Origin of the sequence: Robertmurraya korlensis (genome assembly GCF_023715225.1) — a bacterium.
GTDB lineage: Bacteria > Bacillota > Bacilli > Bacillales > Cytobacillaceae > Robertmurraya_A.
This window is the reverse complement of record NZ_JAMBNS010000005.1, coordinates 57,672-115,342: the sequence shown is the minus strand read 5'-3', so window position 1 is coordinate 115,342 and position 57,671 is coordinate 57,672. Positions and strand designations below refer to the sequence as shown.

The 57,671-nt window shown below is 40.1% G+C and carries 54 protein-coding genes, 1 pseudogene and 1 other annotated feature (2 of these 56 cut by a window edge); of the genes and pseudogenes, 8 read left to right on the top strand and 47 right to left on the bottom strand.

Going from position 1 to position 57,671, the window contains the following annotated elements; all coding sequences use genetic code 11:
- Positions 1-1,026, top strand: the 3' portion of a protein-coding gene (locus M3175_RS10975; RefSeq protein WP_251518850.1) for a prolyl oligopeptidase family serine peptidase. The gene continues 294 nt to the left of window position 1, outside the view; 1,026 of the gene's 1,320 nt are visible here — the last part of the coding sequence; its start codon lies beyond the left edge, outside the window; its stop codon occupies positions 1,024-1,026.
- 177 nt (positions 1,027-1,203) lie between these two features.
- Entirely contained in the window at positions 1,204-1,584 is a 381-nt protein-coding gene (locus tag M3175_RS10970; protein ID WP_251518848.1) for a hypothetical protein, read from the top strand.
- A gap of 74 nt (positions 1,585-1,658) precedes the next feature.
- On the opposite strand, the gene M3175_RS10965 is transcribed toward M3175_RS10970, so the two are convergent.
- The 9 genes from M3175_RS10965 to M3175_RS10925 all read right to left on the bottom strand — a co-directional run bounded on the left by M3175_RS10965 (position 1,659) and on the right by M3175_RS10925 (position 10,489).
- Positions 1,659-2,690, bottom strand: a complete 1,032-nt coding sequence (locus M3175_RS10965; RefSeq protein ID WP_251518846.1) for an NADH:flavin oxidoreductase/NADH oxidase — start codon at positions 2,688-2,690, stop codon at positions 1,659-1,661.
- Between the two features lie 36 nt (positions 2,691-2,726).
- A complete protein-coding gene (gene trxA, locus M3175_RS10960) occupies positions 2,727-3,041 on the bottom strand; it encodes a thioredoxin (protein WP_251518844.1) in 315 nt (104 codons plus the stop codon).
- 16 nt (positions 3,042-3,057) lie between these two features.
- The gene (locus tag M3175_RS10955; protein WP_251518842.1) at positions 3,058-3,420 is read right to left on the bottom strand and encodes an IDEAL domain-containing protein; all 363 of its coding nucleotides are present in this window, start codon (positions 3,418-3,420) and stop codon (positions 3,058-3,060) included.
- A 51-nt stretch (positions 3,421-3,471) separates the two neighbouring features.
- The gene (locus M3175_RS10950; RefSeq protein WP_251518840.1) at positions 3,472-3,771 is read right to left on the bottom strand and encodes an iron-sulfur cluster assembly accessory protein; all 300 of its coding nucleotides are present in this window, start codon (positions 3,769-3,771) and stop codon (positions 3,472-3,474) included.
- A 65-nt stretch (positions 3,772-3,836) separates the two neighbouring features.
- The gene (locus tag M3175_RS10945) at positions 3,837-4,256 is read right to left on the bottom strand and encodes an RrF2 family transcriptional regulator (RefSeq protein WP_251518838.1); all 420 of its coding nucleotides are present in this window, start codon (positions 4,254-4,256) and stop codon (positions 3,837-3,839) included.
- A 1,220-nt stretch (positions 4,257-5,476) separates the two neighbouring features.
- Entirely contained in the window at positions 5,477-7,168 is a 1,692-nt protein-coding gene (locus M3175_RS10940; protein ID WP_251518836.1) for a 2-isopropylmalate synthase, read from the bottom strand.
- 46 nt (positions 7,169-7,214) lie between these two features.
- Positions 7,215-7,437 (bottom strand) — a binding site (T-box leader).
- Between the two features lie 189 nt (positions 7,438-7,626).
- The gene (locus tag M3175_RS10935; protein ID WP_251518834.1) at positions 7,627-8,724 is read right to left on the bottom strand and encodes a D-TA family PLP-dependent enzyme; all 1,098 of its coding nucleotides are present in this window, start codon (positions 8,722-8,724) and stop codon (positions 7,627-7,629) included.
- Positions 8,725-8,806: 82 nt separating this feature from the next.
- A complete protein-coding gene (locus tag M3175_RS10930) occupies positions 8,807-10,231 on the bottom strand; it encodes an amino acid permease (RefSeq protein WP_251518832.1) in 1,425 nt (474 codons plus the stop codon).
- Between the two features lie 108 nt (positions 10,232-10,339).
- Positions 10,340-10,489 carry a hypothetical protein gene (locus M3175_RS10925; protein ID WP_251518830.1) on the bottom strand — a complete coding sequence of 50 codons (150 nt, stop codon included), beginning with the start codon at positions 10,487-10,489 and terminating at the stop codon, positions 10,340-10,342.
- Between the two features lie 317 nt (positions 10,490-10,806).
- Here M3175_RS10925 and M3175_RS10920 point away from each other — a divergent pair, with 317 nt between their 5' ends.
- Positions 10,807-11,301, top strand: a complete 495-nt coding sequence (locus tag M3175_RS10920) for a metallophosphoesterase family protein (protein ID WP_251518828.1) — start codon at positions 10,807-10,809, stop codon at positions 11,299-11,301.
- A 35-nt stretch (positions 11,302-11,336) separates the two neighbouring features.
- Here M3175_RS10920 and M3175_RS10915 read toward each other — a convergent pair whose 3' ends face one another.
- The gene (locus M3175_RS10915; protein WP_251518826.1) at positions 11,337-12,401 is read right to left on the bottom strand and encodes an NAD(P)-binding domain-containing protein; all 1,065 of its coding nucleotides are present in this window, start codon (positions 12,399-12,401) and stop codon (positions 11,337-11,339) included.
- 328 nt (positions 12,402-12,729) lie between these two features.
- On the bottom strand, positions 12,730-12,891 hold the full coding sequence (locus M3175_RS10910; protein WP_251518824.1) for a hypothetical protein: 162 nt from the start codon (positions 12,889-12,891) through the stop codon (positions 12,730-12,732).
- A gap of 76 nt (positions 12,892-12,967) precedes the next feature.
- Between M3175_RS10910 and M3175_RS10905 the strand changes: the two genes are divergently transcribed.
- Complete coding sequence (locus M3175_RS10905; protein ID WP_251518822.1) at positions 12,968-13,360, top strand: DUF2243 domain-containing protein; 393 nt, start codon at positions 12,968-12,970, stop codon at positions 13,358-13,360.
- A gap of 53 nt (positions 13,361-13,413) precedes the next feature.
- Here M3175_RS10905 and M3175_RS10900 read toward each other — a convergent pair whose 3' ends face one another.
- Both M3175_RS10900 and M3175_RS10895 read right to left on the bottom strand, forming a co-directional pair.
- Positions 13,414-13,794 carry a VOC family protein gene (locus M3175_RS10900; RefSeq protein WP_251518820.1) on the bottom strand — a complete coding sequence of 127 codons (381 nt, stop codon included), beginning with the start codon at positions 13,792-13,794 and terminating at the stop codon, positions 13,414-13,416.
- A gap of 41 nt (positions 13,795-13,835) precedes the next feature.
- The gene (locus tag M3175_RS10895; protein ID WP_251518818.1) at positions 13,836-14,231 is read right to left on the bottom strand and encodes a VOC family protein; all 396 of its coding nucleotides are present in this window, start codon (positions 14,229-14,231) and stop codon (positions 13,836-13,838) included.
- 221 nt (positions 14,232-14,452) lie between these two features.
- Between M3175_RS10895 and M3175_RS10890 the strand changes: the two genes are divergently transcribed.
- Positions 14,453-14,824, top strand: a complete 372-nt coding sequence (locus M3175_RS10890) for a VOC family protein (RefSeq protein ID WP_251518816.1) — start codon at positions 14,453-14,455, stop codon at positions 14,822-14,824.
- Positions 14,825-14,896: 72 nt separating this feature from the next.
- Here the strand turns inward: M3175_RS10890 and M3175_RS10885 are convergent, their stop codons facing one another.
- From M3175_RS10885 to M3175_RS10825, 13 genes are all read right to left on the bottom strand, one after another.
- Complete coding sequence (locus M3175_RS10885) at positions 14,897-15,754, bottom strand: MFS transporter (RefSeq protein ID WP_251518814.1); 858 nt, start codon at positions 15,752-15,754, stop codon at positions 14,897-14,899.
- A 112-nt stretch (positions 15,755-15,866) separates the two neighbouring features.
- Entirely contained in the window at positions 15,867-16,829 is a 963-nt protein-coding gene (locus tag M3175_RS10880; RefSeq protein WP_251518811.1) for a bile acid:sodium symporter family protein, read from the bottom strand.
- A gap of 45 nt (positions 16,830-16,874) precedes the next feature.
- Entirely contained in the window at positions 16,875-17,189 is a 315-nt protein-coding gene (locus tag M3175_RS10875; RefSeq protein WP_251518809.1) for a Zn-ribbon domain-containing OB-fold protein, read from the bottom strand.
- A complete protein-coding gene (locus tag M3175_RS10870; RefSeq protein WP_251518807.1) occupies positions 17,189-18,325 on the bottom strand; it encodes a thiolase C-terminal domain-containing protein in 1,137 nt (378 codons plus the stop codon). The genes M3175_RS10875 and M3175_RS10870 overlap by 1 nt, the downstream gene beginning before the upstream one ends.
- Positions 18,322-19,809: a class I adenylate-forming enzyme family protein gene (locus M3175_RS10865; RefSeq protein WP_251518805.1), complete on the bottom strand. Its 1,488-nt coding sequence runs from the start codon at positions 19,807-19,809 to the stop codon at positions 18,322-18,324. The genes M3175_RS10870 and M3175_RS10865 overlap by 4 nt, the downstream gene beginning before the upstream one ends.
- A 1-nt stretch (position 19,810) precedes the next feature.
- Positions 19,811-20,317 carry a PPC domain-containing DNA-binding protein gene (locus M3175_RS10860; RefSeq protein ID WP_251518804.1) on the bottom strand — a complete coding sequence of 169 codons (507 nt, stop codon included), beginning with the start codon at positions 20,315-20,317 and terminating at the stop codon, positions 19,811-19,813.
- Positions 20,301-21,068 carry an SDR family NAD(P)-dependent oxidoreductase gene (locus M3175_RS10855; protein WP_251518802.1) on the bottom strand — a complete coding sequence of 256 codons (768 nt, stop codon included), beginning with the start codon at positions 21,066-21,068 and terminating at the stop codon, positions 20,301-20,303. The genes M3175_RS10860 and M3175_RS10855 overlap by 17 nt, the downstream gene beginning before the upstream one ends.
- A gap of 16 nt (positions 21,069-21,084) precedes the next feature.
- Positions 21,085-22,425, bottom strand: coding sequence for a TRAP transporter large permease (locus M3175_RS10850; RefSeq protein ID WP_251518800.1), 1,341 nt, complete (start codon positions 22,423-22,425; stop codon positions 21,085-21,087).
- Positions 22,422-22,907, bottom strand: coding sequence for a TRAP transporter small permease (locus M3175_RS10845; RefSeq protein ID WP_251518798.1), 486 nt, complete (start codon positions 22,905-22,907; stop codon positions 22,422-22,424). Before M3175_RS10845 ends, M3175_RS10850 begins: the two co-directional genes overlap by 4 nt.
- 17 nt (positions 22,908-22,924) lie before the next feature.
- Entirely contained in the window at positions 22,925-23,941 is a 1,017-nt protein-coding gene (locus M3175_RS10840; protein WP_306663951.1) for a DctP family TRAP transporter solute-binding subunit, read from the bottom strand.
- A 31-nt stretch (positions 23,942-23,972) separates the two neighbouring features.
- A complete protein-coding gene (locus tag M3175_RS10835; RefSeq protein ID WP_251518796.1) occupies positions 23,973-25,310 on the bottom strand; it encodes a (Fe-S)-binding protein in 1,338 nt (445 codons plus the stop codon).
- A complete protein-coding gene (gene glcD / locus M3175_RS10830; protein ID WP_251518794.1) occupies positions 25,267-26,730 on the bottom strand; it encodes a glycolate oxidase subunit GlcD in 1,464 nt (487 codons plus the stop codon). The genes M3175_RS10835 and glcD overlap by 44 nt, the downstream gene beginning before the upstream one ends.
- An 87-nt stretch (positions 26,731-26,817) precedes the next feature.
- Positions 26,818-27,936, bottom strand: a complete 1,119-nt coding sequence (locus M3175_RS10825; RefSeq protein WP_251518792.1) for a CdaR family transcriptional regulator — start codon at positions 27,934-27,936, stop codon at positions 26,818-26,820.
- Between the two features lie 252 nt (positions 27,937-28,188).
- On the opposite strand from M3175_RS10825, the gene M3175_RS10820 reads away from it, so the two are divergent.
- Positions 28,189-28,902 (top strand): 5-formyltetrahydrofolate cyclo-ligase, encoded by a 714-nt coding sequence (locus M3175_RS10820; protein WP_251518790.1) that lies wholly within the window; start codon positions 28,189-28,191, stop codon positions 28,900-28,902.
- Between the two features lie 4 nt (positions 28,903-28,906).
- Here the strand turns inward: M3175_RS10820 and M3175_RS10815 are convergent, their stop codons facing one another.
- From M3175_RS10815 to gltB, 5 genes are all read right to left on the bottom strand, one after another.
- Complete coding sequence (locus M3175_RS10815) at positions 28,907-29,059, bottom strand: hypothetical protein (RefSeq protein ID WP_251518788.1); 153 nt, start codon at positions 29,057-29,059, stop codon at positions 28,907-28,909.
- A gap of 148 nt (positions 29,060-29,207) precedes the next feature.
- Positions 29,208-31,586: a beta-glucosidase gene (locus tag M3175_RS10810; RefSeq protein ID WP_251518786.1), complete on the bottom strand. Its 2,379-nt coding sequence runs from the start codon at positions 31,584-31,586 to the stop codon at positions 29,208-29,210.
- A gap of 298 nt (positions 31,587-31,884) precedes the next feature.
- On the bottom strand, positions 31,885-32,190 hold the full coding sequence (locus tag M3175_RS10805; protein WP_251518784.1) for an HU family DNA-binding protein: 306 nt from the start codon (positions 32,188-32,190) through the stop codon (positions 31,885-31,887).
- Positions 32,191-32,357: 167 nt separating this feature from the next.
- Positions 32,358-33,824, bottom strand: coding sequence for a glutamate synthase small subunit (gene gltD / locus M3175_RS10800; RefSeq protein ID WP_251518779.1), 1,467 nt, complete (start codon positions 33,822-33,824; stop codon positions 32,358-32,360).
- A gap of 18 nt (positions 33,825-33,842) precedes the next feature.
- Positions 33,843-38,384, bottom strand: a complete 4,542-nt coding sequence (gene gltB / locus M3175_RS10795) for a glutamate synthase large subunit (protein ID WP_251518775.1) — start codon at positions 38,382-38,384, stop codon at positions 33,843-33,845.
- A 130-nt stretch (positions 38,385-38,514) separates the two neighbouring features.
- Here gltB and gltC point away from each other — a divergent pair, with 130 nt between their 5' ends.
- Positions 38,515-39,417 (top strand): glutamate biosynthesis transcriptional regulator GltC, encoded by a 903-nt coding sequence (gltC, locus tag M3175_RS10790; RefSeq protein ID WP_251518773.1) that lies wholly within the window; start codon positions 38,515-38,517, stop codon positions 39,415-39,417.
- A gap of 80 nt (positions 39,418-39,497) precedes the next feature.
- On the opposite strand, the gene M3175_RS10785 is transcribed toward gltC, so the two are convergent.
- The 5 genes and pseudogenes from M3175_RS10785 to M3175_RS10765 all read right to left on the bottom strand — a co-directional run.
- Positions 39,498-40,565: a PrsW family glutamic-type intramembrane protease gene (locus M3175_RS10785; protein ID WP_251518771.1), complete on the bottom strand. Its 1,068-nt coding sequence runs from the start codon at positions 40,563-40,565 to the stop codon at positions 39,498-39,500.
- A gap of 465 nt (positions 40,566-41,030) precedes the next feature.
- Positions 41,031-41,315 carry a hypothetical protein gene (locus tag M3175_RS10780; RefSeq protein ID WP_251518769.1) on the bottom strand — a complete coding sequence of 95 codons (285 nt, stop codon included), beginning with the start codon at positions 41,313-41,315 and terminating at the stop codon, positions 41,031-41,033.
- A 227-nt stretch (positions 41,316-41,542) separates the two neighbouring features.
- The gene (locus tag M3175_RS10775) at positions 41,543-42,199 is read right to left on the bottom strand and encodes a CoA transferase subunit B (protein ID WP_251518767.1); all 657 of its coding nucleotides are present in this window, start codon (positions 42,197-42,199) and stop codon (positions 41,543-41,545) included.
- An 18-nt stretch (positions 42,200-42,217) separates the two neighbouring features.
- Positions 42,218-42,907: a CoA transferase subunit A gene (locus M3175_RS10770; protein WP_251518766.1), complete on the bottom strand. Its 690-nt coding sequence runs from the start codon at positions 42,905-42,907 to the stop codon at positions 42,218-42,220.
- Positions 42,908-42,993: 86 nt separating this feature from the next.
- A pseudogene (locus M3175_RS10765) lies at positions 42,994-43,848 on the bottom strand (acetyl-CoA C-acyltransferase); the annotation flags it as partial.
- Positions 43,849-43,986: 138 nt separating this feature from the next.
- On the opposite strand from M3175_RS10765, the gene M3175_RS10760 reads away from it, so the two are divergent.
- A complete protein-coding gene (locus M3175_RS10760) occupies positions 43,987-44,877 on the top strand; it encodes a LysR family transcriptional regulator (protein WP_251519204.1) in 891 nt (296 codons plus the stop codon).
- Positions 44,878-44,953: 76 nt separating this feature from the next.
- Here the strand turns inward: M3175_RS10760 and M3175_RS10755 are convergent, their stop codons facing one another.
- The 11 genes from M3175_RS10755 to M3175_RS10705 form a co-directional block, all read right to left on the bottom strand.
- Positions 44,954-45,607 carry a vWA domain-containing protein gene (locus tag M3175_RS10755; RefSeq protein ID WP_251518765.1) on the bottom strand — a complete coding sequence of 218 codons (654 nt, stop codon included), beginning with the start codon at positions 45,605-45,607 and terminating at the stop codon, positions 44,954-44,956.
- Between the two features lie 80 nt (positions 45,608-45,687).
- Positions 45,688-46,689, bottom strand: a complete 1,002-nt coding sequence (locus M3175_RS10750) for a macro domain-containing protein (RefSeq protein WP_251518764.1) — start codon at positions 46,687-46,689, stop codon at positions 45,688-45,690.
- A gap of 585 nt (positions 46,690-47,274) precedes the next feature.
- Complete coding sequence (locus tag M3175_RS10745; RefSeq protein ID WP_251518763.1) at positions 47,275-48,777, bottom strand: amino acid permease; 1,503 nt, start codon at positions 48,775-48,777, stop codon at positions 47,275-47,277.
- Between the two features lie 141 nt (positions 48,778-48,918).
- On the bottom strand, positions 48,919-49,197 hold the full coding sequence (locus tag M3175_RS10740) for a YokU family protein (RefSeq protein WP_251518762.1): 279 nt from the start codon (positions 49,195-49,197) through the stop codon (positions 48,919-48,921).
- A 2-nt stretch (positions 49,198-49,199) separates the two neighbouring features.
- A complete protein-coding gene (gene kamA, locus M3175_RS10735) occupies positions 49,200-50,609 on the bottom strand; it encodes a lysine 2,3-aminomutase (RefSeq protein ID WP_251518761.1) in 1,410 nt (469 codons plus the stop codon).
- A gap of 55 nt (positions 50,610-50,664) precedes the next feature.
- Complete coding sequence (locus M3175_RS10730; RefSeq protein WP_251518760.1) at positions 50,665-51,144, bottom strand: GNAT family N-acetyltransferase; 480 nt, start codon at positions 51,142-51,144, stop codon at positions 50,665-50,667.
- Positions 51,062-52,642 (bottom strand): M81 family metallopeptidase, encoded by a 1,581-nt coding sequence (locus tag M3175_RS10725; protein WP_251518759.1) that lies wholly within the window; start codon positions 52,640-52,642, stop codon positions 51,062-51,064. Before M3175_RS10725 ends, M3175_RS10730 begins: the two co-directional genes overlap by 83 nt.
- Positions 52,643-52,748: 106 nt before the next feature.
- Positions 52,749-54,209 carry an aldehyde dehydrogenase family protein gene (locus M3175_RS10720; protein WP_251518758.1) on the bottom strand — a complete coding sequence of 487 codons (1,461 nt, stop codon included), beginning with the start codon at positions 54,207-54,209 and terminating at the stop codon, positions 52,749-52,751.
- A 42-nt stretch (positions 54,210-54,251) separates the two neighbouring features.
- Positions 54,252-55,547 (bottom strand): aminotransferase class III-fold pyridoxal phosphate-dependent enzyme, encoded by a 1,296-nt coding sequence (locus tag M3175_RS10715; protein WP_251518757.1) that lies wholly within the window; start codon positions 55,545-55,547, stop codon positions 54,252-54,254.
- Complete coding sequence (locus M3175_RS10710) at positions 55,531-56,916, bottom strand: aminotransferase family protein (protein ID WP_251518756.1); 1,386 nt, start codon at positions 56,914-56,916, stop codon at positions 55,531-55,533. Before M3175_RS10710 ends, M3175_RS10715 begins: the two co-directional genes overlap by 17 nt.
- Positions 56,904-57,671 carry the 3' portion of a thiolase family protein gene (locus M3175_RS10705; RefSeq protein WP_251518754.1) on the bottom strand. The gene runs 423 nt beyond the window's last position, so only the last 768 of its 1,191 coding nucleotides appear in the window; the start codon falls outside the window, past its right edge; it ends in the stop codon at positions 56,904-56,906. Before M3175_RS10705 ends, M3175_RS10710 begins: the two co-directional genes overlap by 13 nt.

The following is a 57,671-nucleotide window of genomic DNA, read 5'->3' as shown; positions in this document are numbered from 1 at the left end:
GTCACTAATGCTTATGTTTCTGATGCAAATGGAAACCCAGCTGTAAGAGGGAAATATGTTGTATTAGAAATGGAGATTGGGCCTACTGTTTCATTAGGGTCGGCACTCAATTATTCTCGATTTAATGACTGGGTTGATAGTGAATATACGATTACTCAAGTGAACGATATTGTATACAATTCAGGAAAGATTTCAGGATTAGTCGTCACTTCAAGTGATGGGGGAACTCGAGAGTTAGTTGACGATTTCTCATCTGGAAGTTTCACACATGAAGGCACGACTTTAACTTTTGCAAACTATGAACCTCAAAAAACAAAAGGAATAGAAAAGAATCCACTAGTCATTTGGCTCCACGGTGGTGGTGAAGGTGGAACAGATGCAACCATTCCTCTATCGGCAAATAAAGCGACTGCTTTTGCATCTGAAGAAATTCAAGCCTATTTTGATGGCGCTCATGTATTAGCCCCTCAAACACCAACAAGATGGATGCAAGGTGTTTCAGGCTCTGCTGATGGAACATCCATTTATCAAGATGTTCTTATGGCATTAATTGAAGATTATGTAGCCAATCATAAAGACGTGGATCCTAATCGCATCTACATTGGTGGAGCCTCTAACGGCGGTTATATGACCATGTTAATGGTTCGTGATTATCCAGGATACTTTGCTGCTGGCTTCCCTGTTTGTGAAGGTTTAAATGATACGTTAATTTCTAATGAAGATATTCAGGCTCTGAAACAAACGCCACTTTGGTTTGTTCACGCGAAAAATGACACCACTCTTCGACCTGAACAAAACACTCTCCCAACTTATAACCGGTTAATTGCTGCGGGTGCTACCAATGTTCATTTATCATTGTTTGACGATGTACGTGACACGTCAGGATTATATAAAAACACAGATGGTACTCCATACCAATACCCTGGACATTGGTCTTGGATCTATGTATACAACAACGTACCAACTACTATGATCGACGGGAAAACAACTACTATTATGGAATGGATGGCTGCCCAGTCAAAATAATAGCAACACTCAGAAGCATATATCCTTTATGCTTCTTTTTTTTTGACCATATACCTCTCTACTGAATCCGCATTTTTACTTGCAGAGTGATATCCCAAAATATTAGATATAACAGTTAACATAATACAAACTAGTGGAATATCTTGGATTATATAATAAAAGAGGAGGAGAGTTTGAGTGAATAATAACAATCAAACGAATCCGTATCAGGCCCAAATGGTTCAACAGCCTGACCAAATGAAAAATTTATGTCAAATGTATATGAACTATCATGTTTTCGGACAACTAACGGATGGCTCACAAATCGATGGAATTATCGATAGCATGGATGACGAAGGCGTCACAATGTTAATGCCTGAGGAAATTGATGAAGAACCCATGTCAAGGCAATATGGCTATGGATATAATGACGATTATGATGATTACGGTCGCCCACGCAGAAGAAGATATCGTCGATACCGTAGACAGCGCTTCCCATATGGATTACTATATACACTATTTCGATATCCGTATTACTACCCGCCTTATCCTTATGGGTATGGTTACGGAGGATACTAATAAATCAATTTACCACCATAATTTTACACGAAAAGCGCTCAAAGATGATCTCTGAGCGTTTTTCAAACATATCCTTAATTTCTCGGAAAACCAGTTACATATTGCTTTGGCAATGCTACTTCCTTCTTTAATACCGTTGCAGCTTCAATTGCCCAATAAGGATTTCTTAGCATTCCTCTTCCCACCGCAACTAGGTCTGCGTCTTCATTTCCAATTACAGAGTTTGCAAGCGATGGTTCATCTAAACGCCCAACGGCAATAACAGGAACATCTAGTGCTTCTTTGATCGCTCTTGCAAGTGGTACTTGATACGCCACATGTGTACCAGGTTTACCTGCAGCAGCAATTGGTCCTTCTCCACCCGCACTTACGTGGAACATATCTACACCCGCTTGTTGGAATACTCTTGAGAACTCAATGCTTTCGTTAATACCATATCCACCTTCCACATACTCCCTAGCAGAGATTCGCATGATTAAAGGCATATCTTCAGGCATTTCGCTCTTTGCAGCTTCTATAACTTCACGTCCAAATTTTGTTAGTTCTTGACCATATTCATCGGTTCTTTTATTCGTGAATGGAGAGGTGAATTGATGGATCAAATATCCATGTGCCCCATGAAGTTCAATCACGTCAACCCCCGCCTGTACTGCACGACGAACGGCTAGGCGGAACTTTTCAACCATTTCTTTTACTTCTCCTGTAGAAAGTTCTCTAGGTGTTTTTGAATTTTCATCAAACGGAATAGCAGATGATGAAACGGGTTCAGCCGCATCTTGCGCTTTACGCCCAGCATGAGCAATTTGGATACCCACCTTAGCACCGTGCTGATGACAAGCTTCCACAATGCGAGCAAGTGCAGGGATTTGTTCGTCTGACCATAATCCTAAATCGTAATCACTAATGCGGCCGTCTGGCTCTACGTCTGTCATTTCAATAATGATTAAGCTAGCACCTCCAATGGCACGACTTACATAATGTACATAGTGCCAATCTGTAGCAATTCCATCCTTATTCGTTACAGAATATTGGCACATGGGTGGCATAACAACACGGTTTTTTAATGATAGTCCTTTAATTTCATAAGGGGTGTATAAATGTTTCATAGTTAACTCCTTTTTGGTGCAGGGCACGTTTTTTTATTAAAGATGATTAGTTATTACCTCAACTAAATTTTCCTTAGGTTGAAATCCTATTACCTTTTCGACCACTTCACCATCTTTAAATAGTAGCAGGGTTGGAATACTCATGACACCAAATTCTGCTGTTGTGACTTGGTTATCGTCTACATTGAGCTTAGCAATTTTAACTTGGTTTCCCATTTCTTCATTGATTTCTTCTAGAACAGGCGCGATCATTTTACATGGTCCACACCAAGGTGCCCAGAAGTCAACAAGGACTAACCCGTTGCTTATTTCATTTTTAAACGTATCATCGGTAATTTTCACAATGCTCATTCTTATCCCTCTTTCTTTAGATGTTCTGTCTTTTTTCTATGCGATTAATCTCTGTTTTATTAATCATTTGTGCTTCAAGTTTGGTTGGCTGTGTTAACAAGGAGCTAAGTTCCATAAACCATTCTTTGTCCTTGATCAAAAGTGCAATATCAATTAAGGATAGGATGGATTCCTTGGAATAGGTTGCGGATGTTTCTAAGCGTCTCATTTTCAAAGGATTCGCTGAAATCACCTTTCCCTCCATCTCTTCATTGTCACTCTTGATGATTCTGACTTTCATGTTTGGTGAAAATGGTTCATCACTATGAATATAGCCATGAAACAATTCCCCATAGTTTGTTTTCCCTCTTACCCAATCTCCCACTTGGAAAGGTTTCATCTCGTTGCACCACCTTAACTGTAATGTTTTAGTTTACATTTTAACTAGTGATTAATGCTGGTGAAAACCTGTAGATGGATTCGTAATCATAAATTCTTCCTTTGGTAAAAAGAAGTACTGAATCCATACGCCATCTAAAAAGCTTTCACGACGATCTAACAAAATATCAATTTCTTTGTCGGTTTTTACAATCTCATCATGCTCGGTTGGAGTATCTAGCTTCAGGTCAAAGTGCGCGTGATTGACATGATTTTCTGTCACATATACGCGAACCATTTTTCCTTGTGCTTCTTCCGTTTCCAACATCTTTTTTAATACCTTTGCTGCGTTACGATTGATTTTTACTTTCATGGGTAGGTCTCCTTCTTCATCATCTGTAATGATTTTTATTACATTTATTCGAAAAAGAAACAAAGCTAAAAAGTTTCTTTTTGTTTCACAAGTTCAACGACTTCTTTTATCGTATATTCTTTCAAATATTCACCGAGATGTTCTTCCGCCCCCATAAAGATGGAGAACAAAACGCTCTTCATATTCGCTCCGACAATGCACTGACCGTTAGAATCTGTACATTTTGGCTGGAGAGCACCTTCAGAAGTGATTTGATAAATATCCCAAAGATTGACCTGATCCAAGTCCAAGGCAAAAATAAATCCGCCACCTGTACCTTCCTTTGATGTGATAAAACCATTCTTCTTTAACAAGCTAAGCACTTTTCGAATACGAACAGGATGCACTCCTGCACTTTCCGCGATGTACTCACTAGTTGACATTCGGTCCGGCTGCAACGCCAGAAGAGTTAAACTGTGAATGGCAAGGGTGAAATCACTATTCATGCGTTGCCTCCTTCGAATTGGTTTTAAATCTTACTGTAATAATATTCGTTACAGTAAAACATGTCAAGTACATAAGCCTATTCTAAGAAAAAAATCATACAGAACAAATAGCACATTCTAATTAAGTAGTTGGTTGGTTTACAGTCATGTATTTTTATCATCCTTTTTTAATTCAAATAGCTTCGAAAGAATGTAGTTCAAAGTAAAAACAACAAACAAAGATACGATAAAATACAAAATTCCTTTTGGCATAAACATATTGTAATAGTAGAAAAAGATCGTACAGACTATAGATAATATTAAATATTGATAAAAGGTCTTCATATACACTCCGTCATATTAGTTTCTCTACAAAGATTTAAACACTTACAAACACTGAATAAATAAACAACAAAGTTAAAACAACTATGGTGACATATTTGGAGATTTGTTTGAGTTGTTCACTATCAAAAGTCTTTATCAGTAAATACAAATATCCAATTACCCATATCCCGTTCTGAAAAAAGTAGATATTATGTTTCTAATCATATTTATATTAAAAATTAAGTCCAATAGATTTCCTCCCAAAACTAAATTATTGAAATTAAAATGTTATTATGAACAATTTTCATTTCCTTTTTCTTATGATCTTTTTTCTCCAGTATGCATTACCAACAATCAATACTAGTACTCAATTAAGAGTAGAAACAGTTATTTATTTTATTTTTTTGTAAAATTAGTCTATAATAAGGATAGATATTCCAAATACTAAAAATAAGCGCAGTGCTCGTAACACTACGCTTACCTTGACAACGCATTATCGCAGAATGATGCGATTGGCTAGATCATTAGTGTTTTCTGAGTAGAGCCCACCTGTCCGCCAAGATCAGGGTGGGTTTTACTTTTTTATTTTATCAATTAAAAGTACGATAAGAGTTACCAGCGCTATCATAAACATTCCGGTATTCAAATCAACGATAGATATCACCTCCCCCAACGGAAGGCTCAATCGCCCCACCCTGCCTATATGCAATTGTCTACTCTATTATACCACAATAAACATACGCTTTTTTCCTATGAAGGGGAATTTTGGTACATAAGTTGTACTCTACTTTTGTTAAAATTACTAAATAGTCTTTCCTTTCAGGAGATACACAGAGAGGAAGAGGCAAAGAAGAATCCTTTCATCAATAAAATTTAAAAAGCCTAAATCAGCATAATGATTTAGGCTAGCTTATCTGTTAATTATGGGCAATGGCTTCTATTTTCTGATTGCTTTTCACTAATGAATTCACAGCACTAAACAACGCACGGATGGATGAAGTCATAATATCTGTATCAATTCCACAGCCCCAATGAACGATGCCGTTTTGATCTTTTATTCCAATATAAGAGACGGCATTCGATTTCGAGCCGATTTCTTGCGCGTGCTGTTTGTACTCCAAATCTGCAAACTCGATACCGAACTTGGTTTGGAGAGCATTGCTCACTGCATCCAATCGTCCGTTACCTACACCCGGTAGCTCCAGTTCATTTCCTTCATATTGTACCGTTACCATCGTATCATAGTTTTCATTTTTTGCCGTTTTTGAATGGATGAATTGAATTGGATCAGAGATATTCACATAGCCATGAATAAAGATATCGTAAATCTCACTTGGCATAAGCTCTTTGTTTTCATGATCGGAAACATTTTTAACAGCATAACCAAAGTGTTCACGCATTTTTGGTGGAAGATCAAAGCCGTATTGCTGCTCTAAAAGATAACCAATTCCACCTTTACCTGATTGGCTATTGATGCGAATAATATCTCCCTCGTATACTCTTCCAATGTCCTTTGGATCGATTACTAAGTAAGGAACATTCCATGCGATATTTTCCTTTTCTTCACGCCACTTAAAGCCCTTTGTGATTGCGTCTTGATGGGATCCAGAGAACGCTGTAAATACAAGCTTCCCAGCATATGGATGCCTTTCATGGACCTTCATCTTTGTTAAGCGCTCGTACGTTTCCATGATTTCGATGACATTTTCAAAATTAAGCTTTGGATCCACTCCGTGTGAGTATAGGTTTAAAGCTAATGTCACGATATCAACATTCCCTGTTCTTTCACCGTTACCAAAAAGTGTTCCCTCAATTCGTTGTCCTCCTGCTAATACCGCCAATTCGGCATCAGCAATTCCGCTCCCACGGTCATTATGCGGGTGAATCGATAGAATTACGTTGTCACGATAGCTTAAGTGATCACTAATGTATTCGATTTGGCTAGCATACACATGTGGCATTGAGTGAGAAACCGTTGCTGGTAGATTAATAATTACTTTGTTCTCAGCAGTCGGTTGCCAGACATCAAGGACTCGATTACAAATATCTAAGGCAAATTCCATTTCCGTACCGGTAAAGCTTTCGGGCGAATATTGGAAAACAAACTCCCCTTCAGTTTCTGCCGCATACTTCTGAAGTAGCTTCGCACCCGTTACAGCAATATCAATGATTTCTTCTTTTGATTTTCTAAACACCTGTTCTCTTTGAGCAACAGAAGTTGAGTTATATAAGTGGACAACTGCTTTTTTCACACCTTGAAGCGATTCGAACGTTTTCTTGATGATGTGATCTCTTGATTGTGTTAGCACTTGGATCGTCACATCGTCTGGGATTAAGTTTTGCTCAATTAATGTACGTAAAAATGTGTACTCTGTTTCAGAGGCAGCTGGAAAGCCAACTTCAATCTCTTTGAACCCAATTTTTACGAGCAATTGGAAGTACTCTAGCTTTTCTTCAAGCGTCAACGGAACAACCAACGCTTGGTTTCCGTCCCTTAAATCAACACTACACCATAAAGGAGCATCTGTAATGTATTCCTTCTCCATCCACTTCATGCTTTTGACTGGAGGCATAAAATAACTTCTAGAGTACTTCTCAAATTTTTCCATTGTCACAACGACCTTTCTTCAGAAAATATAAAAAGCCCATCATCTCATAAGAGACGACAGGCTTTGCCTACGTGGTACCACTCTTTTTGGTTTGTTCATACGAAACAAACCCACTTTATGACTTGATTACGGTTGTCATCCGTTAAGGCCTACTACCACTTCAGCCTTACCACTTCTGGGCGAGTTGGGGGATTTATTGACTGTCTTTCACCAACCGACAGCTCTCTAAACAATAAATGAACCTTAATGCTCCCATTCACTGTGTTTCAACTTTTTAAATTTTCTTAATTCTATTACGAGTGATGGGATAAGTCAACCGGATTTTTGAAAAATTTTCATTTGTGCAAAAATAATGTATATTTAGAGAACGCTTACTCTTTTATAAATCAGACCTTTGAAATAAGGTTGGGACTCAAGTTGTTCTAACGAAATCATCTTTTGTCTGAACAACCCTTAATTTACTTAACCATCCCCCGAGCATCCACCTTCCATACATCAATCACTCGACCATTTTCGTGTATTATATATTCATCAAACTGGTTGACCACGGTACATGCATGGTTCGGTATAATTTGTACTTTATCATTAAGCTTTAAAGACGCCTCCTGTAACAAAACGCCAACTCCATGTTCTTCCGACAAGCGTTCAATCACGATTTCTGGATGTCCAATTACATGTCCAAATCCAGTTACGGTTTGATTTCCATGCGCCCCTTTGTCTAAGCAAAGTGATTTACTCCCTGTATCGAAAATAACGCGATTCTTGTAGACTCCCACTACTGAAGCAAGTAATGTTAGTGCACAGCGGCCGATCGACGTCACTCCCAACCCAGCCTGAATCGCATCGAAAAACACCGCATTTCCTGGTCGGATTTCTGTCACTCCTGTAACTTTTCCAGCAATCTTATAGCTCGGTGTTGAACCGACACTACGAACAGGTATTCGTATACCCTCTTTTTCGCACTCATTGGCACTTTCTACAACGGCTAGTCCTTCTTGATATCCAATCGTTTCGATCTCGTCCATTGTTTTTGCAGCATAGGAATGCCCTGCGTGGGTAAAAATACCTCCAAGCTTTAACTTAGAATGACTCATGATCGCCTTTGCTAAGATGACTGCGTCCTTTCCTGGTTCGACTCCACATCGATTTAGTCCAGAATTTACTTTGATCCACACCTCAAGTGTAAAGGGAGTTTGCTCTAACTCAGTCTGCAAATACGATAAAGCTTTCGTCTGATCAACAGCTATCTTAAGTTGTACTCCCTGCTCAAGGAGTTTGACTAATCGTTTGATTTTATCGGGACTTGAGATCGGATACGCGATTAATATGTCTTTGATCCCACCTGCAGCCATGACCTCTGCCTCACTAATTTTCGCCGTCGTAACCCCAACAGCACCCGCTTCCATCTGTAGCTGAGCAATTTTTATTGACTTATGTGTTTTCATATGTGGGCGGTAAACAATTCCTTGTTCTTTTGCAAAGGATGACATTTCGTATATGTTTGTTAATAGCTTTTGATAGTCTAGAAGCAATGAAGGTGTGTCTAACTGGTTCATGCTTTCCCTCCTTTAGGTAATAATTACCTTCATTATACAAAAAGAAACTCCTCTTGAATGAATACAAGAAGAGTTCATGAAATTATTTTTTATCCTTATCATTATCTCCATATAACTCCTCAGAAAACTCCGTTGCAAAATTTGATTGCAGCGTTCCACGAACTCTATTGTCATTTTCTTGTAATCCACCTCTACGACTAACAACAAAGTACGTTAACGAAAAGAACGCTACCATACTTATCCCCGTTACCAATCCAGCTGTTTGCCCAGGAATTAACGGCATACTGAGTAACACAATGATCAAACTGACCAAAGCAATCCAGGACGTATATGGAAATCCAGGCATCTGACAAATGCCACCTGGAGGACAGCCGTTCCTTTTTCGATAGCGTATATGACTGGCCATAATTACGGCATAAGTGAAGATTAAAGCAAAACCACCTGATGTAATTAATACTAGATAGGCTCTCGGAAACATCAGACCGAATAATAAGCCGGCGAGCATCGCTAAGCCTGAAAATAATATTCCTCGATAAGGAACATCGGTATTGTCTTTTAATTCTTGTGGCGCGTGACCCTCAATCACAAGGGACCGAATCATTCTTCCTAATCCAAATACGGCTGACAGCATGGCGGAAAGAATGGCTGATATTAATACAAGGTTCAATGCTGTCCCTGCCCAGCCAATTCCCCAGCGAGTGAGTGATGCGACCATGGGACTGACATTTTCACTCAGGAGAGCGGTCGGGATAAGTGGGAGTAACACCAACACGTATAGCAGATACAAACCCACTAAACACAATACCGTATTTCGAATCGCTTTCGGGATCGTGTCAGTAGGATTGTCTGCCTCGGTTGCAGCGAGGGCAATAATTTCAAATCCTGCATATGTAAAAATAACTAACAGCATGCTCCCTGCAATTCCACTGATTCCTCCTGGCATGAGAGGCTGTCTCGTAACTTCGCCTAATCCAATTGCTGAGGCGCCAGGGAACACTCCGAAAATCAACCCTAACGCTGTAAGAATAAAAAAGATAATCGCGAACACCTTGATTGCTGACAATCCGCTTGTTAGCTTCCCAATTTTATCTACGCCTAATAAATTGATGAGCGTTATTCCTACAATGATTGATCCACCAAGCCAAGCGATCGACACGTTCGGATACCAATTGCTAATGAGCATTGAAATCGCTGTTGCTTCGCTCGACATCGAGAGAATCGTACCTGTCCAGTACAACCACCCAACGACAAAGCCTGTCCCATGACCAAGTTCTCGAGCAGCAAAGGTACTAAACGATCCAATTGTTGGACTTCCTACCGTCATCTCTGACAACGCATAAAGGATAAAATAAACAAGTGCTCCCCCTAATATAAACGATATTAATATCGCAGGTCCTGCCGCATTAATGGCCACCGATGATCCAAGGAAAAAGGAACCCCCGATGACACTTCCTAACGCCATCATCGTTAGCTGCCAAGCAGACAACCCTCTTCGTTCTTTCTTCATTCACTTTTCACCCATTTTCTTCATAATGTCCTGTTATTATTTGCGCAAAAGGTGAAAGGATACAGTTTAAGAAGAGTTGTTAAATATAGACAAAAAAAACTGACCTCTTTAGTCAGCTTTGTTCTGTTTATGCATTTCCACTTCATCTCTCATTCGCTCTTCCTCTTCATCCACACTGATTCGGGCGATTTGTTCAATTAGCTGGTGATGGACTTGATCCATGTCTTCTTGGCACTGAAATGCGTCTTTTTTAGTCAAGGTGGTTACACTCCTCTTTTGACAGATACGGTTACGAATATTATCCAATAAATTGGATGATCTTATTCCCTGTTCCATATTAGATAATAATCCTTGAAGAGGATGTGGTAAAATTGGTTGGAATATCCACTTTTGTATAGTATTTTCAATTAAGGACATGTTATACATACGGGTGTTATTCTGTATACATAGGACCTAAGGGGTTGATCTAGGTGTGTGGCGCCCTAGGATTTAGTTGAATAAACGGGGTACTAATTTTTAATATTGTAATTGATAAAGCTGCTGATATATAGGAGATTACACACAAGAGGAACAATATGAAAATTATCGTCATTTCCGATACACATATGCCTAAAAAAGCAAAAAGACTCCCTCTCCAGGTCGTTTCAGAGTTACAGCAATGTGATTTAATCATCCATGCTGGAGATTGGCAAACCATAGAGATTTATCATGAGTTGTTACAATACGGACAAGTAAAAGGTGTGTTTGGGAATGTAGACTCTGAGGAGCTGCAAGGACTTCTTCCTGAAAAACTTGTAGTAGATATAGAAGGGGTTCGAATTGGAGTCGTTCATGGTCATGGCAAACGCTGGACTACGGAGAGGCGTACAATGGAAGCTTTTGCAGATGATCCCGTCGATTGCATCATCTTTGGTCACTCTCATATTCCTATTTTAAAGGTAGTTAATGGGATCCTATTATTTAACCCTGGTTCTTGCACGGATAAGAGACGACAGCCGAAGCCATCGTTCGGTATCATCACGGTTAAGGATGGAATTCATGCCGAGCATGTGTTTTTTAATAAAGAATAAGGAGAAGTCCTATGAAATACTTCTCCCTGTATTCTTTATTTATATAGTTTTAAATAACGCTCTAACTTTCGAATCACAAATTTCGCATCAGGTCCAGAGCCTCTTAGAGTTGCGGAAGCAAATGACCGTTGACCTTCTAACCCTACATAATAGAGACCTGGTACCACAGTGCTAACTCCACCTACATGTACGGGTTCTCCTGTTGAATCGATTGCTCCTATTTTTACTAAGTGACTCAGATGATTTTTATATCCAGTGGCAAAAATGACCGTATCTACCTGCTCCTTGTTTCCATCTGGCCATATGATCCCATCGCAATAAAATCTAGTAAACATTTTAACTTGGTTTGGATTTCCTTTATCCACTTGTTTTTTATATGGTCCAAGATCGAGGACTGGCTTCGTTTTTGGTGCGGTTTTGCCTAATCTCCAGAAAGGAAATTGATCAAATCCTGATAGTTTAAGCCAAACATGTATATCCTGACCTAATACTTTTTGTTTTTGAAAACGAACTGGCTGTCGTACAGCTAATGTGGTCTTACTAACTTTTGAAAGCTCAATGGCAATTTGCACAGCAGAATTTCCACTTCCAACAACAATGATTCTTTCATTAATAAAGGGGTCTGGATTTTTATATTGAGAGGAATGTAGGATACGTCCATTAAATAACTCACTTCCCTTCACTTGAGGGAGATAAGGATTTCGGAAAGTGCCGGTAGCATTGATAATCACTTTAGAATGATAGGTCTCTCCATTTTTGGTTTTAACAGTAAAAATATGATTGTTTTTCTTAACTGATAGAACCTGTTTCTTGATATGAACAGGAAGTTGAAATTGCTGAGCATATTCTGCTAAGTATCGAATTACTTCAGATTTATTTGGATATTGATTGAGATCACTAGGGAACTTCATTCCCGGCAATGATGAAAAATTGGCTGGGGAAAACAATTGAAGACTATCATAATAATGTGGCCAGGATCCTGCTGCAACGTTACTTGATTCTAAAATAACGAATTGATATCCCTTCTTACGTAAAAAATACCCTGAAGCTAAACCAGATTGACCTCCTCCAATTACAATAACATCCCAGATTTCACTCATATCCATCCCTCTTTTATTTGTATTATACAAGTATTTTAACCGAGTTAGAAATAACAAGTTGAAAATTGGATTCAATTGTCACACTGATAGAACACTAGAATATTACACCGTCATCTTCTTTTTCACCTTAACCTAGAAAACTCAATTCACTAACATTTACCAAGTTATGATAAGATTAACTATAAAATAATTATTTGTAAATCACAAGTAATTTTTATGAAGAAAATATAATATTGGTTACATTGCCTTCCAAAAAATAAAGACTGCCCCCTGATGGTCTGTATTCAAGGGGTAGCTCCCTTAGTTTACATAATAATATTATAGTTTCCTAAAGCTTTGTATCTGTACTTGAATCCTGATTCTTAGGTTTCCCTGTCTTTTTTAACTGAAAAAATACTTCCCGTATAGATGCAATGGCTATAAACAACATTCCTAGTCCGCACCAGATAAAAATGAGCCAATTAAAAAACTGAAATGTACCAAATGACATCTGATCCTTCCTTAACAGGTGATAGATAAAGAGGTATAATGAATGAGACTTTTTGGATAGAAATGGAGTTTTTTACATGCGAATTTTAGGAGCAGTTGTCGGTTTTTTTACAGTGGATTTTCTTTTTCATATTATAGATGCGTTAGCATTTGGATGGAAGGCCGATACCGCACCAGAGCGGATTGGTGCGGTTGGATTCGGGATCGTCATTCTTCTCTTACTAATGACCCTGTTTTACCGATTGTTTTCAAAATCCTTTTTCCATGGATTTATCGTAGCAACGGGTCTTTTCTTAAGTTTTGATATCGTCGTGTTTCATTGGGTCTTTCAGCTTCACCGAATTACTAGTGGTCCTGAGGCGAATTGGTTGGAGCCTCTGTTTGTTTTAGGGGGAACAATTCTACTTTTAGTTGGGATTAGAAAAGAGAGATCTGCAAGGATTTTAGAAGATAAAGGGATAAGTATATAAAAAGGTGTAAAGGACAGGAAATGATAACCTGTCCTTTATTTAATATGGATTCTTTATTTATCTTCCCTTAATAAATATTCATTGTCATCTTGATCATAAAAAGTGAACATGGTTCCAAACGGCATTCTTAACATTTCTCCTACTTTCACACCATTTTGTGTCATTTTCTCATAAGATGAGTCAATATCCGTCGTGCTGAATAGAATGGAAGGATGGGCAACTTTAGAAGGCTGCTGCTGTTCCATGGCTGACTTCGAATATAAAATGATAGTGGTAAATTCATCATCACTAGGCCCTACCTCTATCCATTTCATATTGGGTCCCATCGGTTGCTCGAGTTTTAACACAAAACCAAGTTTATTTAACCAGAACTCTTTTGCTTGTTCTTGATCTTCTACATATACAGTAATTTTGCCAACTTTATTAATAATCATAAATAGCCCCTTTCTCACACATCTCGCATTATTGGAATAGTTTACTTTGCATTCGCGTCTGGTTGATGAATTCCGAAAATGTTCCCTTCCGTATCCAGATAATACCCCTGCCATGCCATTCCTGGAAGTGCGTGTTTCGGCAAGGCCACCTTGCCTCCATTCTCCAGAATTTTTGCTTCTATTCTATCGTAGTCTTCCACACCCATGGTACAAGCATAGCCATTCATCGCTTGGTTTGGTTCTGGAGAAGGTCCTTGACGTTTCATTAAGGCACCATTAATTCCAGGTTCACTATCCGTGCCGGTCACAGCCCCAAAGTAAGGCAATCCTGCATACTCACTCCAGTCTTGAAAAGTCCACCCAAATACTTCCCCATAAAACTTCGTTGCACGATCCATGTTATCCACGTGAATTTCGAAATGAATAGGTCTTCCCATAATTTCCTCCTAATTGAACAATTAGTTTCTTGTCGAATCTATTAAGTATTCTAGTATACGTAAGGATACTCCTTCATTATTGTAACAAATAGACGAATTTATTCTTGTATACAACCCATTCTTATTTCTGTCTAAAATTGTATATTCACCACTACTCCATTATACTAAATATAGGAAATGTATAAATCTAACAATTACTATTTTAAAAGGAGATCGGAAGAATGAAACTTGGCGCTTTTTCTATTAGCTTAAATGTAAAAGATATACATAAATCAAAAGAGTTTTATACCAAACTTGGATTTGAAGCATTAGGAGGAGATATTTCTCAAAACTGGCTTATTATGAAGAATGATAGCTGTATAATCGGTCTTTTCCAAGGGATGTTTGAAAAAAACATCCTTACATTTAATCCTGGATGGGATGAAAATGCACAAAATCTTGAATCCTTTACAGACGTAAGAGAACTTAAAAAAATCCTTCAAGAAAATGGCATCCATATTGTATCTGAAGGTATTGAATCTAGTGAAGGACCGGCACACTTTACTATCGAAGATCCAGATGGGAATCCTATTCTTTTAGATCAACATCGATGATTGGGAGCTAACTCAAAAAAAGGAAAGGCTCAGAGTCTGAAAAAACTCTGAGCCTATTAGTGTTTAAAATTCTTATTTGGCTGGTTCCTCTACTACTGGCTTACCCGTATCAAGTAAAACTTTATTCATCCCTAAGAAAATAGAAAGGATGAAAATCAATATTCCCGTTCCCACCAATAGCCATTCCACCTTGATCACGTCTGCCATCGGGCCGAAAATCAGCATTCCGATTGGCATCATTGAAGTTGAAATCATCCCAAACACTCCGAAAATCCTCCCTAAATAGCTCTCATCGACCTTCTCCTGTAATAATACCGTGGTTGGAGTATTGAAGATCGGCATAGAAATTCCGAAAATAGCCATGAAAAATAAATATACCCAGAAAACCGGAACAACCCCTAATGCAAAAGTACATATTCCCATCAAAAGGCTTGCAAAGGTCATGGTATGAATTTTGTTTGGAAAGCCACCCCAAGCAGCAATGATTCCCCCACCGACCATCATGCCAATGGACCAAGCAATTTCGACCGCCGTTAATCGCCAAACATCATCACCAAAGCTTCGTGTCACTTGAAGAGGAGTTAAAAAGGCGGCTGGCGCCATCAAGATAAAGAATATGCCAAAGAACAGAAAAAACTGTTTCAAAAATGGGTTACTCTTAATATACGTGACCCCTAACTTAAAATCTTCGAGATAGCTAGTTGATTGTTGATCACTTGCTTTCTCATGAGCGGAGAAAATAAAAGTAGGAATGAAACCACAAATGATAAATAGGGTCATCATCATTCCAGACTCTGTATGTAATGTGATATGCCACATCATCGCATATTGAACCAGGGCTGAACCAAAAAGTGAGATGGTCTGACTGCTTAAAAATAATATAATGTTCTTTTTCCAATGTTCCGTTTGATCATTATTTACTGAATTCATCTATATACACCTTCTCAACATAAATAAACACACAAAAAAAGCAGAGATTTGTTCCCCTGCTTGAAATAATACTATAGTTTCCATATATTTGCACAAAGCAATTTAAGCTTTTTTATACTGGTATCTTATGAATGGGTTTTGCACTGCTTTTTATTTCTTCTTTTGAAAAATAATTGGCAAGTAGAGCACCGATTGATAAATTAACCATCATATTCAAGATAGGTGCAATGACCCCAAGTTCTCCGATGAACTGATAGGCTAGGATCGCAGCAAAGGCGGTGTTGCATAATCCAACTTGAAAGATGGCAGCACGTGTATCTTCTTCATTCATTATTTTTTTGCAAATGAAATAGGTTAACACCATTGGCAGAAGTACTTGGACGAAGGTAGACACTACCACCAATGGAATCAGTTCAAGCTCACTCGCAATGGATTCTTTGCCACTCACCATAATAATATGAACAATGAGTAATAATGCTAAGGCTGACCCGAGTTTTGTTATCATTTTAGAGTTTTCAACCAGCCTTTTCGCCTTTTGTTGAAAGAAAAGTCCGGCACTCAGCGGGACAATCACGATAAGAATAAACGATTGAAGCAAATTAAAAGATGATATGGAAATGTTACTATTCGAAATTCCCATCATCGATAAAGGGGTTACAAATGGGCTGATGATGACATCTAGTAAAGAGGAGGCAATCACTAGACTCGTATTTCCCCCTGCTATAAACGTATACACGGTAGCTGCTGTTGCACTAGGTACAGCACCAGCTAATATGAGACCAGCGGCCACTTCCGGTTCATCGGAGAAGAACAATGAAGCTAATCCAATGGAAATTAAAACGGTTATGGTCCACTTCAAAATAGCAATAATGAACAATTCCGTTTTCTTTTTATTAATGGTTTTTATCCCTTCTATATTCATCGATAACCCGGTAAATAATATAACGATTCCCAAGAGGGCGCTTGGGACGATCGGTGGTACTTTTAAGTATACAGGTGAAAAATAGGTGCTAATTCCAGTTATAATAATTAATAGTGGTAACCTTTTTGATAAAAACTCTGTTACTTTTACCATTCAATTGCCCTCTTTCGGTTTATTAACGAATAAAAGAGAACAGTATTATGTGAAAGCCTTTTGAAAAATATAGGCTCCGTTTTCTTTCGCCTTTAATTCTACTGTATCATTTATGGTTACTTCCTCTTTCATTCTACCCGTTAACTTTAATCCATTCTCAAGCTCTACAAGCACGACGTTAAAGGGGGCTAAATGCTGGTAATCAGGTGAACTAATGTGAATGGTCGTATAGGTGTATATCCTACCTTTGCCAACAACTTCTTTTTCATAGAAGTGGTCATTTCTACAATTGGGACATAAATATTTTTTTTGAGTAAAGAGATGACTACAATCGGAACAAGCATATGCGATAAAGTCCATTATTCACCCACCCTTTCAAGGATATGTACGGTTGAATAAGACCCTGTGCCACCAAGGTTCTGTGAAAGTCCCAATCTAGCACCCTCCACTTGATTGCAACTAGTTCCTCTCAGTTGTTTCACAATTTGGTAGATTTGAGAAATGCCAGTTGCTCCGATTGGATGCCCTTTAGATAACAGGCCTCCACTTGTATTAATGGCCACTTTTCCCCCATGTCTTGTTCTACCCTCTTGTATAGCCAGCCATCCTTCTAGCTTCTTCGCAAATCCTAATTCCTCTGTTGAAATGATCTCTGTCATACTAAAACAATCGTGTAATTCTACGACATCGATATCCTCAGGTCCTAGTCCGGCCTTTTCATATGCCTGATCTGCAGATAACTTAACTGCCCTAAGGGATAATAAGTTGTCAACATCTTGCATTTGAGTATGTCCAGAGGCTTGAGCAGACGATCTCACCTTAATTCCAGTAGGAGTTTTCGTTAGTATCACCGCGGCTGCACCATCTGTTGTAGGAGAACAATCAAACAGTCCTAATGGATTGGTAATCAGCCGCGCATTCATTATTTCATCTATCGTTGTCGTTTTCTTAAATTGTGCTTTCGGATTCTTGACTGCATACTCTCTATTTTTAAGTGCCACCATGGCAAGATGTTCTTTCGTCGCACCTGTTTCATAAAAATACCGATTGGCAACCGAACCGAAGTATCCGGGGAACGTTAACCCTGCGTATTTTTCACTAGAGTCGTTATCCATTGCTGAATTTATGGCGTGTGTCACATTAGCTGTGGTTGTATGCTTCATTTTTTCAGCACCAGCAACTAATACGGTGTCATATTCTCCACTTTCAATCATTAAAACAGCCTGACGAAAAGCAATTCCACCTGAAGCACATGCCCCTTCGACTTTGGCCGTTGGAATAGCACCCAAGGCTAAATCGTTCACCACAATAGCTCCTAGTATTTCTTGATTGTAAATGGATCCACCCATAAAATTCCCAATATACACCGCATCGATTTTTGGATGTCCCGCTTCTCTCAGGGCTTCCACACAAGCAGTTAACAAGAGATCCTTTAATGTCGCATTTTCATGGTTTCCAAAGGCGGTCATTCCCACTCCACTCACATATACACTCATGGATTGACCCCCTTTTGCTCTAGTTCCCGCAACTCACGTTTTAATATTTTTCCATAAGAGCTTTTCGGAAGTGACTTTACTAGATAAATAGTTTGCGGCTTTTTAAAACTAGCCAAATTATTTTTACAAAGGGTAAGTAAGTCCTCCTCATTGACTTGTTGCCCCTCATTAGGAACCACGTAAGCAGTAACCGATTCTCCCCACTTCTCATCAGGTTGCCCAATTACACATGTTTCTTTTACTCCAGGATGCAAATTTAATACTTCCTCCACTTCACGAGGATAGATGTTCACACCACCTGATATAATAACATCCTTCTTTCGGTCAACAAGATGAAGGAACCCTGCTTCATCAAGCCACCCCAGGTCACCTGTGTAAAGCCAACCATCCTTTAACGTGTTGTTAGTCGCTTCAGGATTATTCCAATATCCCTTCATGACAAGAGAACCTTTACAGATAACTTCCCCAACCGCTCCTGTTTCAACATCATTTCCTTTATCATCTACAATTCTTACATCCACAAAAGTACCGATTCTTCCGCAAGATTCAAATCTTTTCCCTAGTTCATCCCTTGGCATCATCGAAATGGTCATGGGTGCTTCAACCTGCCCATATGTCTCGATAAACTTTGGTCCCAATTTTTCTAATGCTAGCTGTAATTTACTCGCTGCAATCGGCGAACCAGCCATATTAATAGACTTGATGGATCTGAGTTTACGAGCTTCAAAAGATGGATGCTGAATCATGAGATTCACCATCGTTGGGACCATGAAGATTACGGAAACCTGTTCCTTCTCGATATCATCAAGAAAATCCTCCGGTTGAAACTTATCAAACACCACCTGTGTTAACCCATGTAACCAAGACACATGTGATAAAAAATTGCTTCCGTGTGTTAACGGTGCCACATGCCCAACCACATCCTCTGCTCTCACCTCACAAACCATGCTTAGCGACAAAGCACTAGATAACATATTTCGGTGGCTTAACATAACTCCTTTGGGTTTTCCAGTCGTTCCTGAAGTATACATAATCGCAAATAAGTCATCCTCACTTACGTCAATAGCTGGATCAGTATCATCTGAGTGAGCGCTCAGCCATTGTTCATACCCTTCTCCAATATAAACGCGATTCACATCCGTAACAATCGGATCGATGAGTTCACGTTCTCCTATTAACAATTGAAGCCCGGATTGCTCAATCATATACTCATGCTCTTTTGGATGTAGACGGTAATTCAGTGGTACCTTAACAAAGCCTCCAAATGCTGCAGCTAAATCTAATTCAATATGCTCATGTCGATTGGACATCAGTATACCGACCCGATCTCCTTTTGTTAAACCCGCTGCCATCAGTGCATGGGCTATTGAAAAAGCTCTCTTTCCAAGTTCATTATACGTATATTGAATATCTTTGAACTTCACAGCCACCTTATTCGAATGATTTCGTATGGCCTTTCTAGCTTGACTGCCGATTGTTTCCACTTTACTGAACACCTCCGTCTCGAAATTGGAAAACAGGAAGTCCCCATTCCTGATCATTTTCTCGCTGGAGAACCATTTTATTTGAAAAATGGACAATAAATTCAACGGTAATAGCTGTTGGATTTTTCCCCTTTAAAAAATGTCCCCCGGAAATTTCTCCTTTATGATTCACATACGTTCCATGGAAGTGAAGATCCAGTTCCCCATCGAAACTCCGTCCAATAAAACCGGTTCCCGATAACAATTCAACTGGATAATCCCAGAGTATGGGTTTTGTGTAGTTTAAATTACCGTCATCAATACACAATTGTACTAAAGTAACTTTTTTTAATGACCCAATGCAGCTGACATTACCTGCAGTAATACCATGTTCCTTGCATGCAGAAAGGATTCCTTCTAATAAATCAACCTCACTTGTAAGCCTGCCCATAAGAATACCCTTTTGTTGATCAACACTTGACTGTACGGATTTGTAAAGGATGTTATCCTTCTTATCCAATACTGCCACCACCACACACCTTTAACACTTGACCCGTTGTATAACCAGAACCTGGTGAAGAAAAATATAAAACGGCCTCAGCGATATCCTCAGGTAGCCCCATTCGTTTGATCACCTGGTTATCCAATGAGTAGTTAACTCCCGCTGTGATTCCTGTTTCTGTTGCACCAGGAGCTACTGAGTTACAAGTGATTCCGAGATCACCCACTTCTTTTGCCACCCATTTTGTTAAAGCAATCACTCCGCCTTTTGATGCAGCGTATGCAGGGCCAGAACGTCCCTTTTTCGAATCGGGTGAAAACGATGAGGTATGTCCGCCATTCATACCAGAAATGGAACTTATGTTAACAATGCGTCCATATTGTTGCTGTTTCATATATGGATAAATCACTGCCTGCATAAAGAAAAACGTAGCTTTTAAGTTTGTGCTAAGATCGCGATCCCAAGCTTCCTCTGTGATCTCCTCTAAATCAACTCTCGCACATGTTCCTGCATTATTTACTAGAATATGAATCTCTTTAAACTTATCGGCCGTTTCCTTCACTACCTCTTTTACAAATGTTGCGTCCCTGATATCCCCAGCCTTCTGAAGTACTTCAACCCCTTTATTTAGTTCATGAATCTTTCTTTCCGTATCATTACAATCCAATAGATCAACCAAAACAACATGGGCACCATAACTAGCCAACTTAATGGCGGAAGCCGCTCCAATACCACCTGCGGCTCCCGTTATAATAGCAACTTGATTTTGTAAGTTCATCTTGTATTCCTCCTTTTTATTTAACACCTAATAAGTCAGGTAAAAATGTTGATACGGCTGGAATATACGTAATAATTAACAACACGATTATGGATGCAATTAAAAACGGAACAGACGCTTTTGAAAGTTTACTTAAGGATGTATTTGAAATCCCACAAGCGACATACAAATTGATACCAACGGGAGGAGTAAATAACCCAATAGCTAGATTCACGGTCATAAATAATCCGAAAACAGTTGGATCTACGTCAAGGAATAACATAATTGGAAGTAAGATTGGGACGAAAATATAAAAAGCAGAAATAGCATCGATAAACGCGCCTGCAATTAATAACAAAATATTTAAGATTAGTAGGATGGCATATTTATTGTCCGTCATCCCTAATAACAGGTCAGACGCCTGTCTCGCTACTTGTTCTGTCGTGATGATGTAGGCAAAGACAGAGGCTGCACTCACAATAAACATAACCACTGCTGTTTGAATAGATGCATCCACCATGATTCGGTAGAGTTTTTTAAGAGAAAGCTCTTTATAAATGAAAAAGCCTACTAGTAAGCCGTAAATCACCGAAACAACCGCTGCTTCAGTAGGTGTAAACACTCCTCCATAAATTCCACCTAAAATAATGACCGGAATGAGAAGACCCCAAAACGTATCCGCAAATGCGTGCCATACTTCCTGAGGCGTAGCTTTTTCACGTGTTGCTGAAACTTCCAATTCTGCTTGACTGGTTGAAAGCAATTTCTTTTTATCATCCCTACTTCGAATATACAAAGCCGCGAGAATAAAGCCAATTCCCATTAGTAAACCAGGTATAACTCCCGCGATAAATAGCCTAGCAATGGACACAGGAATTTGATCACCAGCAACAACAGCAAAAACAATTAATGCAATACTTGGGGGAATAACAATTCCCATTGATCCCGACGTAGCGACTAATGCACCAGCTGTTTCCTTTTTATACCCACTTTTAACAAGTGCTGGAACTAAAATTCCTCCAATTGCCGCTACGGTTGCAGGTCCAGAACCCGAGATGGCAGCAAAGAAAATAGCCGTTAATACGGTTACAAAAACAATTCCACTTTTCTTATGTCCGAGACAGACATCGGCCAAATTTATTAGTCTCTTTGAGATTCCTGCATGTTCCATGATCACTCCGGCCAAAATAAAAAACGGAATCGCAAGCAAGGTGAATTTCCCCACACTGGTAAACATAATGTCTGCTACAAATTCGAGGCCTAGCATCCCACTCGACACGAGCAATGCGGTTATGGATGAGACCGCTAAGGACACAGCAATCGGAACACGCATAAAGATTAAAATAAAAAACAAACCAAACAAAATAAGTGCGATCATACTCGTTCGCTCCCTTCCATTGAGAGGGTCTTAAATTCCTTTATAAAGCTCTCAATGACACGGAAAATGCAGAAACAACAACCGATTGGAAATGCTAATGTAAATACCCATTGAGGCCACCCCATGGCTGGAGTTGTTTGGTTCAACATTAGTTGAAACTGTACCATCTTGACTCCATAATAGGTCAGAAGAATGAACAAGGCACATGTGATCAAGCTTGAGAATACACATAAAAACTTTTTCCCCATATCATTTGCCTTGTCATATATAAGGGTAAAGCCGAGATGCGCATGATTGCGCACCCCAACTGAAGTTCCTAGAAACGTTAGTAAAACAAACAAATTAATGGTTACCTCTTCTGTAAAAGCCAATGAATAGTTAAGAAAGTACCTTGATATTACATTGGCAAATGCAATGATACACATAACTGAAAAAGTAAAAACTAAGATGTTTTCTTCTATTCGGGTTAGAACCTTGGACATATATTCACATCCTTTCTTTATTTAGAAAGAAACGCGTTAAGCAAATCTTCTCCCCAAACACTTTCATATTTTTTATAGATTGGTTGAACCGCTTCACTAAAGTCCTTCAAATCAGCTTCTGAAGGGTAATAAAACTTCATTCCAGCTGCTTCTAATTCTTCAATTTGTTTTGCTTCTTTCTCACGTGCAAGTTCAACTTGGTATGCTGCCGCTTCAGCCCCAAGCTTTTTAATTAGCTCCTGGTCTTCTTTACTCATTGATTCTAAGGTTTTCTTATTAATTCCAAGAACAAGTGGATCATAAGAGTAGTTCCACATGGTAATATAGTCTTGAACTTCATTTAATTTAGCAGAGTGAATCACGTCAATTGGATTTTCTTGTCCATCAATCGTACCTTGTTGAAGAGAGGTAAATACTTCAGAAAATGTCATGGCAGTTGGGTTGGAACCTAGTTGAGTCCAAAGGTCTGTGTACATGGTGATCCCAGGAATACGTACTTTTAACCCTTTTAAATCATCGGAAGTTTTCACTTCAACTTTACTGTTCGTTAACTGACGGAAACCGTTTTGTCCGAAACCGAGTGTTTCAATTCCTTTTTCACGAAGGATTTCTTTAATTGCTTCCCCAGGCTCACCATTAAAAGCAGTATCAACTTCATTTAAATCCTTGAATAAGAACGGAGCACTTACCACACCTAATCTTTCATCAAGAATCGAATAAATGATTGTTGAATGGAAACTTAAATCTGTTGACCCTTTTACTAATAATTCAACCCCTTTACCAGAGTCCCCACCAGAAAGCTGCTCATTTGGATACACTTCCATTTTAATACGTCCATCCGATTGCTCCTCTAGATCCGCAGCCAGCTTTTTTGCTCCTTCAAACCAAGTAGAAGACTCCCCTACGGTTACAGACATTTTCAGATTATACTCCTTATCTTTAGCTGCATCTCCACCTGTTGCCGCTTGACCACAGGCTGATAGTACCAACGACAGAACTAAGATCATCGTGAGAAATAATGATCGTTTTTTCAATGTAAATCCCCCTTAGATTTTAATTTTTCTATTATTCAGACATCTCAAAAGAGACGTAATCTGACAGAAAATCTACTATGTGCATGGACTCCATCTGAGATGATAAACCTGATCGCTCAATTCCGAGTTTCATTTGCAGTAGACAACCTGGATTAGATGTAATCACCACGGTTGCTTTGGTATCTTTCACTTTTTCCATTTTGTCATCGAGTATTTTCATGGACATTTCACTTTGAAGGAGATTGTAGATTCCTGCTGATCCACAACATTGATCCGCTCCATCAAGTTCAACAAAGTATGCGTTTTCAATGGACTTTAGTAATTTCCTTGGTTCCGATATAACTTTGGTTACATTTCGCAAATGACAGGAGTCCTGATAAGTAATGACTACCGGTACTTTGGCTTTTAACTTAAAGTTGCTAAACTCCAGTTTTGACAAAATAGTCGAAATGTCTGTGACCTTTTGCTGAAAAACTTTCGCCCTACTTTGCCAGTTAGATTCTTGTTCAAATAAATAAGGATAATCGTGTAAAAATGCGCCACATCCTCCCGCATTATTAACAACAAAATCTACTGACAAGGATTCAAACGCCTCGATATTTCGTTTGGCTAGTGTGATGGCACTCTTTTTTTCACCACTATGTGCATGCAACGCACCACAGCAGGCTTGATCTTTTGGTATATAAACAGCACAACCAGCATGTTGCAAAAATTTGATGGTTGAGTTGTTGGTTTCGGTAAACAGCGTATCCATTAAACAACCAGTAAAAAAGGCAACCGTTGCCTTTGTCTCCCCTATTGCGGAAAAATATGTTCCTCTTTCTTTTAGATCCTTCTGGTTCGGTACAGTTGGGAGAATCTTTTCCATTCCTCTCATCTGTTCTGGAAATAAGGATAAGAAGCCTATTTTTCTTGCAATCTTTTGAACACCTGTACGTTGGTAATAGTGTAAAAGGTTCGTAGCTCGGCTTAGCTTCTTCTGATCTTGAAACAAATGGTTAAATGCCACATTTCGGACGGTCTTTTCGATAATACCCGTTTTCTTTACCTCTTTTACTACTGCTCTTGCACTTTCTAACATGTGACCATATTGAACCCCTGCCGGACAGGCAGGCTCGCAGGCTCTACAACCAAGGCACACGTTGAAGGAATGCTCAACATCATCATCCCATGGTATAAGACCCTCACGTACGGCCTTCATAAGAGCTATTCTGCCTCTCGGAGAATGTGTTTCATCATAATTGGTATGCACATATGTAGGACAAGAGGGTAAACAAAACCCGCACCGCATACAATCGAGTAAGCTCTCCTCTTGTATGGCGTCTTTAAACCCTTGCCTGATCTTTTGCTGTGTGACTGTTTGTGTCACTTTCTACCACCACACGTTTCTTTGTACTTTTTGCAAATATCTTGCCTGGATTGAACAGGTGGTATGGATCAATGCTGTCTTTTATTTTTTTCATGACCTCAATCCCTTCCCTCCCGAGCTTCCATTCAAGATAAGGCGCTTTCATTTCTCCTACGCCATGTTCACCGGTAATGGTTCCCCCAAGCTCTATTGATACCTGGAATATTTCAGCAAAGGCTTGTTCAACCCGCTCCATTTCATCATGATTTCTAGCATCAGTTAAACAGGTAGGATGTAAATTTCCATCTCCCGCATGGCCAAAGGTACAAATTTTCACATTATATTTGGATGCGATTTTCCCTATTTCCCTTACCATTTCTGCGATTTTTGATCGGGGAACTGTGGCATCCTCAAGTATGGTGGTTGGTGACTTTCTTGCTAGTGCAGAAAGTGCAGCCCGTCTGGCTGTTCTTAGCTCCTCAGCTTCTTCTTGATTGCTTGCTAGGATGACCTTTCTTGCCCTATTTTGTTGACAAATCTTCTCCATTTGCTGCATCTCTTGTTGAACAATGGACTGAGGCCCATCTTGTTCTATAAGTAGAATTGCCTCAACGTCAGTTGGTAGACCGATCTTAGCAAAGTCCTCAACAACTTCAATCGTCGCTTGATCCATGAATTCTAATGTTGTTGGTATAATCTTTGAGGCAATAATTTGAGAAACGGTTTCTGCTGCATGTTCTAAAGAGTCATAGTAAGCAATCATGGTTTCCTTATATTCCGGAAGAGGAACCAATGAAAGGGTAGCCTCAGTAACGATACCAAGGGTTCCTTCCGATCCTACAAAAAGGCTGGTCAAGTCGTAACCTGCAACATCCTTAGCTAGTTTGCCCCCTGTTCTCACCACATCACCATTTGGAAGGACTACCTCGAGCCCAGAAACATAGTCGCGGGTTACTCCATATTTTAACCCTCGAAGACCACCTGAGTTTTCATTGATGTTTCCACCGATGGTAGATATTTTCATAGAGCTGGGGTCTGGTGGGTAAAAGAGCCCAAACTTCTCAACATGCTCAATTAAATCTTTTGTAATTACTCCTGGCTGAACCGTTAAAGTCAAATTCTCTTCGTCTAATTCTAGTATTCTGTTCATGTTTTTAAATAATAGAACAATTCCCCCAAAGGTTGGGACAGTTCCTGCAGCAAGATTGGTTCCGGAGCCTCTCGGGACAATTGGAATTTTTTGCGAGTTACATAGTCGAACAATTTCAACTACCTCTTTTGTATTTCTCGGAGACACCACAGCTTCAGGCATGGATTGATACATAGCTGTTGCGTCATAAGAATACGCTAATCGCTGTGCTAATGATATTTGAACATTCTCTTCTCCTACAATTCTCTTAAATAGAGAGAGGATTTTTGAAGAAAGTTTAATAGCCTTCACCTCATTCCTATCTAAATGTAAGTGCTTACAATTAGTATAAGATAGATGAATAACGAGAATCTATGTGTAAAAACACAAAAAACCAGCTCAATTATGTGAATTTTTTGTATATTCTAACAAAAAACGATAAGCTAAATATAACATAACAAGTTGGTCTGTGTTTTTTAAGTTAAAATGGGTTAAATCTGAGATTTTGTTTAATCGATAATTTAACGTATTGATATGAATATGTAATAGGCTTGCCGTTTCTTTATTACTTAAGTTGCAAGCAAACCATGCATCGAGAGTTTGTATTAAAACTTCGTCGTCCATAATCGCATGGATGGTTCGCTCGATAAACTCTTGTTTTGTTTCTTCCGAAAGAGCAAATTGAAGAATATCAAATTTCAAATCTTCTTCAAAAATGATTCCTCTCTTTTTTGATGCGACCACACTAGCCCTTTCGGCTTGCTGGTACGAATTTTGGATTTTTTCTGGATTTCCATATTGTCCTACCCCAACAACAACTTCACCATTTGTATATTCCAATAAGACTTTTCGAAGTCTCTCTATTTCTTCCCGTGTAATGGGTTTATTTCTTGAAGGTAGAAATACTAATAGCTTTTCTCGCCCCCATCGTACCAGCAAGGTCTGTTCCTTGCCACTCCATTGCTGCTTGACTACGTTAATTTGTGAGTATGATAAATGAAAAGGCTCATTTATTGTTTTGAATATGATGACTTGATGAAAGGCTGAAAGATCAATATGGAAGAAATTCGCACGATCCATTAATTGCTGATCCATATGCTTTGCATGTAGCCAATCAAATACAAATAACTCTAACTCCCTTTCTCTTCTTTCGAGTTCCTCTCGGAATGCGTTATCCTGAATAAATAACTCGGTCAGTTTTTTTAACAATTGAGCATAGGGTGCAACTACTTCTGGTTTCCCCGTAATTCCTATACAACCAATCGACTTACCGTGAATAAATAATGGCAAAACGATTCCATAACGAACACCCTGGAGCGTATTTACTTTTTCTTCATCCATAAATAAAGTCTTTTTCTCTATAATTGCTAGCATGGCTCCTTCGTGAAAGCTACTTATCCGACTGGGGTCTGTACTTGCAACAATCATTCCATTTGTGTCCGTAACAATGACTTGCTCGTTTATAAGCTTACTTACTTCCTCAACGAGGTCTTGCGCAAGCTTTTCGTATATTTGCAATGATAAGCCCCCTTTAGATCACCATTTCATATTAGTAAATTTGTAAATGTACTATACTCATACTAATTAAAGCGTTAATATAATAAATTCTATATAACCGCTTTCATTCCTGCTACAATATTTTGATTGATTGGTTTCTGTTTTCATAAAATATTAAAAAAGGAGATGTCCAACTGGACCAATGCTCAAAGAAATTATCTTTTGATGTAAGATTTGGTAAACTTAAATTAAAAATATTGTAGGTGTAAGAAAATGAAAACCAAACAAGACATTCGTGAAGAAAAGTGGAGCTATTTAACCGAACATAAATTAGGGAGATTTCCTTTTCCCTTACAAAATCGAATTCCCAATTTCAAAGGAGCAGAAAAAGCGGCGCATTTTGTCACAACGATGCCTGAGTATCAAAACGCAAAAGTCATTAAAGTGAACCCAGACTCTCCGCAGCTTCCTATTCGCGCACAAGTATTAAAGGACGGTAAAACCTTACTCGTGCCTACCCCTAGACTAAAAGCTGGATTTATCATGGTAAAGCCTGAATGGGTACCAAAAGGGGAAGAGCGAAAAGCAGCCAGCCTCTCTCATATTAAATCCTATGGAAAGGAAATCTCTCTATCTGAAATGCCTAGAATTGATTTGTTTTTTACTGGCTCTGTAGCCCTACATAGAGATGGGAGAAGAGTGGGAAAAGGGGAAGGGTACTCTGACCGGGAATATGCCATTATTAGAGAGCTCGGCAATCCAGATGTTCCAATCATTGGAACGATTCATAGTGGTCAGTTGACAGATCATGAAATCCCGAGAGATCCATATGATTTAACTGTTGATTGGATCGCCACGGAAACCGGATTAATCAAAACCGATTCCCCATACAAAAAGCCAAATGGGATTCAGTGGGAGCTTGTAACGGAAGAGGAATTAGAGGAAATGCCTGTATTACGGGAGATACGAGAATTAACAGGAAAATAAAAAATTACAAATTAGAACCCTCAGCTTTCATTTCTGCTAATTCTGTTTTCATAACTCCTTGATCTGTCTTGAAGTCATGTATATCTTTCTTCATGTCTAGTTGGCTGTTTTCAACCACTTGGAGTAAATCAAGAATTTGTTGTAGGATTTGTTCCATCTTTTCACCTCCCTATCAATAAATTAAATTATACTTCATTAATAAGTTTGATTCCATTGCCCCGGAGACCGCGATGTGACCGTTTTTTAAATTTCGGCACAGAAAAAAGAGACCCTTAGAGGTCTTCTATTGGGTCCCTTATTACCTACTAATTCTTAGACAATCTCTCGAATTCAACCTGTGGTGCTAGGACGTTACTTACTTTTTCAACGACCATCGTTTGATCCACCTTGAACACAGCCGATCCTTTAATATCTTCAGAAGATGCGCCTACATTAATTTTATAGGTGCCTTTTTCGAGAATCCAAGAGGAGGATTCTTCGTCAAAAGAGGCTAAGTCCTTTGCATTGAGGACAAAGGTTACTTCTTCTTTTTCACCAGGTTTTAATTCTTTTGTTTTCGCAAAATCTTTTAATTCTAGCTCAGGTTTTTCAAGCTTTCCATCCGGAGCGTTCACATAGAGTTGAACGGCTTCTCTTCCAGCTGTCTTTCCGGTGTTTTTCACTGTGGCAGTGACTTTGATTTCTCCATCGAATTTCTTTCCTTCCTTCACATTGATGTCACTGTAATTGAACTTTGTATACGATAAACCATAACCGAATTCATAGGCCGGTTCGACGTCAAAGGTTGTATTATACCTATACCCAACATAAATATCCTCTTCATAAGGGAAACCGTCAGCTGATCCAGGGAATCGGTCCGCATATGGAAGATCTTCATAGTCTTTCGGGAAGGTCTGCGCCAATTTTCCGGAAGGATTGACTTTCCCAGTCAGGATGTCTGCCACCGCGTTTCCAAGTTCTTGTCCCGGCTGCCAAGAAAGCAGGATTCCATCTACTTGATCTTTCCAACTTTCCGTTTCAATTGGACCTTCAACCGTTAACACAGCAATCACTTTTTTGCCCTGCGCTCGGTACGCCTTTGACACCTGCTCGACCATTTCCTTCTGAGAATCGGAGAGGTAGAAGTCCTCTTTTGCGCGGTCGGTCGCATAGGATCCAGGAGCGGTTCCGATGACCACAATTCCTACATCTGTATTCTTGGCTGCTTCAATAACATCTTCGCTGATATCCATTTCAGGTAGCTTCGGTCCAACAGAGCCGAATGTTCCAGGTGTGCCTTTGTATTCGTCTCGGGTCCTCATCTCCGCAACATATTGGTCATTCTTTTGAATCAACTCTTCATTGAGTGTAAAGCCTGCATTACGGAGCCCTTCAGCAACTCCCACATGGTAAGGTGCATACACTAGGGCGCTTCCCCTGCCACCCGTATTGATTTCACTTACAGGTACCCCAAATAAGGAAACACTTTGCTTATTGCTAATTGGTAAGGCCGCTTTTTTATTTTCCAGAAGAACCATTCCATCTGCAGCTGCTTTTCTTGAAATCTTGGCATTTTCCGTGAGATCTGGGTTATTCGTAGCCGTTTCCCCTTTGAATGTACGTGTATTGACCACTATTTTTAGAATTTCCTTAATATTTCGGTCAAGGATGGCTTCATCCAGAATTCCGCTATTTACGGCATCCATGATTCTTTGTGAAAATGCAGCACTTCCTGGCATTAAGAGGTTTGTCCCCGCTTCCATCTGCTTGGCAATATCTCTCAGGCCGAACTCCCAATCTGTCATGGCGAACCCAGTAAAGCCAAAATCATTCCTTAACACATCGGTTAATAGTTCTTTATTTTCAGTCGCATACGTACCATTGATCATGTTATAGGAATCCATGATCGACCATGGATCAGATTGTTTTACAGTAATCTCGAATCCCTTTAGATAAATTTCCCTGAGGGCACGTTGGCTAACGACCATATTTCCATTGTTATTGGTCCGCTGATTAAAGGCGGCGAAATGTTTAATCGTTGTTCCCACTCCGTTATCTTCCACCCCATTTACAAATGAACTGGCCATTTCACCGGTTACGACTGGATCTTCGGAAAAATACTCAAAGTTTCTGCCGTTAAGAAGGTAACTTTGAATATTCATTCCTGGGGCAAGCAGAAGGTCAATTCCGAAAGCTTTCAATTCCTGGCTCGTCGCCTCTCCGACCTCCTTCGCTAAATCCTTGTCCCATGAAGCACCAAGGACTGTTGGTGAAGGGAATTTAGTAGCATAATAGGTGTTGGTGTCATTTGTTCTTGTCGGAGAGATCCTGACTCCCATAGGGCCATCTGCCATGACGATAGCCGGAATGCCCAAACGTTCAATCGCCTGCGTCTGACCAGCTGCCCCTGGTACCTTAGTAGACTGACCACCAATGACTTCACCGTTTTCGGATACTAAACCACCTTTATTTCCTCCTACAACCATAAATGCCTTCTCCTGAAGTGTCATCGCTGCAATGACCGCATCAATTGACTTTTCATCCACTAGTTTGGGAGTCGCTGCGATTACAGAAGATTGAACCGTATTGGGATTATTCTCAGCTGCACTAATCGGTATGGTCGAGATTCCCGATAACGCGATCGTTGATACCATAGCCAATGCTAATAACTTTTTTCTTTTGTTTTTCTTTAACTTTTTTAACATGTTTCCCCCCACTCACCCTTCTTCGTTTCAGTTTATTTAAAGCGCTTACATTTATCTTAAAGATAATCAGAATATTCCGCTGATTATTGTTCTGTATTTTTTTAGTTGTATCTGGAATTATTTATTATAATGTATTTTGTTTTTTGGAGACTAGTTCGATCTATTCACTACTAAATCACTGGGGATGTTTCGGATAGAATATCTTTCATATCGAAAAAACGAACAGAGGTCATAGAGGGAAATAAAATAATCGCCTCATGATACGAAGCGATTAAATGATAAGTATTGTTTCTATCTACTATTTTATTTCAAGTAATTCCATTGTTTCTTCCGAATTCAAGGCATTTTTCAGCTCTTTGCAAGGATGAAATACTGCATATTTAGTAGCTGGAATCGTAATTTCTTCCCCTGTTTGCGGGTTTCTACCTTTTCTCGCGGCTCTTTCCCGTGTTTCAAAGCTTCCAAAGCCCAATACTTGTACCTGTTCGCCACCAGCTAATGAGGTTGAAATGTTATCTATAATTATGTCTACTACTTTTCTTGAGTGTTTTTTTGGTATGTTACATTTTTTAGCTATCGAGTAGATTAAATCTGTTTTGTTCATATGATGTACCTCTATTAATCATATTCTAGCAATTCATAAAATGGCTTACTGATAGTTTTAACATAAGCGTCTTCCGTTACGCAAGCAATAAGTAGTTTAATCGATTAACGGATTACAGGAATGATAGAAAAAAATAGGCTGCCATAGCAGCCTACATGTGTTCGATTTTAGACCATCAAGTATTTGTGGACTTCACTAGCCACTTCTCTACCTTCATTGATTGCCCAAACGATCAAGCTTTGTCCTCTTCTTGCATCACCTGCAGCGAACACGCCTTCAACGTTTGTTTTGTAATCACCTTTGGTAGCTTTAATCTTTTGATTAACTGATTCTACACCGAATTGGCTTAACAATGACATTTCTGTTCCTTCAAAGCCAATTGCAATAAACACAAACTGAGCTGGCCATACTTTTTCTGTACCTGGAATTTCTTTAAAATAAAAACGTCCGTTTTCATCTTTTAATTTTTCCATTTGAATGGTATGAAGCTCTTTCAAGTTCCCATTCTCATCAGCAACGATTTTCTTTGTTTGAATCGAGTATTGACGAGGATCTTCTCCGAATTTTGCTTCTGCTTCTTGATAAGCATAATCCATGGTAAATACATTTGGATAGGCAGGCCATAAGTTATCAGAAGTACGCTCCGCTGGCAATTGCGGATGCTTACCAAACTGAACAACACTGCGGCATTTTTGACGAAGAGCAGTTGCCACACAGTCAGCACCAGTGTCTCCGCCACCGATGACGATCACATCTTTGCCTTCCACGTCGATGAAATTCTCATCTTCAAAATTTGAATCTAATAGACTTTTCGTTGATAGAGTTAAATAATCCATCGCTAAGTGAATGCCTTTTGCTTCACGGCCTTCAATGACTAAATCCCGTTGTCTTTGAGCCCCTGTACAGAGGATGACTGAATCGAATTTCGCTTGAAGTTCAGACGCTTGAATGTCCTTGCCCACTTCTGTATTCGTCACGAAGTCGATTCCTTCTTGAGTTAATAAGCGAATGCGACGTTCAACCACTTCTTTTTCAAGCTTCATATTTGGAATACCATACATGAGCAAGCCTCCTGGACGGTCGGCACGTTCAAACACAGTAACCGAGTGGCCTGCTTGATTCAGTTGGTCCGCAGCTGCTAAACCAGCAGGGCCAGAACCGATGATCGCCACTTTTTTTCCAGAACGAGTTGCTGGAATTCGCGGTGTAATCCATCCGTTTTCAAAGCCTTTGTCGATGATCGCTTGTTCAATATTTTTGATAGTAACCGCCGGGTCGTAAATGGCCACTGTACAAGAACCTTCACATGGAGCCGGACACACTCTTCCTGTAAACTCAGGGAAATTATTCGTTTTTAACAGGCGATCAAGCGCTTCTTTCCAACGCCCTTTATACACAAGATCATTCCACTCAGGAATCAAGTTGTGAATCGGACACCCGGATGTTGCTCCCCCAATCTCCATACCGATATGACAGAAAGGAGTGGCGCAGTCCATACACCGCGCCCCCTGTGTACTTAATTTCTCATCTGAAATAGGAAGTTTATGTTCTTTCCAATCGTTTAGTCTTTGTAAAGGATCTCTTTCTGCTGCTTTTTCGCGAGCATATTCCATAAATCCTGTTGCTTTTCCCATTGTTATTACTCCCCTTTCTTAGCGGATGGCAGCTTCCTGCTGTTTCATTGGTTTTGATGTTGCTCCGGAATTCGCTAAAAAGGCGCTCATGACGGCTTCTTCTTCCGATAATCCTTGTACCTTTTGCTCCTCAATCAAAGTGATCATTCGTTTGTAATCTTTTGGAATGACTTTGACAAATTTTCTGACACATTTTGCCCAGTCTTCTAGAATACAACTCGCCTTCACACTTTCTGTGTAGCGGTAATGGTTTTGTATTAATGTTTTTAACTCTTCCTGTTCAGCAGGAGAGGATACCGTTTCAAATTCAATCAATTCTTGGTTGGTTAGGTTCTTGAATGCTTCCTCGTTCTCTGTATATACATAGGCAATTCCACCGGACATTCCAGCTCCGAAGTTTTTCCCTACATCGCCTAAAATAACGACGCGTCCACCTGTCATATATTCACAGCCATGGTCGCCAATTCCTTCAACCACTACATGTACGCCACTATTACGAACAGCAAAACGTTCTCCAGCACGTCCATTGATATACGCTTCACCGCTTGTAGCTCCAATGAAGGCAACATTTCCTGCAATCACATTTTCGCCTGAAGCGATCCTTGTATGTTCATCAGCTTTCACGATGATTTTTCCGCCAGAAAGTCCTTTTCCAACGTAATCGTTCGCGTCACCTGTTAATTCAAGTGTCATTCCCTTCGGTACAAACGCACCAAAGCTTTGACCAGCCGATCCGTTAAACTTTAACGTGATCGTATCTTCCGGAAGACCAACTTCACCATAACGTTTTGAGATTTCACTTCCAACAATCGTACCCGCTACACGATTCACGTTTGTAATCGGGAAGCTTGCTTCTACAGGTGTTCCGTCTTCTAATGCTTTTTGAACAGCCGGTAGGATCTGTTTTATATCAAGACTTTCGTCAATTCGATGATTTTGCGGGTGTTTAAAGGTTGTTGCTCCTTCAGGCTTGTGCAGAAGTGCTGTTAAATCTAAATGCTGTGCCTTCCAGTGTGATTTTGCACGGTCACTCACCGTTAACACATCAGTACGACCAACCATTTCTTCCACCGTTCTAAAACCAAGCTCCGCCATCATCTCACGAACTTCCTGTGCCACAAAGCGCATATAGTTTACGATATAATCGGCTTCACCAGTGAACTTTTTACGAAGCTCTGGATTTTGAGTCGCGATTCCGACAGGACATGTATCCAAATGACACACACGCATCATGACACAGCCAAGAACGACTAATGGCGCAGTAGCAAAGCCAAATTCTTCGGCACCTAATAATGCTGCCATAACGACATCTTTACCCGTCATTAATTTTCCGTCTGTCTCAAGAACGACACGGTCACGCAATCCGTTGAGCATCAGTGTTTGATGTGCTTCTGCTAAACCAAGTTCCCAAGGTAATCCCGCGTGCTGAATACTTGTTTTTGGTGATGCACCTGTTCCGCCGTCGTATCCGCTAATGACGATTACGTCCGCCACAGCCTTCGCAACACCAGCAGCGATGGTTCCAACTCCGCCCTTTGATACAAGCTTCACGCTGATGCGCGCTTGACGATTGGCATTTTTCAAGTCATGAATTAGCTGTGCCAAGTCTTCAATCGAGTAAATGTCATGATGTGGTGGAGGTGAAATTAAGCTCACACCAGGTGTTGAACCACGAACATCTGCTACCCATGGATACACCTTTTTCCCCATCAATTGTCCGCCTTCACCAGGCTTCGCTCCTTGAGCCATTTTTATTTGCAGCTCTTCAGCATTCACTAGATAATGACTTTTCACACCAAATCGTCCAGAAGCGATTTGCTTAATCTTACTTCCACGGTTGTCGCCATTTTCATCAGGTACAAATCGGCTAGCGTCTTCTCCACCTTCACCGCTGTTGCTTTTACCACCTAAACGGTTCATGGCAATCGCTAACGTTTCGTGCGCTTCCTTACTGATCGATCCAAAGCTCATCGCTCCTGTTTTAAAACGGCGAACAATTGAATCTACGCTTTCTACCTCATCAATAGGTAACGGTTGTCTTGAACCATTGAACGAGAATAGATTACGTAAAAACCCGAGTCTTTCTTCATTAGCAAGTGATGAATATTTTTTAAATAATTCGTAATCACCGTTACGGCAAGCCCATTGCAACGTATGAATCGTTGCTGGATTAAAGGCATGGTGTTCTCCGTCATGTCTCCACTGGAAGTTACTTCCGGATTCTAACGTATCGTCGGATAATGGAGAGTAAGCTTCCGCGTGACGCAGCTTTGCCTCTTCCGCGATCGTGTCTAACCCAATTCCTCCAAGCTGTGAAACCGTTCCAGTAAAGTAGCGGCCGATTACATCAGAGCTGATTCCAACTGCTTCAAAAATTTGAGCACCACGGTAACTTTGTACCGTTGAAATCCCCATTTTTGACATTACCTTAACGACGCCTTCGTTCATAGAAACGATGTACTTTTTCACCGCTTCTTGATACGTAAATGGTAAGGTACCTTCTGAAACAGCTTGCTGATAGATCGAGAATGCTAGATAAGGGTTAATCGCGTCTACACCGTATCCGATCAATACAGCAAAATGATGAACTTCTCTTACTTCCCCAGATTCCACAATAATACTTGCCTTCGTACGTAATCCTTCACGAATCAAATGCTGATGAAGGGCACTTACTGCTAGTAAGGATGGAATCGCAACGGTTGTTTCATTAATATGACGGTCAGATAGAATCAGTAAGCTCGCACCATCTGCAATGGCTTCTTCTGCTTCACGGCAAATACCTTTCAGACTGCTTTCCAGGTCATCCTCGAACAACATGTCAATAACTGCAGCTTTAAATTCTTTACCATTCTTTAATGCTACTAGTTGGCTGTTTGTCAAAATTGGAGTTTCTAACTGAATGCGACGGCAATTTTCTGCTGATGGATGAAGCAAATTGCCTTCTGCTCCTAAATAAGAAACGGTTGAAGTAACGATCGCTTCACGAATCGCATCAATTGGAGGATTCGTTACTTGTGCGAATAATTGCTTAAAGTAGTTAAATAAATTCTGCGGTTTATCTGATAAGACCGCTAGCGGCATATCATTCCCCATCGCTCCAAGCGGATCTTTGCCTTCACTTACAGCTGGAATAATGTATTTTTGAATATCTTCATACGTATATCCAAACGCTTTTTGACGGACGATTAAATCTTTCGGAACTTCTCCTTCAGACTCTATGTTATCTTCTAAGCGAACAAGCTCGTCATTTAACCATTGCTGATAAGGCTGAGCTTGAGCCATTTCTCTTTTAACTTCCTCGTCGGAAATAATACGACCTTCTTCTAAATCGATTAATAGCATTTTTCCTGGTTGAAGACGTTCTTTGTATAACACCTTTTCTGGCTCTACATCGATGACACCAACTTCAGATGAGAAAATAATATAATCATCTTCCGTTACATAATAACGAGCTGGTCGTAGTCCATTACGGTCTAAGATGGCACCGATTTGTTTTCCGTCTGTAAACGAAATCGCTGATGGTCCATCCCAAGGCTCCATTAATGAGCTGTGGTATTCATAAAAAGCTCTCTTTTCATCAGAGATATGAGGATTATTAGACCAAGGTTCTGGAACCAACATCATTGCTGCGTGCGCTGGCTTTCTGCCGGCAAGAACCATAAATTCAAGTGCATTGTCTAAAATTGATGAATCACTTCCATCTGTATCAAGGATCGGCAATACTTTTTCTAAATCAGAACCAAATGCTTCTGATATGAATTGAGTTTCACGTGCCTTCATCCAGTGAATATTCCCTTGAAGCGTATTGATTTCACCATTGTGAATCAAATAACGGTTCGGATGGGCTCTTTCCCAGCTAGGAAATGTATTTGTACTAAAGCGTGAATGCACTAAAGCGAATGCCGACACAAAACTCTCATCCTGTAAATCTAAATAGAATTGATCTACTTGTTCAGGAGTTAATAGTCCCTTATAAACAATCGTTCTGCTTGAAAAGCTTGCAAAATAGAAACGATAGTCCGAGTTCTTTGCCCAGTTTTCTGCAGATTTGCGAATAACGTATAGTTTTCGTTCGAACGCTAGTGCATCGCCTTCGTTATTCCCAACAAACACCTGGCGTACAACCGGACAGCTTTCCTGTGCAGTTGCTCCAATTTTTCCTGCATCGACCGGAACGTCTCTCCAGCCAAGTACGGTTTGACCTTCTTGTTCTATTAATTCATTAATAGTAGCTTCTATATCTTCCCGTTCTTTGTCATCCTTAGAGAAAAATAGCATTCCTACACCGTACTTCCCTTTTTCAGGCAAGTTCATGTCAGAACATTCTTTTCTGAAAAATAGATCCGGTATTTGAACCATTAATCCCGCGCCATCGCCTGTTAACGGGTCACTTCCCTGTCCTCCGCGATGATCTAATTGACAAAGCATTGATAGTCCTTTTGCCACTATATCATGTGTGGCGTTCCCTTTTATGTGAGCGTATAAGCCGATTCCACATGCATCATGTTCAAATTCAGGACGGTAGAGACCTTGTGCTTTTGGTAGTTGATGATATGTCATATTCTTCTCTCCCTGCCGATTGTTGTCGAAAAATTCATATAACAACATTCTATGTTTTCAAAATCATATAAACAATATATAATTTATATTAAATTAATCGAAAATTAATATGAATGGGAGAAAAATCAAAATGGAGCTTCGTCAATTGCGATATTTTATAGAAGTAGCCGAACGAGAACATATGACCGAAGCAGCTGATAACTTAAACGTCGCCCAGTCAGCAGTGAGCTATCAAATTACCAAGCTCGAAGAGGAACTAGGGGTAAAGCTTCTTGAAAGAGTCGGCAGAAACATTAAGGTCACACAGATTGGGTATATTTTTTTAAAATATGTCAAAAGCTCCCTAAAAAAGTTGGATGAAGCAAAAGAAAAAATAGACGAATATCTCGATCCACAAGCAGGAACGATTAAAATCGGCTATCCGACCAGTCTCGCACGATATTGGCTTCCTACAGTGATATCTGCCTATAAGAATGATTTTCCCAATGTTTCTTTCCATCTGCGTCAAGGATCGTATGCCAACCTCATTGATGCTGTGAAGAACGGGGAAATTGATTTAGCCTTTCTTGGCCCTGTTCCAACCAATGATCCAGACTTAGAGACAAAGATACTATTTATGGAAAACATCATTGCCTTGATTCCTTCTCTGCACCCATTGGCTGAGAGCAAAAAGATTCAATTAAGTGATTTGCGGTCAGACAAGTTCGTCTTATTTCCTAAAGGCTATGTTCTTCGAAAACTTGCGGTAGAGGCATGTCGTGAAGCAGGCTTTGAACCAGAGATTACATCTGAAGGCGAGGATATGGATGCGCTAAAAGGACTCGTTTCCGCTGGAATCGGAGTCAGCCTGTTACCAGAGAGCACATTCTATGACTCGACTCCCCGATTCACCGTAAAAGTACCGATTGAAACACCAAAAGCCATGCGTACGGTTGGGGTTATTATTCCGAAGCACCGGGAACTGGCACCGGCGGAGAAGAATTTTTATCAATTTTTGATTCAGTTTTTTAATCGGTTGGAGCAGTATAAATAGTAGTTATTTAAAAAATGCTGATTGCCCAAACGGAAATCAGCATTTTTTATACACTTTTTGTATCATGAAGTACTCTTCAACTAAGTGGTAGAGTGCATTAGTTTTCTCTCGCCTATCTCTTTCAGACCACCACGGATGAATAGGAAAACTGTAAGCCATGAGATAACCATCAAAATAACCTGTCCAAAAGGGAACATTCCTGGAATGGATGTGTCCCAAAGAGCATGTATTCCCACGACTAAGATAAACACTTGTAAAAATTTATTATTCAACAACATGTGAAATCGAAAAGGTTGGTCCTTTTGTACTCTGCAGAACGCAGCGCCTGTCAACGCGGCCCATGCAACATGTCCACCAGGTGCATAGATTCCCCTCAATAGGATCGTTCCATACAGGCTTACAGCATCTCCCGAAAGCAGTGCTCTAAGTGCGTATCCAGCCGTTTCAAAAGCGGCAAAGCCTGCCCCGACTGCTGCACCAATAAGCAAACCGTTTAAAATATATTTGTACCTACGATAGTGAACAAACGAGATGACGATGATGGTTTTCGCAAGCTCCTCAATAATTCCAATCGTAATCGGGTTGATGTTATTCTTTAGGATATCGAAAAACACGAGTGCAAGTAGCATGGAGAGAATGCCGCCAACTAACACCACATAAATCACACGGTAAATGGCTATATTCTGCGGGACATTCATCTCCCAGAAGAATATTAACGTGGTCAATGGAACCCCAAATGCCCCAACAATAATTAGTCCCGGTAGAAAGTTTGCATTTCCAAAGTAACTTGCACCTACGTAAAATCCCGCAAATACAAGGAGGGCAATAATGAATAACCGGGCAAATAGCCAAGGTTTGGGCCAGGTGTCTTTTACTTCTGATATTTTTGGTGTAGTAAGTGCTGTTCCAACAATAAACAGTCGTTCTGCTTCTAGTTCACTATGATCAGCAAAAACACGGGAAAAGATATTGACGAATTTCGGTTCAACCGACCGTTCCACCTTTGGAACAACATTTACATAACTGGCAAACTCATAAAAAAAGCTGTTTTCATCCTGTGGTGTATTCATTTTAAGGAACTTTTCTCCACAGCTTAAGCAGAACTTCGAATCAGTTGGATTGGCGTAATCACATTGTGAACATTTCAAAAAGTCCCACCTCTCTCAATTAATGTAGCTTGGTCTAAAGATTAAATTGCTTTTATGGGGAAAAATGATATCAAAAAGAGTATGTCCCAGAATCGGGAAATTATTTAATCTTTTATAACAACCAACACCAGGCTTTTTCAAGCATATTAAAACGCTTGGACAAAATGTTCTTCCAAGCGTTTAATAAGTGATATTTGCCTGGAAACCAATGCCCTCTGTCCTTTAATTATTGCCTTATTCGGACAATAGCTGTGGAAAAAGCTTAAGACAGGGCTAATGTTTTCATTAACTCCTTCATTATTGAAGTTGGTCACTTTCTTCTATAAAAAGTTTAAACAAATTTTCGATATGACTCCTAGTGACTATCGTAAACAGAATAGTCGATTGTCGTAAGAATGAGAATGAATGCTGATTCTTCAAACGAAGATCAGCATTTTTTTTCGGTTACGCACGTATGTACATTTATTAGAGTAATGTGGTTTCAATTATCCCTGTAACTATGATTACAATGAAAATCGCAGCAATGAAATGCACTCTTTTTACCTTTACATTACGCTGTTTAAGAATTTTCTTGAATAATTCAATCATCAGTCTCATTGCTAGTAATAAAAAGATGACATAAGGTAGTATTAAAAGCTTATTACTGAAATGAACATCAATCAATTGAATAAGTGATAACATAAATATGAAGGTAATTAGTCCACTAACATCTTCTTCTTTATAAAAAAGCCATTTGAAAAACTTCTTCAAATCATTTCCCCCTGTACAATCTTATTTCTCTAAGTAAAACTAACTCTTTAAGCCCTCTTTTCTTAATTTTACCACCTTTATCTGTCATTCAATTATCTTTTTTCTCAGCCCTTCTTCCAAATTAGTGCTTTCATCACAAAAAGCATTAATCCTACTCCTGGATTAATGCTTTTATTTTTCTTTCGATTTCTTCTTTTGATAATCTGGAATTAATTGCACACTATTTACTACGCATGACCAACCACTCGATCCGAAACAATCAACTCCGGCTCGGTAGAATCAATCACGTCCTGCACACTATAGCCTTGTGCCACTTCCACCAGTTTTAACCCATCCTTCGTTACATCAATTACGGCACGATCGGTGATGATTCGATCAACCACCTGTTGGCCTGTTAATGGCAACGAGCATTTTTTTAAGATTTTGGGCTGACCGGCCTTGTTTACATGCTCCATGATGACAATAATCTTTTTGGCTCCGTGAACTAAGTCCATCGCTCCGCCCATGCCTTTAATCATTTTTCCCGGTATCATCCAGTTGGCTAAATCACCGTTTTCGGAAACCTCCATTCCACCTAAGATGGCTAAATCAATATGACCACCACGTATCATGGCAAATGATTCGGCATTACTAAAGAAACTTGCTCCTTGTATGGCGGTTACGGTTTCTTTTCCTGCGTTAATTAAGTCTGGATCTACTTCTTCTTTACTTGGATAAGGACCAATCCCTAATAATCCATTTTCGGATTGTAAAACCACTTGCTTATTTTCAGACAGATAGTTTGCAACCATGGTTGGCATCCCTATGCCCAGGTTAACGTAGAAACCATCTTGAATTTCTTTTTCCGCTCTTTGAGCAATTTGTATTCTAACGTTTTTCGTCATCTTTGTCCCTCCTCTATTTTATACTTGAACCGTAAGTCGTTCGATTCTCTTTTCATGTTTCCCTACGATTAGTCCTTGCACATAAATACTAGGTGTATGAATTTGATCGGGATCTAGTTCTCCTACTTCTACAATTTCCTCAACCTCTGCAATCGTTATTTTCCCTGCTGCCGCCATCATAGGGTTGAAATTTTGAGCAGTCTTCCGATAAATCACATTGCCCATCTTATCTGCTTTCCACGCTTTAATTAAACTAAAATCAGCCGTAAGTGCTTCTTCTAGTAAATATTCCTTCCCATGAAACTGTCTTGTTTCTCTACCTTCTGCAATAGGAGTCCCCACTCCAGCTGGGGTATAAAAAGCAGGAATTCCCGCTCCACCCGCACGAATCTTCTCGGCTAAAGATCCTTGCGGTGTGAGTTGTACCTCTAATTCTCCACTTAGTACTTGTCTTTCAAACTCTTTATTTTCACCCACATATGATGAGATCATCTTTTTAATTTGTTTATTTTTGAGTAAAAGTCCAAGTCCCCAATCATCTACTCCACAGTTATTTGAAATGACCGTTAAATCTTTCACGTTCTTCTCACAAAGAGCTTTGATGAGGTTCTCTGGTATTCCCACCAGTCCAAATCCCCCAACCATAAGCGTCATACCGTCTGTAATGTCTTGTACCGCTTCTTCAAAACTAGTAAAGATCTTTTTCATGCTATTGCACCTCTTTTTCATAGTTTTCTATAATCGTTGAAACTCCTTGACCCCCACCGATGCATAATGTCGCTAGGCCATATTTTCCCTTCCTTCTCATTGGCACGAATCGTAACTAGTGGTTCAATACCAAGTTCTCTTGCCTTACGAAGACTCATCATGAGAACAGCTGCTGCCCCGTCATTAATTCCTGAAGCATTCCCTGCCGTTACACGACCGTCCTTTTTAAAAGCCGGTCTTAGCTTACCTAATTTCTCTACCGTGGTTCCCGGCTTCACATATTCATCTGTATTAAAAATAATAGGCTCTCCTTTACGCTGCGGTATTTCTACAGCGACTATTTCATCCTTGAATTTCCCTTCCTGAATTGCTTTTGCTGCTTTTTCCTGACTCCAGGCAGCAAATTCATCTTGCTCTTGACGCGTTACTTCATATTGGTCAGAAATATTTTCTGCCGTGATTCCCATATGATAATCATTGAACGCACACCACAAACCATCATGTATCATGCTGTCTATGAGGGTTTGATCTCCCATTCGAAACCCGTCTCGTACTCCCATAGATAAGTAAGGTGCTTGACTCATATTTTCCATCCCACCAGAGACAACGATTTCTGCATCTCCAGTTAAAATCGCTTGAGTCGCTAGATGAACGGCCTTTAATCCTGATCCACACACTTTATTTACCGTAAAAGCAGAAACATGCTCAGGAAGACCTGCGAGGATGGCTGATTGTCGAGCTGGGTTTTGACCAAGCCCTGCTTGAAGCACATTCCCCATGATCACTTCATCGATTTGATCACCACGAACTCCTACCTGTTCAAGTACCGCTTTTATCAATATTGAACCTAATTGAACAGCACTTACATTTTTTAAGCTGCCTCCAAATTGACCAACCGGCGTTCTTAAAGCGCTTACAATTACAACCTCGTTTTTAACCACTGCCTGTTCCTCACCCTCTATAGATTTAGTCAGAATTTTCAACCATCTATTTACTTTTAATTTACAGCAATATAACTTATGAGTAAAATGAATAATAGTTATAATTTATATTCCAATATAGAATAAGTGGTGATGATGATGGAATTAAAGGATCTTCGATATTTTACCGAAGTTGCTACATATGGCAGCTTCACAAAAGCAGCTGCAAGTACCTTTATCTCCCAACCAACTTTAAGTAAATCCATTAAAAAATTAGAATCAGAGCTTAAAGTAGAACTGTTTGAACGTTCCACACGTACCTTAATGTTGACGGATGCAGGAGAAATTGTTCTTAAGCAAGCTAGTAAAATATTAGGAGCAACAGATGAGCTTTCCATCTTATTAGACGATCTAATCCATTTAACCACTGGTAAAATTAAAATTGGGATTCCCCCATTAATAGGAACGCTTTTCTTCCCAGCGATAGCAAAAGCTTTTAAACAGCAATATCCGCAGGTATCTTTAGATTTAATTGAACGAGGCGCAAAACGAATTGAACAATTAGTGGACGAAGGTCAAGTAGATATCGGCATTATTGTCATTCCCACAGACGATAGTAAATTTGATATTACTCCGTTTATAAGAGAAGAGTTCATGCTTTATACAAGTACAAAGCATAATCTTGCCGCATTAAAAGAGGTCAGCCTTCAACAGCTATCAGAAGAGAGTTTTATCGTTTTTAATCGGGAGTTTGCCTTACACGAACTCATTATTAGAGAATGTCAGAAAGCAGGCTTTCAACCAAACATTGCTTACGAAAGTTCACAGTGGGATTTAATAACGGAACTGGTTGGAGCGGAGCTTGGTATTACTTTACTACCAAAGTCCATCCATAGAAAAATGGATCATACCCATGTTCAAATGATTAAAATAACGTCTCCCCCTATGTGGGAACTTGGATTTATTACCAAAAAAGAGAGATACCAATCATTTGCAGTTAGGGCTCTATTGGAGTTTGTTTCTGGGGAATATGACAAAACCATCCAATAGGATGGTTTTGGTAGTTTATTTAAAAACTCTGAGGAGTTGACCGCCTCTATGGATTCCCGAAATGTCTCGTAGTATCCTAATGACAACTCGAACGACGATTATAATCTCGCTCAATTCCTTCTTTCCAACTTCGATCCATTTTCTTTCCGCTTCGTAATATTATCACGGCCTCGCTCACCATCTCGTAATTCAACTGTGTTCCCATTTGGTCAGCATGGTAGTCCACCGCAAAGTCCTCATCAATTCCAAACTGTGCGGCCGTTGAAATGGCATCAATATTCGCCCCTAGAAACATGAAGTCCCATCCATATTTCTCTTTTTGGTGAGTGATCATTTTTTTGATTTTTTCAGAGGTAAATTCACGACTCGCATTTTCCATTCCATCCGTGGTGATGACAAATAGGACCTGATCGGCTCGTTCCACTACACTAGTATTTTTTTGGACATTCACGATTTTTTGAATAGAAAAGCCGATGGCATCGAGTAATGCCGTCGTTCCCCCTACTTCATAGTCACGTTCAGTGATGGGAGAGATGCCTTTTACATGGATCCGATCATGTAAGAGTTCATACTGATGATTAAATAATACCGTTGTAACGTAAGCTTCTCCTTCCGCTTTTTTCTGCTTATTCAGCATCCCATTAAAGCCACCAATGGTGTCCGTTTCAAGACCTGCCATAGACCCACTTTTATCTAGGATAAACACGACTTCCGTTACATTCTTTTTCATTCTTGTTTCCTCCACTTCATTTATTTATATTTGAAGGATATCAAGATTTGAAAAAGAAATGGTCGCTTTGAAAGCGACATTTATGCTCCTAGTAAGGGTTGATCCAATGCAAAAAGTGCTTCGTTGATTTCGTGAATATTATAATTGCCTTGTTGGATAAAAAATTCAATAATAACATCTAATTTACTGCTACGCGACAAAGTATATCCGGCAGCTGACAGCAAATCGTTGGTATCGTGTACATCTAGATGTAAAGCAATGGCAAAGGCAAGGGCTGTTTTCTTTGTAGGCGTGTAATCTACTTTATTACGAATTTTTGAAAACAAGCGACGATCCACATTTGCCCTTCTATAGGTCTCCACATCTGTCATTCCTCTTTCATCAATGAGCCGAAGCAACCGCTGCGAAAAGGACTCATCGAGTTCGCCAAAGAGATGCGCTAGATTATTTTCTAGTATAGGCTCATTCTTTTTTTCGTAAAAATCTTCCGGTACTTGCAAATCTTCCAGGATGAATCGCTCTTCTCGGCGATGAAATGTCTGTTCTACTTCCTCCACATAATGTTCATCAATATATTCATAGATTGATGAGAATAGCTTTTGACTTAACCCAAAGGATGTTTGGTCAAACACAACTAAATAGACAAGCATGTCATGCTGTAAAAGAAATTGACTAATCGTAGAAACGGCAATTTGTAAGGCCTCATCTTTTGGAAATCCATAGATCCCCGTCGATATTAGTGGAAAGGCGATGGATTCACATTGATTAGTTCTCGCTAGCTCCAGAGAATGAGTATAGGAATCCTTCAGAAGTCTGGATTCTTGATGAGAGCCACCCTTCCAAATGGGCCCTGGAGTATGTATGATGTTTTTGGCAGGCAAATGAAATCCATCTGTGATCACAGCCTGACCAACCGAACAGCCTCCTATTTTCTCACAAGCCTGTGTTAACTCCTTCACACCGGCAGCTTGAAAAATAGCCCCGCAAATACCACCTCCCATTCTTAATTCTGTATTTGCAGCATTTACGATGGCATCTACCTTCATCTTGGTGAGGTCGTGGCGGATAATCTCTAATGGCATGAATAAAATCTCCTTCCACACTAAAATTTCTTAATTACTTTGTTCTTAAAAAATATCTTAATAAGAAAAGCTTAACTTGTTCCTCTCTCATTTACCATAAAATACACTCCACTCTCGTCTAAAATGCCGTGACACGGACGAGATTCTTTAACAAAGATGAACTTTCCTTTTGACTTTTATATACTGTTGTAAAACCTTAAGCGGCAATTTTCTTATGCAAAGAATTTACCATTTCTATATTGTTAATGATCTAAACGTGATATTATAATAAATAACAGAATATTCTAAATACAATACTGATAAGGGAGGGGTCTATATGTGGGAACTGCTGTATCCTACTAGTATCACGGGAATAATCTTATTCTTAGTTGGTTCTTTTTTGACTGTTAACTCTTACATCGACAATTACAGGTCTAAACATAGATAATTTGAATTTGGTTTTAGAATAAAAAACGAACACCTGCCAAAAGGTGTTCGTTTCATTCTTATCCCCAAATCTCCTAAAAAATATCTACAATTTATTTCATCGTTCAATCGCTCACCTCATAGCTTTAAAATGGCGGAGCGAGACGAATCTCGATTTCTCTATTTAGATGACATCTCTTCAAATAGACATTCATCTAGCGGAACGACCTTCGTTTTATGAATGAGTTTAAACCCGAGCCAAAATGCCAAAAAGATTGGAAGACCAATATAAGACACGACTATTCCATACCAATCAATTTCACTTGTTAAAAAAGCTTGATAATTTTGACCAAAGATGACAAAGATACACATCGCAAAAGCGAAAATTGGACCAAACGGGAACCACTTCGCTTTAAACTTCAAGTCACTCATGTCTCTGCCCTGGGCGACATATGCTTTTCTAAAACGATAGTGGCTGACCGCAATTCCAAGCCAGGCAATAAATCCAGTTAATCCTGACGCATTTAATAACCATGTATACACTTGGTCTCCAAAAATAGAAGTTAAAAAGGCCAAGCCCCCGATAATCGTCGTGATGACAAGGGCATTCATCGGAATTCCGCGATCATTTACTTGTTGTAGAAATCTAGGTGCCTGGCCTTCCTTTGCCATAGACCAAAGCATGCGTGTCGATGCATATAAACCGGATGTTCCTGCCGATAAGACTGAGGTCAAAATAACCGCATTCATTACAGATGCTGCAAATGCAATGCCTACTTTCTCAAATACAAGGGTAAAAGGGCTAACAGCGATGTTGTCGACATCCCTACCTAACAGTTCAGGACTTGTATAAGGAATAATTAGGCCAATGACAGCAATGGCGACGATATAAAATAGTAGAATTCGCCAAAATACTTGTCGAATCGCCTTTGGTACGTTTTTCTCCGGCTCTTCACTTTCACCTGCAGCAATCCCCACGAGTTCCGTTCCTTGAAATGAAAAACCTGCGATGAGAAAAATACTTATTACGGACAATAGACCCCCATTAACAGGAGCATGTTCTACAGTAAAATTTTTAAACCCGATATAATCTCCTCCAAGGATACCTAAAATGGTGAGTATACCAACTCCAATGAAAACGATGATGGTCACTACTTTTATTAAGGAAAACCAATACTCGGATTCTCCGTAACTTTTAACCGACAATGCATTCAATAAAAAGATTAGACCTAAAAACAGGGTACTCCACACGATGCTCGGTACATCCGGAAACCAGAACTTCATAATAATAGCTGATGCAACTATTTCAACCGCAAGTGTAACTGCCCAGTTGAACCAATAGTTCCAACCGAGCGCAAAACCAAATGCTGGATCGACAAAACGGCTACCATATGTTGAAAAGGACCCGGAAACCGGCATTAATGTTGCCATTTCACCTAGACTTGTCATCAGAAAATAGACCATGATGCCGATAGCTCCATAAGCAATTAGCGCACCACCAGGTCCAGCTGTTTGAATGGACGCCCCTGTCGCTAAAAATATCCCTGTACCAATTGACCCTCCGATAGCAATCATCGTCATGTGACGTGCCTTTAGATTGCGTTTAACATGCTCTTTACCCCTTTTATCATTTAGAATATTCTGATTATTATGTTCATTTTTATAGCTATTGAGTGATCCCATTCTTGTCCTCCCTACTCCCGTCTTTATTTAACATTGTGAGAAAACGAAAAAAAGATTACATATTCCCTTCAAATTTATATTGAATTTGAAGGGAATACCTTGACCATTCACTCTATATCGAAAACGGATACATTTTGTTGTTTATCTTGAAAAATCAAAGTAGTTTCTCTTCAATAATCGTGGAGTAGCCATAAGCGTTTCATACTTCATACTTTTTTCAAGCTTTGAGCAATCAATTAAGAATAGATGATCCTCAATTTCTTTGACCGTACGATCTGTTTGATAGATCATTCCGCATTCTAAGCAATGAATAGATGGTGTGTCTTGTATTTCGATCGCATTTGTTCCATCTGGAAGTTCCCAATACACTGTGTTGCTCGTTTCACTTGCTGTATCTGATTCGCACCATTGACAAATCAATATTATTCCTCCTTTGCACCCACTGTTTCATATTTCTTCATTTGCGATTGGAATTTTTTCTCTTTTAACTCGTCGCGTTTGTCACGTTTATCTTTTAATGAACTATGTTCAATATTTTCCATATACGTTTTTCGGCGATCTAAACGTTTTAATCCTTCAGGTGTAAGGTTAAATTTCGTATCATCAATAATGGATAGTACGCCATTACTTTCAAACTTTTCAAACACTTCGGGATATACCTTCTTATAATAATCGTCAGCACTTCCTGACTGATAATTTGTTGGTTCCGGATAAGATGTGATAACACCTTCAAAGTTACGTAATACAACTTTATTAGAACTTTGAGAAATGATATAGTTCGGCTGCAAAGGAATTTTACCTCCTCCCCCAGGGGCATCAACAATAAATGTTGGAACAGCATATCCTGATGTATGACCGCGAAGTCCTTCCATGATTTCCAATCCTTTGCTGATTGGTGCACGGAAATGGCCAATCCCTTCCGATAAATCACATTGGTAAATATAATATGGGCGAACGCGAATTTTAACAAGGTCATGCATAAGTTGTTTCATGATTGGTACACTGTCGTTAATGCCTGCCAAAATAACAGACTGATTACCAACAGGTACACCAACATTTGCAAGCATTTCACATGCACGCTTCGATTCTTCCGTAATCTCAATAGATGTATTGAAATGCGTATTTAACCAGACTGGATGATACTTTTTCAAGATATTACAAAGATTTTCTGTAATACGCTGTGGAAATACGACTGGTGCTCTTGTACCAATACGAATAATTTCTACATGTGGAATCTCACGTAAATTCTTTAAAATATATTCTAGAATATTGTCATTAATAAGGAGCCCGTCTCCTCCGGAAATTAAAACATCTCGAATTTGGGGGTTAGATGCGATATAGTTAATGGCTGTGTCTAATTGTTTCTTTGGAACACCCATTCCGATTTGTCCAGAGAAGCGTCTTCTTGTGCAGTAACGACAGTACATGGAGCATTGGTTTGTTACTAGGAACAACACGCGATCCGGATAACGATGTGTTAATCCAGGTACTGGTGAGTCTTCATCTTCGTGAAGAGGATCTTCTAAATCATATCTTGTTTTATTCAATTCCGCAGAAATCGGAACAGACTGCATTCTAACCGGACATCTTGAATCATCTGGATCCATAAGCCATGCATAATATGGTGTGATGTTTAATGGAATTGTTTTTGTTGAGATTAAAACTCCTTGCTCTTCTTCTGGAGTTAAGTTAACGACTTTCTTTAAGTCTTCTAAATTTTTGATTGTATTTGTCAACTGCCAAACCCAATCGTTCCATTGATCCTCTGTAACATCCTTCCAAAGCTCGATCTCTTTCCAATGTCTTTTTGGTTGGAATAAAGTGTTTCTCATCATAAACTCCCCCTAAATTATTTTTTTGACGAATTCTCCTCGGAACATTAATTTATTAAGATATGTGGCATTCCATATAATAGCGATTTTCCCCTTCACCAAATTCATCTAATCTAGTCTCTTTAATGGCAAACCCTAATTTTTCATATAGCTTGACGGCTGCGTTGTTTTTAGTACTGACCGTTAAGCAAACCTTACGAAACCCATCTTGCTTTAGAATCGGATAAATTTCCTGTAAAAATAATTTCCCGATTCCTTTCCCTTGTTGGTCGGAGCGGACATAAAACCCGAAAATGTAGGCTTTATGGATATCATTGTAAGCTCTCATTACTTCGCAAATCGCAATCGGCTTAGGATCATTTTGCTGCCGGTATTGAATGAGTTTCCCGTAGCGTGTAAGAGGGACAAGTGCTTGTTCGTCAACTGCCCCTAATCCCGGAAACGCATCTTGCTCAAGCTCCATCATTATTTTTAGCTGTTCTGGATTTAATGAAGCTGGTACTTCGACATAATAGGTTTTGTTCAATGTTTCCATTATTCTTTCCTCCTTCATATTCGATATCATCCAGAGGCCAAATGGGCTTAGGAATGTGACGATACGTAAAAGTGGTTAAACGATTGGAGGCAACACCAGGTGCATCTACATAAATGATAGGGCCAACAATCGGTTCAAACGCTGCCCGAAAATGATTCTTAGCCTTTAACCCAAGAATTCTCTTTGTCGAAGGCTCAAGGCCAATATGACGAAACATTTCCGGATCATTCGCTGACATTGGTCTTCCTATGAGGAGAATATCCATCTTGCCAACGCGAATGTGAGCTGCCCCCTTTAGATCGACTCTTAAATGCTGATTGAACGGCCCAGAATTGTAAAATACACCATCTGATAGAGCCACTACCGTTGCTTCGACCTGAACAGACTCCCCAAATTCAGGCGATACTTTCCCTCCAAGAGACAACATGACCTTATTTCCGGCTCCCATCTTGCGGCAAGCCTCAATGGATTCTGGATCGTAGAGTCCTCCAAAAAGCGTGTCGGGAATGTTCATCTTGACCATCTCCCGAAGCAGTTCTGTTGTGTCGCCACTCCCGCAACTTAGAGGATTATCCGAGATGTCCGCTAGCACGATTGGTTTGTTATCTTCAATCGTTATCGCCAAATCGAGCCCCTCTCTTACACCAGGCAAATCCATGATAAATTCTTCTCTTACACTCCAGAACAAGGATGCCATCTTTTGGGCAGTCTCTTTTCCTTTTTTCGGATCGAGCGAAACAACAAGTACACTTGCACCGACCATCGGAATATCCGAGTAAGGGAAGCCACCAAATACGGACACATGATGAATTCCTTCTTCCTCTTCGGCTTGTTTCGCCCACTCGATCATTTTGTGCATCGGCCCTTCTGCAGTTCTCATATTGATAGAGGGCGGCATCATCGGCAATTTTTCAAAAGATGCGTAATAGGTGACCTCTTCTTTTAATTGCTTTAATAAAGCGATTGCCGCATTCATACCTTGTTCATACATATCAATATGGGGGTATGTTTTAAATCCAAAATGAAGTGGGGTGTAATCAATCATTTTTCCACTTAAATTGGCGTGCATGTCAAGTGTTGTCGCAATTGGGACATTCGGTCCGATAAGCCCGCGAATTTTTCCTAGTAAATGCTCTTCCGGATCGAGGAGGTGCTCCACGACCATTGCTCCATGCAATGCAAGCAATAATCCGTCCAGCCTTCCAGCCTCCCGTATTGACTGGAGCATTTGCTCTTCAATAATGGAATACGCTTCTGTTGTTACCACGCCCGATGGGACTGCTGCCGCACAAAGCAGCGGTAAAATTTCTACATCCCTTTCTTGTTTCAATACATCCAAAAAACCGCCCACTTCCGTTTTGGTACCCATATAGGCAGCATAAATTTCCTCGCCGACAAAGTAGCCTTCATTTCGAAACTGTTCGATTTCTGTTTTCATAGGGCTGAAACTGTGGGATTCATGGTAGAAGAATGCAATACCAATACGATGTTTTCTCATGTTATCCCCCTTCGTATTTGACCAAAATTTTATATATTGCGTGACCATTCCACCAAATAAATGGGAGAGGCTGAGTTTGACACTACCTGTTAGACATTGTCGTTCATCAATAGTTGGTATAGATGGACTTCCACTCTGTCATAACATCGAATGCATGGTGGGAAACTTCTCGGTGACCATTTCCGGACATTTTCATTCCCCCAAACGCCACACCCATCTCAGCATTTGACGTTCCGTTATTAATGTAGACAAGTCCGCTTACCGCTTCCTTTGCCGCACGATTCGCATAATGAAGGCTCTCCGTATAAATGGAAGTTGATAGCCCATAAATCGTTCCGTTATTTATCTCCATGGCTTCCTCATAGGAATCAACTTCAATGATCGCAAGAACCGGACCAAATATTTCTTCCTGCGCAATCGTATCCTTCGGTTTCACATTCTCAAGGATTGTCGGCTCATAATAATAGCCGCCCAATTCTTTCATACGCTTTCCACCTGACACCATTTTTCCGCCTTCATCAATCGCTTTTTTCACATATTTCTCGACCGTATGAAGCTGTTCTTCATTTACAAGAGGGCCCACTTGCATCCCTTCTTCTAGTCCATTTCCTATTTTCATAGACTGTGTTAAATCTACTACTTTTTGTACGAGCATTTCCTTTACTGGGCGTTCGACAATGACTCGACTTGCCGCTGTACAGCGCTGACCAGTCGTCGTAAAAGCTGATTTTACGATTCCGTCTGCCGCTTTGTCCAAGTCCGCATCCTTCAAGACGATCACTGCATTTTTCCCACCCAATTCCAATGAAATACGTTTTAACGTTTTACTGCCCATTTCAGCCAGTTTTTGTCCGACTTCTGTTGAGCCCGTAAACGAAATGACTTTAACATCTGAATGTTCTGCCAGTGTTTGACCGACTTTTCTTCCTGAACCGGTAATTAAGTTCACAACCCCAGCTGGCAACCCGACTTCATCTAACATTTCGACAAAAATCTTTGCCGATAATGCAACCTCTGAAGCAGGCTTCCATACGACCGTATTACCAGCAATCAGGGCTGAAAAGATTTTATAGGAAGCAAGTGCAACTGGAAAGTTCCAGGGAGTGATGCACGCCACAACACCGAGAGGCTCACGGACCATTCTTACGTTCCGGTCTACGAAACCGGCAGGGATCGTTTCTCCAAAGAGGCGTCGTCCCTCGCCTGCCATATATTGTGCAGTCGCGATGACCACTCCCACTTCGCCTAAAGACTCAGTCAGCACTTTTCCCATCTCCATTGTCATAACACGAGCAAGTTCCTGTTTTCGTGTTTCAAACAGTTGGGCAACTTTCATTAAATAAGCTGCTCGCTCTGGAATGGGGGTGTTCTTCCATTGTAAATACGCTTCATTCGCTTTTTTGACAGCCTTATCCACTTGCTCCGTTGTGGCAGCCGCACATATGCCGACAAGTTCCCCTGTGGCCGGATTTAAGCTTTCAAAGTAGGACTGATCGGGGGCACTTACCCATTTTCCATTTATATAAAGATCTCCCTGAAGAATATCTGTTTTGATTGGACTAGACATAAACCTGACCTCCTTTTTCGTGTATTCCAAGGAACCTGAAAATTAGTTTCCTGAAATGGTTTCTGTTATCACATCTTCTAAAATCGTTAATCCGCTATCAAGCACATCTTCTTGTATATTAAGAGGCAGCATTAATCGGATTGTTTGCCCTATTACACCACAGTTCATAATGAGTAAGCCATTTTCCAGAGCTCTCGATTTGATTTTCGGTACAAACAAAGAAGCAGATTGCGAATCGAATTCTATACCAATCATCATCCCGACTCCTCGGACTTCAACAATGCCCGGTAAATGTCCGACCGAGTGATGAAGTCTGCCAACAATCTTGACACCGAGTGTAGCGCTGCGTTCTACTAACTTCTCTTCCTCAATGACCTCAATGTTAGCCAATGCCGCCGCACAAGAAACAGGATTTCCTCCGAATGTCGAACCATGACCGGCTGTCGGCCATTTTTCATGAAGCTCACGACTTGCAACAATAGCGCCAAGAGGCATACCACCGGAAAGGGCTTTTGCCAGTACTAAAATATCAGGAGTCACATTCGCATGCTCTGACGCGAACATTTTACCTGTACGGCCAAATCCTGTTTGTACTTCGTCAAAGATAAGCAAAATGCCGTGTTCCTCTGAAATCTTTCTTAATTCCTGTAAAAAGCTTGGCGGTGCCGGATAATATCCGCCTTCACCCATTACAGGTTCAATGATGATGGCTGCGACACGTGAAGGATCCACGCGTAAATCAAACAATCTTTGTAGTTGATTCAAGCAATACTCTTCAGCTTCTTCTTCTTTAATGTTTTTCAGCTGGTTAGGATACGGATATGGAACGTGATACACCTCACCTAGAATCGGTTCATAATAACGACGATATTTAGAGCTTGATGCCGTAATGGCTGTTGCTCCTAATGTGCGGCCATGAAACGATCCTTCAAAAGCAATGATGGCGGGCCTTCCAGTTGCCGCCTTTGCTAGTTTAAGTGCACCGTCAATAGCTTCAGCTCCCGAATTTGAGAAAAAGACAGTGTCAAGATTCCCTGGTGTGATATGAGCAAGCTTTTCCGCCAAATTCGCTGCCGTTTCATAATAACCATAGTTCAATCCTAGATGAATCAAGTCTTCAGCTTGTTTTTTAATGGCTTCAACCATTTTTCTGTTCGTATGTCCGACTGCGTTGACAGCTACTCCTGAAACAAAATCGATATACTCCTTGCCGTCTGTCGTCCAAAATTTGGCACCATGGGCTTTTTCAATGACAAGCTCGGTTACCCTTGTCATAACCGGTGATAAATGTTTTTGTGCTTTTTCTTTAATCAAATTTGTTTTATTTTGCAACTTCATAAATCTCATCCTTTCTTAATTGATCTTTGAATATCGTGAATGATTCATCTAAAATTCCTACAATCTCATCAATTTCTGTTCTCGTAACATTTAAAGGAGGGCTGATGATGAGGTGTTCTCCCTTTGTACCGTCAATAGTACCGGAACCAGGATAAAAAACCGCACCGAGTTCCATCGCAATTCCATTCAATCTCTCAGCCGCTTTTTCAGATGGTTCGAACAGCTGATCGTGCCTAGAATCCTTCACAAGTTCCATACCGATCAAAAGCCCTCTGCCCCGAACATCCGATATATAAGAATGTTTTTGCTTCAGCTCCATTAGACGTTTGACAAGGTACGGACCTTGTTTTTTGACGTTTTCCAGCACCATATCTCGCTCATATACGTTCAATGCAGCAAGACCCGCTGCAACGGACACAGGATGCCCACTATAGGTGTAACCGTGAATAAATTTCCCGTCGCTGTGTTGCATGAGTCCATCGATTAACCGATTATGAACGATCATTCCGGCGAGCGGAGCATAACCCGCTGAAACCCCTTTTCCGAATGTGATGATATCAGGCTTGATTCCAATCTGTTCGGTCGCGAAGTTGGTACCAGTCCGACCGAATCCAGTCATCACTTCATCGATAATTAAAACGATTTCGTAACGATCACACAGCTCCCGAACTTTCTCAAAATATCCTGGCGGTGGTGGAACAGCACCTTGCTGGCTTCCTACAATCGGCTCGGCAATAAATGCGGACACATTCTCAGAGCCAAGCTCTAAAATGGTTCTTTCAATATCGGTTACACACGTCCAGTTTTGATTAGAGAGACAATTATCTTTTTGACGATCGTATGGACATCGGTGGCAGTACGGCGAATAGACATGGGCATAGTTTAAAAGATTAGGAGTGTATGCATGTCTTCTTTTTACGTCTCCTCCTGCGGATAATGAACCGATGGTGTTACCGTGATAAGACTGCCATCGACCGATTACAATATGCTTTTGCGGTCTGCCGGCATCCCTATGATATTGCCTTGCCAGCTTCAAAGCACTTTCATTTGCTTCAGAGCCACCAGTTGTAAAATACACTAAATTTAATTGGTCTGGGGCCATTTTGCCGATGGTTTCTGCCAGTTCATGCAACGCTTTTGTCTCGAAGCGCATGGTATGGACGAAAGCTGCTTTTTTTGCTTGCTCTGCCATTGCCTCTCCTATAGAACCAATTCCATGTCCCAGGTTGGCTGCAACCGCTCCCGAGCATGCATCCAAATACTTTTTCCCGTTCTCATCTATGAGATAGACCCCTTCGCCATGAGTAATAATCGGATACTCCTTTTTTAAATCACGATGAAACACGAAGTCTTTTTTTACTCCATCCATCTTTCCACCACCATTGCCATTCCTAATCCTCCCGCTACACAAATCGTCGCAAGACCATATTGTCGTTTTTGTTTTTCCAGCTCATGACATAATGTAGTGAGTATTCTTGCACCAGAGCACCCAAGTGGATGACCTAAGGCAATTGCTCCTCCGTTAACATTCACGTTATCCCCTTTCAGGCCCCATTCTTTTAAACAAGCAAGACTTTGGGCAGCAAATGCCTCATTTAATTCAATCAAATCGATATCTTCTAAGCGAAGACCTGCCTTATTTAACGCGATTCGTGATGCAGGAACCGGACCGATCCCCATTTCTTTTGGTGATACACCCGTTGCAGCAAAGGAACGAATTCTAGCCATCGGAACCACTCCAAGTTGGTTCGCTTTTTCTTCTGACATCAACAGCAGCATCGAAGCACCATCATTTCTACCGGATGAGTTTCCCGCTGTTACCGTTCCATCCTTTTGAAACACAGAACGTAACGTTCCTAACTTTTCAATGTCCGTCAATCTAGGGTACTCATCTATTGCAAAGTGTCTGATTCCCTTTTTTCCTTCCTTTACAGGAACAGGAATGATTTCTTCATCAAAATGGCCCATTTCAATGGCACGTTTCGCTTTCTGCTGACTCATAAAGGCAAATTCGTCTTGTTCACGACGGCTAATATTATATTTTTCAGCCAGCCACTCAGCTGTCTGCCCCATCGTGAAACGACCATATATCTCCTCTGGTTGAGATTTTGGCTGACTTTCGGT

What these genes read in the sequence shown, in the direction of transcription:
- M3175_RS10965 (WP_251518846.1), bottom strand. Translation starts at nt 2,690, where the DNA reads ATGAAACATTTATACACCCCTTATGAAATTAAAGGACTATCATTAAAA.
- trxA (WP_251518844.1), bottom strand. Translation starts at nt 3,041, where the DNA reads ATGAGCATTGTGAAAATTACCGATGATACGTTTAAAAATGAAATAAGC.
- M3175_RS10955 (WP_251518842.1), bottom strand. Translation starts at nt 3,420, where the DNA reads ATGAAACCTTTCCAAGTGGGAGATTGGGTAAGAGGGAAAACAAACTAT.
- M3175_RS10950 (WP_251518840.1), bottom strand. Translation starts at nt 3,771, where the DNA reads ATGAAAGTAAAAATCAATCGTAACGCAGCAAAGGTATTAAAAAAGATG.
- M3175_RS10945 (WP_251518838.1), bottom strand. Translation starts at nt 4,256, where the DNA reads ATGAATAGTGATTTCACCCTTGCCATTCACAGTTTAACTCTTCTGGCG.
- M3175_RS10940 (WP_251518836.1), bottom strand. Translation starts at nt 7,168, where the DNA reads ATGGAAAAATTTGAGAAGTACTCTAGAAGTTATTTTATGCCTCCAGTC.
- M3175_RS10935 (WP_251518834.1), bottom strand. Translation starts at nt 8,724, where the DNA reads ATGAACCAGTTAGACACACCTTCATTGCTTCTAGACTATCAAAAGCTA.
- M3175_RS10930 (WP_251518832.1), bottom strand. Translation starts at nt 10,231, where the DNA reads ATGAAGAAAGAACGAAGAGGGTTGTCTGCTTGGCAGCTAACGATGATG.
- M3175_RS10920 (WP_251518828.1), top strand. Translation starts at nt 10,807, where the DNA reads ATGAAAATTATCGTCATTTCCGATACACATATGCCTAAAAAAGCAAAA.
- M3175_RS10915 (WP_251518826.1), bottom strand. Translation starts at nt 12,401, where the DNA reads ATGAGTGAAATCTGGGATGTTATTGTAATTGGAGGAGGTCAATCTGGT.
- M3175_RS10910 (WP_251518824.1), bottom strand. Translation starts at nt 12,891, where the DNA reads ATGTCATTTGGTACATTTCAGTTTTTTAATTGGCTCATTTTTATCTGG.
- M3175_RS10905 (WP_251518822.1), top strand. Translation starts at nt 12,968, where the DNA reads ATGCGAATTTTAGGAGCAGTTGTCGGTTTTTTTACAGTGGATTTTCTT.
- M3175_RS10900 (WP_251518820.1), bottom strand. Translation starts at nt 13,794, where the DNA reads ATGATTATTAATAAAGTTGGCAAAATTACTGTATATGTAGAAGATCAA.
- M3175_RS10895 (WP_251518818.1), bottom strand. Translation starts at nt 14,231, where the DNA reads ATGGGAAGACCTATTCATTTCGAAATTCACGTGGATAACATGGATCGT.
- M3175_RS10890 (WP_251518816.1), top strand. Translation starts at nt 14,453, where the DNA reads ATGAAACTTGGCGCTTTTTCTATTAGCTTAAATGTAAAAGATATACAT.
- M3175_RS10885 (WP_251518814.1), bottom strand. Translation starts at nt 15,754, where the DNA reads ATGAATTCAGTAAATAATGATCAAACGGAACATTGGAAAAAGAACATT.
- M3175_RS10880 (WP_251518811.1), bottom strand. Translation starts at nt 16,829, where the DNA reads ATGGTAAAAGTAACAGAGTTTTTATCAAAAAGGTTACCACTATTAATT.
- M3175_RS10875 (WP_251518809.1), bottom strand. Translation starts at nt 17,189, where the DNA reads ATGGACTTTATCGCATATGCTTGTTCCGATTGTAGTCATCTCTTTACT.
- M3175_RS10870 (WP_251518807.1), bottom strand. Translation starts at nt 18,325, where the DNA reads ATGAGTGTATATGTGAGTGGAGTGGGAATGACCGCCTTTGGAAACCAT.
- M3175_RS10855 (WP_251518802.1), bottom strand. Translation starts at nt 21,068, where the DNA reads ATGAACTTACAAAATCAAGTTGCTATTATAACGGGAGCCGCAGGTGGT.
- M3175_RS10850 (WP_251518800.1), bottom strand. Translation starts at nt 22,425, where the DNA reads ATGATCGCACTTATTTTGTTTGGTTTGTTTTTTATTTTAATCTTTATG.
- M3175_RS10845 (WP_251518798.1), bottom strand. Translation starts at nt 22,907, where the DNA reads ATGTCCAAGGTTCTAACCCGAATAGAAGAAAACATCTTAGTTTTTACT.
- M3175_RS10820 (WP_251518790.1), top strand. Translation starts at nt 28,189, where the DNA reads ATGAAAACCAAACAAGACATTCGTGAAGAAAAGTGGAGCTATTTAACC.
- M3175_RS10815 (WP_251518788.1), bottom strand. Translation starts at nt 29,059, where the DNA reads ATGGAACAAATCCTACAACAAATTCTTGATTTACTCCAAGTGGTTGAA.
- M3175_RS10810 (WP_251518786.1), bottom strand. Translation starts at nt 31,586, where the DNA reads ATGTTAAAAAAGTTAAAGAAAAACAAAAGAAAAAAGTTATTAGCATTG.
- M3175_RS10805 (WP_251518784.1), bottom strand. Translation starts at nt 32,190, where the DNA reads ATGAACAAAACAGATTTAATCTACTCGATAGCTAAAAAATGTAACATA.
- gltD (WP_251518779.1), bottom strand. Translation starts at nt 33,824, where the DNA reads ATGGGAAAAGCAACAGGATTTATGGAATATGCTCGCGAAAAAGCAGCA.
- gltB (WP_251518775.1), bottom strand. Translation starts at nt 38,384, where the DNA reads ATGACATATCATCAACTACCAAAAGCACAAGGTCTCTACCGTCCTGAA.
- gltC (WP_251518773.1), top strand. Translation starts at nt 38,515, where the DNA reads ATGGAGCTTCGTCAATTGCGATATTTTATAGAAGTAGCCGAACGAGAA.
- M3175_RS10775 (WP_251518767.1), bottom strand. Translation starts at nt 42,199, where the DNA reads ATGACGAAAAACGTTAGAATACAAATTGCTCAAAGAGCGGAAAAAGAA.
- M3175_RS10770 (WP_251518766.1), bottom strand. Translation starts at nt 42,907, where the DNA reads ATGAAAAAGATCTTTACTAGTTTTGAAGAAGCGGTACAAGACATTACA.
- M3175_RS10760 (WP_251519204.1), top strand. Translation starts at nt 43,987, where the DNA reads ATGGAATTAAAGGATCTTCGATATTTTACCGAAGTTGCTACATATGGC.
- M3175_RS10755 (WP_251518765.1), bottom strand. Translation starts at nt 45,607, where the DNA reads ATGAAAAAGAATGTAACGGAAGTCGTGTTTATCCTAGATAAAAGTGGG.
- M3175_RS10750 (WP_251518764.1), bottom strand. Translation starts at nt 46,689, where the DNA reads ATGCCATTAGAGATTATCCGCCACGACCTCACCAAGATGAAGGTAGAT.
- M3175_RS10745 (WP_251518763.1), bottom strand. Translation starts at nt 48,777, where the DNA reads ATGGGATCACTCAATAGCTATAAAAATGAACATAATAATCAGAATATT.
- kamA (WP_251518761.1), bottom strand. Translation starts at nt 50,609, where the DNA reads ATGAGAAACACTTTATTCCAACCAAAAAGACATTGGAAAGAGATCGAG.
- M3175_RS10730 (WP_251518760.1), bottom strand. Translation starts at nt 51,144, where the DNA reads ATGGAAACATTGAACAAAACCTATTATGTCGAAGTACCAGCTTCATTA.
- M3175_RS10725 (WP_251518759.1), bottom strand. Translation starts at nt 52,642, where the DNA reads ATGAGAAAACATCGTATTGGTATTGCATTCTTCTACCATGAATCCCAC.
- M3175_RS10720 (WP_251518758.1), bottom strand. Translation starts at nt 54,209, where the DNA reads ATGTCTAGTCCAATCAAAACAGATATTCTTCAGGGAGATCTTTATATA.
- M3175_RS10715 (WP_251518757.1), bottom strand. Translation starts at nt 55,547, where the DNA reads ATGAAGTTGCAAAATAAAACAAATTTGATTAAAGAAAAAGCACAAAAA.
- M3175_RS10710 (WP_251518756.1), bottom strand. Translation starts at nt 56,916, where the DNA reads ATGGATGGAGTAAAAAAAGACTTCGTGTTTCATCGTGATTTAAAAAAG.